Origin of the sequence: Streptomyces sp. NPDC026673 (assembly GCF_040638135.1) — a bacterium.
Taxonomy (GTDB): Bacteria; Actinomycetota; Actinomycetes; order Streptomycetales; family Streptomycetaceae; genus Actinacidiphila.
Genome location: NZ_JBEZXR010000007.1, coordinates 57,001 through 113,870, shown reverse-complemented (window position 1 = coordinate 113,870; position 56,870 = coordinate 57,001). Strand labels below are relative to the sequence as shown.

Sequence of the window (56,870 nt, the reverse complement as noted above, 5' to 3'; positions counted from 1 at the left end):
TCCGCCGGCCTCGGCCTCGCCGAGCAGCGCCTTGCGGTAGGCGGCGCGCCGGTCGTGGTTGCCGGGGCACGGCAGCACCGGGAACGGCGCCTCCAGGATGCGGGCGGCCTCCTCGTACTCGGCCGGCGCGCCGTGGTCGGCGATGTCCCCGGTGACCAGGAGCGCGTCCGGCGCCGTGGGGAGCCCGCGCAGATACGTCATGACGCGGGTGGCCCGCTCCGTCGAGCGTTCGGTGCCGTCGAGATGCAGGTCGCTGATATGAGCCAGCAGCATGGGCCGCTCCCCTCCAGATGTAATGCTTAATGTAACTTCAAGCATTAGAACGATAGAGTGCGAACGGCTGACGATCAAGAGGAGGGGCGCCGTGGAGCGCTACCTGGCCCTGGAACTGGCGAGCACGATCCGGCATGACGGCGAGGGCGGCGTCGCCGACGACCTCGGCGACGCCGCCGCGCTGACCGCGTGGGTCCGTGGGCATCTGGCCGAGGCGGGCGACTTTGTGGCGGAGGACGCCGTGCTGGCCGACGTCCTCGTCCTCCGCCGCGCCGTACGCGCGCTGTTCGCCCGTGCCGTCGCGCCTGGACAGCCCAGCTCCGCCGACGCCCACCGCCTCATGCCCGCCGAGGAGGCCATCGCGCACCTCAACGCCGCCGCGGCACGGGTGCCCGTCGTCCCCCGCCTCGATTGGGCGGCGGGGGCCGCTCCCGTCGCCCGGTTGGTTCCCGAGCGGGACCCCGCCGGCCCCGCCGCCGGGATCGTCGCCGAACTCGCCCGCGCCGCGGTCGACTTCCTGACCGGACCGCAGCGCGACCGGCTCCGCGCCTGCGCCGCGCCCCGGTGTGTGCGGTACTTCGTCAAATCCCACGGCCGTCAGGAATGGTGCAAGCCGTCCTGCGGCAACCGCGCCCGCGTCGCCCGCCATTACCGCCGTCATCACCCGGAGACAGTCCAGGCCTGAGCGTCGTGGGGCCCTTCCCGAGACGGCCGTGGCGCGGGGGCGCGCCCCCGCGCCTCCGCGCCGGGTCCGGGCGCCCGTGCGGCCTCCGCATCCGACGTGAAAACTCTCCGTAGCGCTCCCGTAACACGACTGGTGTCGAATGCCAGGCGGACCACACGCTTCCGCCGCCCGGCGGCGGACAGGGAGGAGCGACAGTGGAACGCGGGGCGCGCAGCCACAGCATCGGGGACTTAAGCGAGTTCGCCCGGTACCTGCGAGGACTTGTCGCGGCGGCGGGCGATACGCCCGGCTGGTACGCGGTCTTCGCCGAACGCGATCCCGACGGCGTACGCGCCTACCTCGACGGCGCCGACGTCCCGCCCTGGGACGTCGTCCACGCCCTGCTCCATGACGCCGCCGCCGCACGAGGCGCCCACCCGGGGAACGAGGCGGTCGCGCCCGCCCGGCGGCTCCACGCCGCCGCGATCGCCGCCCATGACGCCGCGCCGGGCGCCGAGACGGCGCTGCGCTCACGGCTCGACGCCATGCTCCGCGAACGGCAGTACACGGTGCTGCGCGAACGCGAGGTCACGGAGGCCCTGCGCGGTGCCGCCACCGCCGCCGAGGCGGAGCGCCTCGCCAACGACCTCGCCTGGGCCCGCGACGACCGGGAACGGGCCGTCGCACGCTGTGCCGAGCTCCAGGACCGGCTCGACACGGTCCGGTCCCGACCGGCCGTCCCCGACGCATGGTTCCGCCCGGCGGGGAACCCTGCCCCTCGCGTGCCGCCGCCCCGCGCCCCAGCCGCGCCACCCCGCCCCGGGGACGACGCCCCGGCCGCCCCAACCGGCCCCGGCGAGGGCGCCCCCGCCGAGGCCCGGACGGCCCAACGCCCCTTCGGCCGTGCCCGCAGGGAACGCCCCCGCGGCGGCGCGCGCTACGGGGGTGCCCGGTTCGCCGGGGCACCCGAGCCGGACGCGGTCGTACCGCCCGTCGTCGCGGCGGAGGATCCCGCAGGCGCCCCCGGCCCCCGGGGAGCGCGCTTCGCGGGTGCGACCGGGCAGGACGCCTCCCGCGCCCCCCGCGCCGGGGACGCCGAGCACGGGCGCGCGGACGCCGGTCAGGAGCACGCCCGCAGGGAGGCCGCACGGGCGACCGCGGCACGCATGGCCGAGTTGCGGCGCACCGGCCGCACCGGCGAGGCCTACGTCCTGATGAGCGAGGCCGTGGCGGGCCCGCCGCAGGACGTCCCCGAGCTCGCGGCCGCGCTGGAGCGGTCGGGACTGGCCGCGGACGTGGCCACCCTGCTGTGGGAACTGGCCGCCCAGCCCCCGCAGCGTCTGGCGGCCGCCGCGACCGCCCTGGACTCCGCCGGCCGGGGCGACGACAGCCGGACCCTGCTGCACCAGGCGGCCGCCCGCCCGGCCGCCGAGATCGCCGGGACCGCCGCCGCCCTCTGCGACGCCGGCCATCGGGACGGCGCGCTGAGTCTGCTGGTCGCCCTCGTCCGCGCCCGCAGCCCGGAGTCGGCGGCCGGGGTCGCGTACGAGCGCCAGGACCTCGTCGGCCCGCTCCTGGACGCGGCGGGCCTGGTGTCGGTGTCCAAGCGCCGCGACGTGGCCGCCGCGCTGCGCCGAGCGGGTCTGTCCGACCGCGAAATCTGATCGGCTTCGTTGAGTAACGGCGCCGGTATTGCCACAGTGGGCTGTGGGCTCTTACGTTCGTCCCAGCGCCGGATCTACGTGCGTAGACCAGCCCGCTGTTCCGGCGTGACCTCGCGTCAAAGGAGCTGTCATGCCCAATGTCGTACGCGCCGCGCTCGTCCAGGCGACGTGGACCGGTGACACCGAGTCGATGATCGCGAAACACGAGGAGCACGCCCGCGAGGCGGCCGCGCGGGGCGCACAGGTGATCGGCTTCCAAGAGGTGTTCAACTCCCCGTACTTCTGCCAGGTGCAGGAGGCCGAGAACTATCGGTGGGCCGAGCGCGTGCCGGACGGGCCGACGGTCGTGCGGATGCAGGCGCTCGCCCGGGAGACCGGCCTGGTGATGGTGGTGCCGGTCTACGAGATCGAGCAGGACGGCTTCTACTACAACACCGCGGCCGTGTTCGACGCCGACGGCAGCTACCTCGGCAAGTACCGCAAGCACCACATCCCGCAGGTCAAGGGCTTCTGGGAGAAGTACTACTTCAAGCCCGGCAACCTCGGCTGGCCGGTCTTCGACACCGCCGTCGGCAAGATCGGCGTCTACATCTGCTACGACCGGCACTTCCCCGAGGGCTGGCGGGCCCTCGGCCTCGCGGGCGCCCAGCTCGTCTACAACCCCTCGGCCACCCACCGCGGGCTCTCCTCGTACCTCTGGCAGCTGGAGCAGCCGGCCGCCGCCGTCGCCAACGAGTACTTCGTCGCCGCCATCAACCGGGTGGGCCAGGAACCGGCCTACGGCGACAACGACTTCTACGGCACCTCCTACTTCGTCGACCCGCGCGGCCAGTTCGTGGGCGACGTCGCCTCCGACAAGGAGGAGCAACTGATCGTGCGCGACCTGGACTTCGACCTCATCCCCGCGGTGCGCCAGCAGTGGGCCTTCTACCGGGACCGCCGCCCTGACGCCTACGGCACCCTGACGGAGGCATGAACGCATCCATGACCATCACCGAGAACCCGCACGCCGCGCTCCACTCCCGCCACAAGGCCGTGATGCCCCAGTGGCTGGCGACGTACTACCGGGAGCCGATCGAGATCACCCACGGCGAGGGCCGCCACGTCTGGGACGCCGAGGGCCGGCAGTACCTCGACTTCTTCGGCGGCATCCTCACCACCATGACGGCGCACGCCCTGCCCGAGGTCACCGCCGCCATCCGCGAGCAGGCCGGGAAGATCCTGCACTCCTCGACGCTCTACCTCAGTTCGCAGGCGGTCGACCTGGCCGAGCGCATCGCCCGCCTGTCGGGCATCCCGGACGCACGGGTCTTCTTCACCACCTCCGGTACGGAGGCGAACGACACCGCGCTGCTGCTCGCCACCACATACCGCAAGTCCAACCAGATTCTGGCGCTGCGCAACAGCTACCACGGGCGTTCCTTCTCGGCCATCGGCATCACCGGCAACACCTCCTGGTCGCCGACGAGCCTGTCGCCGCTGCAGACGCTCTACGTGCACGGGGGCGTCCGCAGCCGCGGTCCGTACGCGCACCTGTCCGACGCCGAGTTCACCGCCGCCTGCGTGGCGGACCTGGAGGACATCCTCGGCCAGGCGAACGGACAGGTCGCCGCCCTGATCGCCGAGCCGATCCAGGGTGTCGGGGGCTTCACCTCGGGCCCGGACGGGCTGCTCGCCGCCTTCAAGCAGGTCCTCGACCGGCACGGCATCCTCTGGATCACCGACGAGGTGCAGACCGGCTGGGGCAGGACCGGTGAGCACTTCTGGGGCTGGCAGGCGCACGAGGGCTCCGGCCCGCCGGACGTTCTCACCTTCGCCAAGGGCGTCGGCAACGGCCTGTCCATGGGCGGTGTGGTCGCCCGGGCCGAGGTGATGAACTGCCTCACCGCCAACTCCATCTCCACCTTCGGCGGCAGCCCGATCACCACGGCCGGCGCACTGGCCAATCTCCAGTACCTCCTCGACCACGATCTGCAGGGCAACGCCCGCCGCGTCGGCGGGCTCCTCAAGTCGCGGCTCGAGGCCATCTCCGCCGGGCTCCCGGTGGTCCGCGAAGTGCGCGGCCGCGGGCTGATGCTCGGCATCGAGCTCACCTCTCCGGCCGCCGCGACCCTGGTTCTCGAGGCGGCCCGGGAAGGGGGGCTGCTGATCGGCAAGGGCGGCCGCAGCGGCGACGCTCTGCGCATCGCCCCGCCGCTCTCCCTCACCGTCGCAGAGGCGGAGGAGGGGGCCTCGATCCTGGAGGCGGCGCTCAAGCAGGCGCACAGCGAGCTGGGCGACGGCCCGGCCTGACCGTCCGTCACAGGGCCGGGGCCGCAGGGGCCCCGGCCCGGGGCGCGGGGTCAGAGGGACAGGTCGACCACGAGCGGCCGGTGGTCGGAGACCGGAAGCGGCGGGGCGCCGGTTGAACGCACGGCCGCCCGCCCGACCCCCGCCGCCAGCACGTGGTCGAACTGCACGACGGGGCGGTGCGAGGGGTAGGTACGGGTACGGGCCAGCGCCCGCCAGGCACCGCCCAGCACCAGCGGCGGGACGGGCCCGACCAGGTTCAGGTCGCCCAGGAGCAGATGCGGCCGGGGCAGGCCGGCGATCCAGCGGCGGACCGCGAGCAACTGGCCGACGTTCCACCCGGGGACGAACGACAGATGCACGGCCACCACCGTGAACGGCCCCCGCTCGCCTTCCAGCACGGCGGCCAGCGCGCAGCGCGGCTGGTCGGCCATCACCTTGAGCCCGGCTCGACCGGGCACCCGCAAGGGCATGCCGACGGGTGACGAGGGGAGTCGCCGGGCCCGCCACTCCCGGACCGGAAGCCGGGTGAGCAGGGCGATCCCGTGCGACGGGCCGCCGTCACCGGCGGCGTCCCGCGGCCCGTGGACGCGCATCCCGGGTTCGTCCGGATCGCTCACCCATCCGCTGCCCGGCACCCAGCGGCCGTGCACCGCCGTCGCGTAGCGCCAGTCACGGGCGCCCGATGCCGCGGCCGCGGCAGCGGCCTGGTCGACACCGCCCGACCGCTCCTGGAAGCGGTCGACCTCCTGCAGCGCCAGGACGTCCGCGTCCAGCGACGCGACGGCCCGGACGAGCGGCTTCCCGGCGGCACCGCCTGGGAAGGGCGCCGGCCTGCCGTCCCTGATCGGCAGGCCGTGCAGCACGTTGAACGTCGCGAACCTCATGGGCGCGACGCCGCGTACGGGCGGGCGGTCCCATGCGCCGGTGACATGTCGTCACCGCGGGCGGCCGAACGCCCCGGCCGGCGGAAGTGGGCGTACGGCGGGTACGCCTTGAAGACGACGTCGAGTTCGGGCCCGCGCCACCGGTCGCCGGGCTCCAGCAGCGGGGTGAGGCTCGCGACCAGGGCCATGCGTCCCTTCGCCACGCCCTTCCGGCGCGGCCCCCAGCCGGCCGCCCACGCCAACTGCGAGGCCGCGAAGGCGAAGGTGCCGCGGCTGCCGGTGAGGAACAGGGTCCGGGCGTGAGCGGCCGGCCGCAGCCGGTCGCGCGACCCCGCGCGGTCGTACCGCTCCCACCAGGCGGCGCCGTCGCGCTCCGTCCGCGCCTCGTCGGTACGGACCGTCAGGGGCACCCCGCCGGTCAGACGACGGCGCAGTCCGGGCCACCGGCTCGCCCGCAGGCCGAGCGAGTGGTGGGCGAGGACGAGGTCGACGCGGCCGCCGCCCGCCTCCAGGCAGGCTTCCTCGTCCAGGGGCACGCCGCCGCGCAGCGGGACGTGGACGACGGTGTGCCTCGAGTACGCCGCGAAGGAGAACAGCCCGGCCAGCGTCGAGAGCCCGGCGTGGTCGCCGAGCAGAAGTCCGTACCCTGCCGGGTCGGTGAGCGCGGTATGGCGGGGTGGACGCCAGGGCTGCACGACGCGGTGCTCCACCGGGCCTGTGCGCGGACGGAAGTGACGCAGTCTCAGCCGCATGCGCGATCCTCCATCCGTCCATCCTCGCCGCGCCGCGGCGGCCGGGCAACGCGATTTCGCACGTCGTCACCTGCAGACCCGCACGCCCGGTTCATGGCATATTGTGAGCGTTCGCTTCACGGGGGTGCGGAGCAGGTCTGATCGTCCCCGTCGATGGACAGCAGCGGTATTGCCACCGTGGGTGACGGGTCATACGTTTTCCACCATGGCGGGGTCTACGTGCGTAGAGCCGTTCTGACATGGCATCGAGGTCTTCGGGGATCCCGCCCTCGGCCAGTGGAAGGAGTGGGAGCATGAGCCGCATCGTCATCCGGGGCGGACTGGTCGTCACCGCCGCCGAGGAGGTCCACGCCGACGTCCTCGTGGAGGGGGGCCGGGTCGCCGCCCTCGCCGCGCACGACTCCGACCTGGCGCAGGGCTGGACCGCGGCCGCGGACCGCGTGATCGACGCGACCGGGAAGTACGTGATCCCGGGCGGCGTCGACGCGCACACCCACATGGAGTTGCCCTTCGGCGGCACCTTCGCCTCGGACACCTTCGAGACCGGCACCCGGGCGGCCGCCTGGGGCGGTACGACCACGATCGTGGACTTCGCCGTGCAGTCGGTGGGGGAGTCGCTGCGCGCCGGACTCGACACCTGGCACGCCAAGGCCGACGCCCAGTGCGCGATCGACTACGGCTTCCACATGATCCTCTCCGACGTCAACGAGGACACCCTCAAGGAGATGGACATCCTCGTCGAGGAGGGCGTCACCTCCTTCAAGCTGTTCATGGCCTATCCCGGCGTCTTCTACAGCGACGACGGCCGCATCCTGCGCGCCATGCAGCGCGGCGCCGACAACGGCGGGCTGATCATGATGCACGCGGAGAACGGCATCGCCATCGACGTCCTGGTCGAACAGGCCCTGGCGGCGGGCAGGACCGACCCCCGCTACCACGGCGAGGTGCGCCACGCGCTCCTCGAGGCCGAGGCCACCCACCGCGCCATCCGGCTCGCCCAGGTCGCGGGCTCCCCGCTCTACGTCGTCCACGTCTCCGCGCAGCAGGCCGTCGAGCAGATCGCCCTCGCGAGGGACGAGGGGCTGAACGTGTTCGGGGAGACCTGCCCGCAGTACTTGTTCCTGTCCACGGACAACCTGGCGGAGCCGGACTTCGAGGGCGCCAAGTACGTCTGCTCGACGCCATTGCGCCCGAAGGAGCACCAGGCGGTGCTCTGGCGGGCCCTGCGGACCAACGACCTGCAGGTGGTGTCCACGGACCACTGCCCGTTCTGCTTCGTGGGGCAGAAGGAGCTGGGCCGGGGGGACTTCTCGAAGATCCCCAACGGTTTGCCGGGGGTGGAGAACCGGATGGACCTGCTCCATCAGGCCGTGGTGGACGGGCACATCAGCCGACGCCGGTGGATCGAGATCGCCTGCGCGACCCCGGCGCGGATGTTCGGGCTGTACCCGCGCAAGGGCACCATCGCGCCGGGCGCGGATGCCGACATCGTCATCTACGACCCGGGCGCGGAGCAGGTCATGTCCGCCTCCACCCACCACATGAACGTCGACTACTCGGCTTACGAGGGCCGGCGGATCACCGGCCGGGTCGAGACCGTGCTCTCCCGCGGCGAGCCCGTCATCGACGGCCGGGAGTACGTCGGACGAGCGGGCCACGGCCAGTACACCCCGCGTGGCACCTGCCAGTACCTCATCTGAGAAAGGCGCGTGGACCCATGGATTTCGGTCTCGTCCTGCAGACGGACCCGCCCGCCTCGGGGGTCGTCGAGCTGATGCGGCGCGCCGAGCGCAACGGCTTCACCCACGGCTGGACGTTCGACTCGGCCGTGCTGTGGCAGGAGCCGTTCGTCATCTACAGCCAGATCCTGGCGCGGACGGAGCGCATGGTCGTCGGCCCGATGGTCACCAATCCGGGTACCCGTACCTGGGAGGTGACCGCCTCCACCTTCGCCACGCTGAACGAGATGTTCGGCGACCGCACGATCTGCGGGATCGGCCGCGGTGACTCGGCGATGCGCGTGGCGGGCCGCAAGCCCAACACGCTGGCGCGCATCGAAGAGGCCATGTACGTCATCCGCGAGCTCGCCGAGGGCCGTGAGGCCGACCTCGGCGGCACCGTCGTCCGCATCCCCTGGATCAAGGAGGGCGCGAAGCTGCCGGTGTGGATGGCGGCGTACGGGCCGAAGGCGCTGGCGATCGCGGGGGCCAAGGCCGACGGGTTCATCCTGCAGCTCGCCGACGTCTATCTGACCGAGTGGATGGTCAAGACGGTCAGGGACGCCGCGGTGGCCGCAGGGCGCGATCCGTCGGAGGTCAAGGTCTGCGTGGCTGCCCCCGCCTATGTCACCGAGGACGACTCGCCGCAGGCGCTGGGCCACGCCCGGGAGCAGTGCCGATGGTTCGGCGGCATGGTCGGCAACCACGTCGCCGACCTCGTCTCCAAGTACGGCGAGCACTCGGCCTCCGTGCCCGAGGAACTCACCGCCTACATCAAGGCCCGCCAGGGGTACGACTACTCGCACCACGGCCGTTCCGGGAACCCCGACACCGCGTTCGTCCCGGACGAGATCGTCGACCGCTTCTGTGTCCTGGGCACTCCCGAGCGCCACATCGAGAAGCTGAGCGCCCTCAAGGCCCTTGGTGTCGACCAGTTCGCCGTCTACGACATGCACGACGCCAAGGAGGCGACCATCGACGCCTACGGCTCCACCGTCATCCCCGCCCTCGGCGGCTGACCGGAGGCACTGCCCCATGCCGGCCCCCACGCCGCCCCCGCAGTTCACCCACCCCGACGGCCGCGTCGAGCTCCCGGCCGGCGCGGCCGCCCCCCATGGCCCGTACGCCAACGAGGACCTGCTCCCCATCCCGGTCGCCAAACGGCACTGGACCACCTACAACTTCACCGCGCTGTGGATCGGGATGGCCCACAACATCCCGTCCTGGACCCTCGCCTCCGGTTTGGTCGCCCTCGGCATGGACTGGAAGCAGGCGGTGTTCACCATCGCCCTCGCCAACGTGATCGTGCTGGTGCCGATGCTGCTCACCGGCCACGCGGGACCCAAGTACGGCATCCCCTTCCCCGTCCTGGCCCGTGCCTCCTTCGGGGTGCGCGGCGCCAACCTGCCGGCGATGCTGCGCGCGGCCGTCGCCTGCGCGTGGTTCGGCATCCAGACCTGGATCGGCGGGCAGGGCATCTTCATCCTGCTGGGGAAGATCTGGGGCGGCTGGGCGGGCGCGGCCCATGTCGCCGGCTACCCGTGGACGCTGTGGGTCTGCTTCCTCGCCTTCTGGGCCCTGGAACTCGCCATCATCTACCGCGGCATGGAGACCCTGCGCCGCTTCGAGAACTGGGCGGCGCCCTTCGTCCTCGTCGGCGCCGTCGTCCTGCTGATCTGGATCACGAACAAGGCGGGCGGCTTCGGGCAGCTGCTGGACCAGCCCTCCGAGCTCGGCTGGGGCGCGGACTTCTGGCAGGTCTTCTTCCCCGCCCTCATGGGCATGATCGGCTTCTGGTCGACCCTGTCCCTCAACATCCCGGACTTCACCCGGTTCGGGGCCGGGCAGCGCGCCCAGGTCTGGGGCCAGAGCCTCGGCCTGCCGACGACGATGACCTTGTTCGCCGTCCTGTCGGTGCTCGTCACCTCCGGCTCCGAGGCGGTCTACGGCGAGGCGATCTGGGACCCGGTCGAGCTGGCGGGCAAGACCGACAACGTCTTCGGTCTGCTCTACGCCCTGGTGACCGTGCTGATCGCCACCATCAGCGTCAACATCGCCGCCAACGTCGTCTCCCCGGCGTACGACCTGTCCAACCTCGCGCCACGGCACATCGACTTCCGTACCGGAGCGCTCATCACCGGTGTCGTCGGCGTCCTGATCTTCCCGTGGAAACTCACCTCCACCCCCGAGCTGTACATCTTCACCTGGCTCGGTGTGGTCGGCGGTGTCCTCGGAACCGTGGCCGGCGTCCTCATCGCCGACTACTGGGTCATCCGCCGCACGGAACTGATGCTGCCCGAGCTGTACCAGTCGGGCGGCGGCCGCTACTGGTACCGGCGCGGATGGCACTGGCGCGGGGTGCTCGCCCTGGTCGTGGGCGGCCTCCTGGCGGTGGGCGGCTCCTACTCCACCGTCGACGCCGACGGCCACAAGAAGGGCCCGTTCCCCGTCGACGGTCTGATCCCCCTCCTGAAACCGCTCGCCGACTACGGCTGGGCCGTCGGTCTGGTCACCTCCTTCGTGCTGTACACCGCCCTGATGTGGCGGGCGCGGATCGCCGCGCACACGGCGTGAACCCGCCAAAGTCACCGCGGGTGCGCGGCGCCGCGGGCGATCTGGTCTGATGGAGGAGTGATCGATGACGCACTCTTCAAGGCGGTCGAGGACACGGTGCGCGCGGCGGCCGAGGCGGAGGTCGTGCCGCGGTGGCGGCAGCTGAGCGCCGCCGACATCAGCCACAAGACCGGACCGGGGGACCTCGTCACCGTCGCCGACCGCGAGGCGGAACTGCGGCTCGCCGAGGAGCTCCCGGCACTCCTGCCCGGCTCCGTCGTGGTCGGGGAGGAAGCCGTGCACGCCGACCCCGGCGTCCTGCGCCGCATCGGCGGCGACGACCCGGTGTGGATCGTCGACCCCGTCGACGGGACCGCCAACTTCGTCGCGGGCAGGCCCGAGTTCGCGACGCTGGTCGCCCTCGCCCGCGGCGGCGAGGTCCAGGCCTCCTGGACGTACGTGCCGTGCCTGGGCCTGATGGCCACCGCCCGGCGCGGCGCGGGCGCCCGGCTCAACGGCGAGCCGATCCACACGGCACGCGACACCGGGGCACCCGGGCTCATGGTCGCCACGTCGCAGTTCGCCTTCCTCGACGAGCAGGAGAGGCGCCAGTTCGAGGGGCTCGGCACCGACGGCGTCGAGGCCCGCCAGTGCACCTGCGCCGGGCTGGACTACCTGGAGGTCGCCCGCGGCGCCATCGACGCCGTCGCCTTCACCTGGGAATCGCCCTGGGACCACGCGGCCGGGCTGCTGCTCGTCGCCGAGGCCGGCGGGGCCAGCGTCACCGCCGACGGCGTGCCCTTCCACATCGGCGGAGGCAACGCCTTCCCCTTCTCCGTCGCACGCGACGAGGCGACCGCCCGTCGGGTCGTCGGCCTCATGGCGGGTGACCGATGAGCAGGACCCGCATCACCGACGTCATCGTCGTCGGCGCCGGGCCCAACGGCCTGACCGCCGCGGTCGAACTCGCCCGCGCGGGCTACTCCGTGGAGGTGTTCGAGGCCGGTGACCGGGTCGGCGGCGGCGCGCGCACGGAGGAACTGACCCTGCCGGGCTTCCGCCACGACCCCTGCTCCGCGGTGCACCCCTTCGGCGCGGGCTCGCCCGCCTTCAACGCGATGCCGCTCGCCGACCACGGCCTGCGGTGGCTCCACCCCGAGCTGCCGCTCGCCCACCCCTTCGACGACGGCACGGCGGCCGTGCTGGACCGTACCGTCGGCGCGACCGCCGCCTCATTCGGGCCGCGCGACGCGGGGACCTACCGGCGGCTCATGGCCCCGTACATCGGCCGCTGGAAGACCCTCGCGCACGACTTCCTGCGCCCCCAGTGGCAAGGGCTGCCGCGCGACCCGCTGCGGTTCGCGAGCCTCGGGCTGACAGGACTGCCCCCGCTGGCCGTGCTCGCCCGGCTGTTCCACGGCCGGCAGGCCCGGGGGCTGCTGGCGGGCCTGGCCGCCCATGCCGTGGCCCCGCTGACCAGCCCGCTCACCGGTGCGACGGCGCTGATGTTCGCCGTTTCCGGGCACGAGGTCGGCTGGCCGATCCCGCGCGGCGGCTCGCAGGCCATCGCCGACGCCCTCGACTCCTACCTGCGGCTGCTCGGCGGAACCGTCCACACCGGCGTCATGGTCCGCAAGCTCGACGAGCTGCCGCCCGCCCGCGCCTACGTCTTCGACACCTCGCCGACCGCGCTGGCACGCATCGCCGGGCTCGGCGACACGTACCGGAACTACCGCTACGGGCCCTCGGCCTGGAAGATCGACTACGCCCTGGACGGTCCCGTGCCGTGGACCGCGGCCGAGCCCCGGCGGGCCGGGACCGTGCACATCGGGCCGACCGCCGGCGAGATCGGCGACGCCCTGGAGCGGGCGGTGCGCGGCCGCCCGCCGCGCACGCCGTTCCTCATCACCGCCCAGCCCAGCCTCGTCGACCCCGGACGCGCCCCCGAGGGCAAGCACGTCTTCTGGGCGTACGGGCACGTGCCCAACGGATGGCGCGGCGACGCCACCGAGGCCGTCGAGCGGCAGATCGAGCGCTTCGCACCCGGCTTCCGGGACCTCGTCCTGGCCCGGGCGGTCAGCGGCCCGGCCGAACTCGCCGCCCGCAACGCCAACTACGTGGGCGGCGACTTCGGATGCGGTGCCTTCGCGGGACTGCAGACGGCCTTCCGCCCCAAACTCAAGTGGAACCCGTACACCACCTCCCGCCCCGGGGTCTTCCTCTGCTCGTCCGCCACCCCGCCCGGCCCGGGCGTTCATGGGATGTCCGGTCACCACGCGGCCCGCGCGGTGCGCAGACACCTGGACAGGGCGGCCCGCCGGTAGGCGACACGGTCCGGGCCGGCCCGGGGCCCGCGGAGGGCGGGCCCGCCGGCAGCGACTAGCATCGCGGACATGGAGCAGCGCGTATTGGGCAGGACGGGCCGCAAGGTGTCCGTCGTGGGTCTCGGCACCTGGCAGCTGGGTGCCGACTGGGGCGACGTCCGCGAGGAGGACGCACTCGCCGTCCTCGACGCGGCCGTGGCGGAGGGCGTGACCCTCTTCGACACCGCGGACGTCTACGGCGACGGCCGCAGCGAGCAGCTGATCGGCCGCTACCTGCGGGAGCGCCCGGACGCCGGGATCTTCGTCGCCACCAAGATGGGCCGCCGGGTCGCCCAGGTCCCCGAGAACTACGTCCTGGACAACTTCCGGGCCTGGAACGACCGCTCCCGGGCCAACCTCGGCGTCGACACCCTCGACCTGGTGCAGCTGCACTGCCCGCCGACCTCCGTCTACTCCACGGACGCGGTCTTCGACGCCCTCGACACGCTCGTCGAGGAGCAGCGCATCGCGGCCTACGCCGTCAGCGTCGAGACCTGTGAGGAGGCGCTCGCAGCGATCGCCCGCCCGGGTGTCGCCAGCGTGCAGATCATCCTCAACGCCTTCCGCCTCAAGCCCCTGGAGCAGGTGCTGCCGGCCGCCGCCGAGGCGGGCGTGGGCATCATCGCCCGGGTGCCGCTCGCCTCCGGCCTGCTGTCCGGCCGCTACACGAAGGACACGGTCTTCTCCGCGGACGACCACCGCACCTACAACCGCCACGGCGAGGCCTTCGACCAGGGCGAGACCTTCTCCGGAGTCGACTACGAGACCGGACTGGCGGCCGTCGCCGAGTTCTCCGCCCTCACCCCGGAGGGCGCGACCCCGGCGCAGACCGCGCTGCGCTGGATCATCCAGCAGCCCGGCGTCACCACCGTGATCCCGGGTGCCCGCTCCGTCGAGCAGGCCCGCGCCAACGCGGCGGCCGCGGCCCTGCCGCCGCTGCCGCAGAGCACGCTGGACGCCGTGCGGGACCTGTACGACCGGCGCATCCGCGCCCAGGTGCACCACCGCTGGTGACCGTCGTGTGACCGCGCGCCCGTGCCCCGGACGATCCCGTCCGGGGCACGGGCGTCAGCCCGCGGCCGCCTCCCGGGCGATCCCGTCCAGGAGCGCGGGCAGCGCGGTCCCGATCGGCTCGCGCACGAGTTCGTCCGCGAGTTCGTCGTACGGCGTCGGCTCGGCGTTGACGATCACCAGCCGTGCGCCGTGCTCCGCCGCGATCCCGGCGAGCGACGCGGCCGGCTGCACCTGCAGGCTGGTGCCTACCGCGATGAAGACGGTGCACCCCTTGGCGATGGCCATCGCGTCGGCCAGCACCCCCGGGTCCAGCCGCTGCCCGAACATGACGGTCGCCGCCTTCAGGATCCCGCCGCACTTCGCGCACGCCGGATCCTCCTCGCCCGCCAGGACCCGCTCCAGCGCCCCGGCCATCGGCGTGCGGTCGTGGCACCGGGTGCACACGACGGCGCGGGCCGTGCCGTGCAGTTCCAGCACCTTGCGCTCGGTCAGCCCGGCCATCTGGTGCAGACCGTCGACGTTCTGCGTGATCACGCGCACCGCGACCCCCGACCGCTCCAGCCGGACGATCGCCGCGTGCGCGTCGTTGGGCCGCGCCGCGAGCGTTGGGCTGTCCGCACGCATCCGCCAGGACCTGCGGCGGATCTCCGGGTCGGCCATGTAGTGCTCGTACGTCACGAGCTTCTCGGCACCCGGATCACGGCGCCACAGCCCGTTCGGGCCGCGGTAGTCCGGGATTCCGGAATCGGTGGAGATACCTGCGCCGCTGAGGACGGCTACGAGAGGCCTGGCCATGAGCCGAGACTAGGGGGCCCGGCGGCCCGGGGCGAACGGATATCGCAGCGCCCGCCGCCCCTCCCGCCGATTGCCCCCGCAGGTGCGGTCACCTGCGATTTTGTCTCGATTAACAGCCGTCGAGAACAGTCTCGTATCACTGGACCTAGCAGGGAAAGGTGACCATGAAGCAGTCAGCAGAGGTCTCGCGAGCCCCCCGATCCTTGAGCATTCACCGGGGAGACTCTCTCGAGTTCGTCGAGTCGCATCCGAGCGAGCCGGGGAAGGGCGTGCGTGTGGCGCACTTCCTGGGCCCTGACGATGGCGCGAGCCATCTGTCGATCGCGATCGTCGAAATCGAGCCCGGTGGTCACGTCGTCGGACACCGGCACCCGTTCGAGGAGTCGTTCTTCGTCCTGGAGGGCAACCCGCTGCTCGCGGTCGCCGACCAGTGCTACGCCCTGCGTCCCCAGGACTTCGGCCTGGTGCCCTACGCGGTCGGCCACGCCTGGAGCAACCCGACCGATCAGCGTGTGCGCATGCTGCGGGTGTACGCCCCCCAGCCGCGTCCCATCGACGGCAGGGGGACGTGGGGGGTGTTCGAGGCGGCCGAGACGCAAGTGCCCACACAGGGCGTGCCCGTCGACGAGCTCGACCCGGCCAAGCCGTATGTCGGCCACTTCGACCAGGCGGACATGGCGCCGCCCGGATCCATCTCCATGCCGGGTTATCACGGCGCGAACGTGCAGAACGTGCAGATTCGCATGATGGTGGACGATCTTCTCGGGGCGCGTCACCACGCGATGTTCATCGTGCAGTTCACGCCCGGCATCGTGGACAACGCCCCGCTCAAGACCGCGAAGGAGCACTTCCACCCGTTCGAGGAGATCTACTTCCTCCTCTCCGGCCAGGCGCGGTCCTTCTGCGACGGCGAGCAGGACCTGGCGGGGGCCGGCGATCTGGTCTTCGCGCCCGTCGGCGCGTCGCACGGCTTCGCGGCGCTCGGCACGGAGCCCCTGTGCTGGATCGAGGTGCAGTCGCCGATGCCGCCCGCGAGTGGTGGATTCACCTTCCACAACGACTGGTCGCAGCACGCCAACATCGGCTGACGGCCCGGACGGCGCCGGTGGAGCGCGCCCTGTCCCGCGATGACGAGCCCGCCGGGAGGGCGTTCACGTCTCCACGCCCTCCCCCGGGGACGCGGCGGGCGGCCTCGCGCCTGCCCACGCCGTGAGCGCACGCGGCCAGGGCGGCCGTCGGGTCGCCGCCCGAGGTCAGCCCAGCGCCGTCCGGACCTCCGCGACCAGGGCCGCGGTTTCCTCGACCGCCGCCACCGGGTCGCCGAGGCCGGTCAGGACCGCCTCGGCGCGGGCCCGGAAACCGGCGGGGGTGCCCGGGAGGGCGTCGGCGGCCGCGAGGGCGCCCTTCTCGTTGAGGCACCAGACGCGGTGGTGCGCGTGGAGGGACTGCGCCAGCACCCCGACCGCCCGCGACAGGCACAGCGCGGCGTGCAGGACGTCGCCCGAACCCGCGGACTTGCGGGCGTTCACGACCAGGAAGTCCGCCTCCCACGCCGCCCCGACCAGGGCCCGGCGCAGCGGCTCCGGGTAGACCCGCGTCCGCTCGCGCAGTGCGGTCAGCTCGCCGGACGGATCGGCCAGTACGCGGCCGAGGGCGACCTCACCGGCGTACACCGGCGACCAGAAGCCCAGCGGATGACCGGGCTGGACGCCCACCTCGTACCGGCCGGCGCGGCAGTCGTCCCACACCCTCCGCACGCGGTCCAGATCCCGCAGGATCCAGTCGACCTGCACGCCGCCGACGCGCAGCCACGCCCCTCCGTTCACCCAGGGCCCCCAGCCGCCGGGGCCGGCGATCTCGACCGGTTCCCCCGTCGCCTCCGCGGCGAGCGCCGCCAGCGCGGGCAGGTCGGGTTCGCCGCGGTAGTAGACGCCGAGGTCCCAGTCGGAGTCCGGGCGGTGGGTACCGCGTGCCCGGCTGCCGCCCAGCATGACCGCGACCACACCGGGGATCCGGGCGAGCGCGTCGGCCATCGAGGAGACAGGGGGTGCGGGTTCGGGATCTTGGAGCACCGTGCGAGTGTAGGAGCTCCCCCGGCCAGAGGAGTACGGAATTGTTCACGACCCGGCCCACCCTGCAGGGCACCTTCGGCATGGCCTCCTCCACCCACTGGCTCGCCTCGCAGTCGGCGATGGCCGTGCTGGAGAGCGGCGGCAACGCCTATGACGCGGCGGTGGCCGCCGGTTTCGTGCTGCACGTCGTGGAGCCGCACCTCAACGGGCCCGCGGGGGAGGTCCCGATCATCGTCGCACCCGCCGGCGGTCCCGTCCGCGTGCTCTGCGGACAGGGTCCCGCCCCGGCCGGGGCGAGCGTCGACCACTACCGCGCGCTGGGCCTGGACTTCGTCCCCGGCACCGGGCCGCTCGCGGCCGCCGTGCCCGGCGCCTTCGACGCGTGGATGGTGCTGCTGCGCGACCACGGCACCAAACCGCTCGCGGAGGTGCTCTCCTACGCCATCGGCTACGCCGAGCAGGGCCACCCCGCGGTGGAGGCGGTCGGCGCGACCGTCGCCTCCGTCCAGGCGCTGTTCGAGACGGAGTGGACGACCTCGGCCGAGCTGTACCTGACCGGAGGCCGCCCGCCCCGGCCGGGGGCCCTGCTGCGCAATCCCGATCTCGCCGCCACCTGGCGGCGGTTGCTGCGGGAGGCGGAGGCCGCGGGCACCGGCCGCGAGACGCAGATCGAGGCGGCCCGGCGGGTGTGGCGCGAGGGTTTCATCGGCGAGGCGCTGGCCGACTTCGCCGCCCGTCCCGCGATGGACACCACGGGTGAGCGGCACGCCTCCACCCTGACCGGGGACGACCTGGCCGGCTACGAGGCCCGCCACGAGGACCCGGTGACGTACGACTGGAACGGCTGGACGGTCTGCAAGGCCGGACCCTGGAGCCAGGGCCCGGCCTTCCTGCAGCAACTCGCCCTGCTGCCGCCGGATCCCGCGGAGCTGGAGTACGGGTCCGCCGCGTACGTCCACACCCTGGTCGAGGGCAGCAAGCTCGCGATGGCCGACCGCGAGGCCTGGTACGGCGACGCCCGGGACGACGTCCCCCTCGCCGAACTGCTGTCACCCGCCTACAACGAGGCGCGGCGCGCTCTGGTCGACGAGGCCAAGGCCTCCCACGAGCTGCGCCCCGGCAGCCCCGGCGGCCGCACCCCCCGGCTGCCCCGCTTCCCGCTCCACGATCCCGACGCGGCACCGGAGTTCGACGCCATGGGTGTCGGCGAGCCGACCGTCGCCCACAACGGCGCCACCCGCGGCGACACCTGCCACCTCGACGTCGTCGACCGCTGGGGGAACATGGTCGCCGCCACCCCCAGCGGCGGCTGGCTCCAGTCCAACCCGGTGATACCCGGCCTCGGCTTCCCCCTCGGCACCCGCCTGCAGATGGCCTGGCTGGAGCCCGGGCTGCCGAACTCCCTGACCCCGGGCCGCCGTCCGCGCACCACGCTCACCCCCTCGCTCGCGCTGCGCGACGGCGTCCCGGTGATGGCCTTCGGCACCCCGGGCGGCGACCAGCAGGACCAGTGGTCGCTGCACTTCTTCCTGGGCGTCGCGCTGCGCGCACCCGTCCGGGGCGGTCTCGACCTCCAAGGCGCCATCGACGCGCCCAACTGGCACAACGACAGCTTCCCCAGTTCCTTCCACCCGCGTGAGATGCGCCCGGGCAGCGTCACCGTGGAGAGCCGCTTCGAGGAGTCCGTCATCACCGGACTCCGCCGCCGCGGCCATGACGTCACCGTCGGCGCCCCCTGGTCCGAGGGCCGGCTGTGCGCCGTGGCCCGCGATCCGGAGACCGGCGTGCTGTCCTCCGCCGCCAACCCCCGCGGGATGCAGGGCTACGCGGTGGGCCGCTGACCGCGCACCGGAGGACGGCCGTTGACGAGTTCGACGGGGAAGCCGCCGTCCGCCAGGGCGGCCAGACCCGCGCGGACGCGGCGGTAGAGGCCGGGGGAGAGGTACTCCTCGGCCTCCTCCGGGGTGGCCATCCGCCACGCGGACAGCTCCTCCTCCTGCAGCACGATCGTTTTCAGCGTGGCATCGTCCAACACCCCGCCGTCGTACATGTACGAGGCCAGCGGAGGCCGGCCCGGCCACTGCACCCAGTCCAGGGTGAGCAGGGCGCCGGGTTCGACGTCCAGCCCGACCTCCTCCAGGGTCTCCCGGCGCGCCGCCTCGCGGGGCGTCTCACCGTCGCCCGACTCGATGGTGCCGCCGGGCAGCACCCACTTGCCGTCCTCGCGGTAGGTGGTCTCGGCGATCAGGATCCGGCCGTCGGCGTCGCGGAAGAGCGTGCTGGCCCCGGCGAGGATCTTCGGCAGGCTGTCGATGTACGCGTCGAAATCGGTGGTCGTCACGCCCCCCAACCTACGGGGTCGCGCCCCTCGACCGCGGCGGCCACCTCCGCCGGCTCCAGGCTTCCGGGGGCGCGGCGGTCGTGTGCGGCGCGGTTCGCGAGCCGCCGCAGCGTCTCGTTGACCGGGACCGGTATCCCGTGGAGCCGCCCGAGCAGCACGATCTCCCCGTTGAGCCAGTCCGTCTCGACGCTCCCGGTGCCCCGGGTCAGGCTCTGCCAGGACGAGCCGCCGCCCCGGGCGAAGCCGTCGACGGGCCGCAGACTCACGCGGTCCCCGCGGACGGCCGCCTGCTCCTCCTCGCCCGCGTACGGGATGCCGGCGGCGTCGAGCACCGCCATGCCTTCGGCCTTCGCCCGGCGGAGGAGGTCGGCAGCCGTGTCGTCCCAGCCGCCGCACAGCGCCTCCACGGCGTTGCCCAGGTTCGACAGCAGCTTGGCGTACTTCCAGCGCATCACGTCGGGCACGACCGGGGCGGCGAAGGACGACTTCTCCAGGTCCGCGGAGACGGCCCGGGCGAGGTCGTCGGTGCCGTGCGGATAGCGGCCCAGGTGGAGGATGCCGGTCAGCGGCCCGCAGGGGGCGACGACCTCGCCCGGCTCCAGGTGGGTCGACGGCAGCCACACGCACATGCCGTACACGTCGCGGAAGCGGCGCAGCGCCATCCGCTCGTTGGCGACGCCGTTCTGCGCGCAGATCACCGGCAGACGCTCCGCCACCGGTGCCCAGGCGTCGAGCGCGGCCCCGGTGTCCTGCGTCTTGACGGCCAGCACCAGGACGTCGTCCTCCCGGAGCGCGAGCCCCTGCGGGCCGTCTGCCACCGGGACCGGCAGCGTCAGCGTCCCGTCCGGGGTCCGCAGCGTCAGCCCTCGCTCGCGCAGCGCCTCCAGGTGCGCTCCCCGTGCGACCAGCACGACGTCGTGACCGCTCTCGTACAGCCTGCCGCCGATGGTCGCGCCGACCGCGCCCGCACCCACAATGATGTATCGCACACGCGGGACCCTACGGCACCAGGAGGACCGTGCGACGGGCCAGTTCGCTGATCGCCACTCCGTCGAAGCCGAACACCGCGCTTCGCACCCGGTCCTCCAGCGGCTCGGTCCACTGCGGCGGGATCGCGGCCGCGCCGCACAGCACGCCGGCCACCGAGCCGGCGGTCGCGCCGCCGGAGTCGGTGTCCAGACCGCCGCGCACGGTCAGCGCGATGGTGGCGGTGAAGTCGCCCGCGCCGTAGAGCAGCCCGGCGGTGATCAGCGCGGCGTTGGGGACGGTGTGGATCCAGTGCAGCCGGCCGTTCTCCTCGTCCAGTTCCGCCAGGGTTCCGGACCAGTCGAGCCCCGCCTCGTGCAGCGCCATCGTCCGCCGCACGGTACGCGCCAGCCGGCAGCCCGGCGGGACGTAGTCCAGCGACGACTCCAACGCCGCCCGGGCGCCGGGGGCCGTGAACGCCGCGGCGATGAGCGCCGCCGCCCACATCGCCCCGTACACGCCGTTGCCGGTGTGCGACAGCACCGCGTCGCGGCGGGCGAGGGAGGCGGCCCGCCGCGGATCGCCCGGTGAGGTCCATCCGTGGACGTCGGCGCGGATCAGCGCGCCGATCCACTCCTGGTACGGATTGTCCGCGGTGGCGGTCAGCGGCGGCTTCAGCCCGTTGGCGAGATTGCGGTAGGCGATCCGCTCGGCGGTGAAGGTCTGCAGATAGGGAAGACGCAGCAGCCACAGCTCGCCGACCTGCTCCGTGGTGAAGTCCGGTCCGTAGGTCTCCAGCAGGTCGAGCCCGAGGATCGCGTAGTCGATGTCGTCGTCCCGCGCGCTGCCGTGGATGTTGCCGCGGGTGCACTGCGGCCACTCGGGGCGCAGCTCGAACTCGGCCGGATCCGGCGGCGGGTCCAGTGCCGGGATGTAGTCGGTCAGCGGCAGCGCCCCGGCCCGGCGCAGGTAGCGGTCGATGCGCTCCCGGGTCCAGTGGTCGCCGCGCTCGACGGGCTTCCCGAGCATGTTGCCGGCGATCCGGCCGAGCCAGCCGCCCAGGATGCGGTCTTCGAGATTCAGGGCCATGACTCCGGTGTACCGCCCGGGGGCCCCGGGATAGGGTCCAAGCGGCGCGACCTGCCGTAAGGGAGATCAATGTGACGGACGCACGGCCCGCGCGGGTGCTCATCGCCGCGGACAAGTTCAAGGGCTCGCTCACCGCCGTCGAGGTGGCGGAGCGGCTCGGGGAGGGGCTGCGGAGGGCCGCCCCGGATCTCGCCGTCGAGTCCGTGCCGGTCGCCGACGGCGGGGACGGAACGGTGGACGCGGCCGTCGCCGCGGGATTCGAACGGCGGCTGGTGGAGGTCACCGGGCCGCTCGGAGAGCCGGTCACGGCCGCCTACGCACTGCGCGGCGGCACGGCCGTCGTGGAGATGGCCGAGGCCTCGGGGCTGCGGCATCTGCCGCCCGGCGTCTTCGCGCCGCTCACGGCGACCACCCTCGGAACAGGCGAGCTGCTGCGCGCCGTGCTCGACGCGGGAGCGCGGTCGATCGTGCTCGGTGTCGGCGGCAGCGCGACCAACGACGGTGGCGCGGGCATGCTCGTCGCCCTCGGCGCCAGGCTGCTGGACGGGCGTGGGGAACCGGTGGGCCCCGGCGGCGCGGCGCTCGCGCAGCTGGCCACGGCCGATCTGTCCGGCCTCGACCCGAGGCTCGCGGCGGCCGAGGTCGTCCTCGCCAGTGATGTCGACAATCCGCTGCTCGGCCCGAAGGGCGCCGCCGCGGTCTACGGCCCGCAGAAGGGCGCCACGCAGGAGGACGTCGCCACGCTGGACGCGGCGCTCGCCCACTACGCCGAGGTACTGGGAGCCGGTGCCGCCGCCGAGTCCCCGGGTGCGGGGGCGGCCGGCGGGGTCGGGTTCGGGGCGCTGGTGGGCCTGCGCGCCTCCTTCCGGCCCGGCGTCCAGGTGCTCCTGGACATGCTCGGATTCGCGGAGGCCCTGGAGCGGGCCGACCTGGTGATCACGGGCGAGGGCTCGCTGGACGAACAGACCCTGCACGGCAAGGCCCCGGCCGGTGTCGCGGCGGCCGCCCGCGCCCGGGATGTGGACGTGGTCGCCGTCTGCGGCCGTCTCACGCTGTCGCGGGCCGCCCTCGGCGCGGCGGGGATCCGGCGCGCGTACGCCCTGACCGACCTCGAGCCGGACCCGGCGCGCTGCATGGCGGAGGCCGGGCCGCTGCTGGAACGCCTCGCCGGGGACATCGCGCGCGACCTCCCGGCCTGACCCGGCAACGCGAAGGGCCCCGAGCCTTCCCGGCTCGGGGCCCTTCGTTTGTCCGTCCGTACGGCTACGGAAGCTGTGCCGTACGCGCCTCACGGCGGTTGTTGCGGATCGTGTTGACCCGGCGGGTCGTCGCGAAGAGCGGGATCACCGCCGCCGCGCAGATCTGCAGCGCCGCCCCCGTCTGCAGCAGCACGTCGCCGCCGGGGACGGCGAACGCCCAGCAGACCAGGCAGCCCATGCTGAGCACGATCCAGGCGAGCGTGATCGCGGCGAGCCGGCCCCGCGGCTTCGGGTACTCGACCCGGCTGACCATCAGCCACGCCACACCGACGATGGCGAGCAGCGTCGGGATGAAGGGCAGGTCCAGCAGCACGACCGAGATGACCGTCATCGCCCCGAAGGGGCTCGGCATGCCCTGGAAGATCCCCTCCCGCACCGTCGTGCAGGAGAAGCGGGCCAGTCGCAGGACGACCGCGAGGAGCACCACGACCGCCGCCACCGCCGACAGCTTGCCGTAGGCGTCGTCGGAGATGAGGCCCCAGACGACCACGAAGTAGGCGGGGGCCAGCCCGAAGCTGATCAGGTCGGACAGGTTGTCCAGCTCCGCGCCCATCGCCGAGCTGCGGAGCTTGCGCGCCACGAGCCCGTCGAACAGGTCGAAGACCGAGGCCATGAGCATCAGCAGGACGGCGGTGGCGGCGCTGTGCCGCGTCATGCCGCCGTCCGTGTTGCCCATGAGGTGCGGGACGAGGACCCCGGTGGTGGTGAAGTACACCGCCATGAATCCGCAGATCGCGTTGCCGAGGGTGAGGCCGTCCGCTATCGACAGCCGCGTGGACAGCGGCATGTCATCGTCGTCGTCCTCGTCCACCGCGGCGACCCACGGTGCCTGGGTGTCGGGATCAATCACGGTCAAGGCGCGTCACCCCAGCCACGGTGGTCTGGCCGACCTCGACGGCGGGCTCGACGCCCTCCGGGAGGTAGATGTCCACACGGGAGCCGAAGCGGATCAGGCCGATGCGCTCGCCCTGCTCCACCTTGGTGCCCTGCGGCACGTAGGGAACGATGCGGCGCGCCACGGCTCCGGCGATCTGCACCATCTCGATGTCGCCGAGCTCGGTGTCGAAGTGCCAGACGACGCGCTCGTTGTTCTCGCTCTCCTTGTTGAACGCCGGAACGAATCCGCCGGGGATGTGCTCCACGGACGTGACCGTGCCGGCGAGCGGCGCGCGGTTCACGTGGACGTTCAGCGGGCTCATGAAGATCGCGACGCGGGTGCGCCCGTCCTTCCACGGCATGATGCTCTGCACCACACCGTCGGCCGGGGAGATGACGCGGCCCTGGGCGATCTCGCGCTCGGGGTCGCGGAAGAACCACAGCATGCCCGCCGCGAGGGCGGTGGTGGGGACGGCCACGGCCGCCCAGCGCCCGGAGCGGCGGGCGCGGACGAGACTGACCGCCGCGGTGGCGACGGTCGGGAGGAGCCACGGCGACGCTCCGCGCGCGAGGCGTACGCCGGCCCGGCTGTCGCGATGTGCAGAGGAATGGCTGTGGGGCATGGAAGACCTTCGTAGCGGAGGGTGCCGCAATGATGGTGCAGGGGACGGCGGCTTTCCGTGAATGGTATCGGGAGTCCCCGGCAACTGGGCAAGCCAGCAGCCGAGTCAGTGGCCGGTATTTGATGACTGGGTGTGACCTTTGGCTCGCACAAAGTGTCACAACCCAGACATTTACCCCTGGATCCGGTACTCCTCGAGCAGTCGGCGGCCGATGATCATTTTCTGGATCTCGGCGGTGCCCTCGCCGATGAGCAGCATCGGTGCCTCGCGGTACAGGCGCTCGATCTCGTACTCCTTGGAGAAGCCGTAGCCGCCGTGGATGCGGAAGGCGTCCTCCACGACCTCCTTGCAGTACTCCGAGGCCAGGTACTTCGCCATGCCGGCCTCGAGGTCGTTGCGCTGGCCGGAGTCCTTCTTGCGGGCCGCGTTCACCATCAGCGCGTGGGCCGCCTCGACCTTGGTGGCCATCTCCGAGAGCTTGAACTGGATCGCCTGGTGCTGCGCGATCGGCTTGCCGAAGGTCTGCCGCTGCTGGGCGTACGCGATCCCCAGTTCGAAGGCGCGCTGCGCGACACCGCAGCCGCGGGCGGCCACATTGACCCGGCCGACCTCGACACCGTCCATCATCTGGTAAAAACCGCGGCCGCTCTGACCGCCCAGGACGCGATTTGACGGAATCTTCACATCCTCGAGGATGAGCTCGGTCGTGTCGACGCCCTTGTAGCCCATCTTCTCGATCTTCCCGGGCACCGTGAGGCCCTTCACCTTCGGGTTCGGGCCGAAGCCCGGCTCCTTCTCGATGAGGAAGGTCGTCATGGACTTGTGCGGGGCCGTGCCCTCCGGCAGGCCCTCGTCGGTCCGGCACAGTACGGCGACGAGGTTGGACGTGCCGCCGTTGGTCAGCCACATCTTCTGGCCGTTGATGACGTAGTCGTCGCCGTCCCGGACCGCCTTGGTGCGGATCGCCGAGACGTCGGAGCCCAGGCCCGGCTCGGACATCGAGAAGGCGCCCCGCACCTCGCCGGTGGCCATGCGGGGCAGGAAGTACTCTTTCTGCTCCTGCGTGCCGTGCTGCTTGAGCATGTAGGCGACGATGAAGTGCGTGTTGATGATGCCCGACACGCTCATCCAGCCGCGGGCGATCTCCTCGACCGTCAGGGCGTAGGTGAGCAGGGACTCGCCGAGGCCGCCGTACTCCTCCGGGATCATCAGGCCGAAGATGCCGAGTTCCTTGAGGCCCTCGACGATGTCGGTGGGGTACTCGTCCTTGTGCTCGAGCTCGTTGGCGACCGGAATGATCTCCTTGTCGACAAAGCTGCGGACGGTGGAGAGGATCTCCCGCTGGATGTCGGTCAGCCCGTCGGTCTGCGCGAGGCGGCTCATGTCTGCTGTCTCCTAGGCGTTCAGTTCGGGCCGGCCGGGCTGCTCGCCGCCGCGCTCCTTGATGTATGTGGCGGTGGGGACCATCACCTTGCGGCGGAAGACGCACACCAGGGTGCCGTCCTGCTTGTAGCCCTTGGTCTCCACGTGGACGATCCCGCGGTCGTCCTTCGACTTCGACGGCCACTTGTCCAGCACCGTCGTCTCGCCGTAGATCGTGTCGCCGTGGAAGGTCGGCGCCACGTGCTTCAGCGACTCGATCTCCAGGTTGGCGATCGCCTTGCCGGAGACGTCCGGCACGGACATGCCGAGCAGCAGGGAGTAGACGTAGTTCCCCACGACCACGTTCCTCCCGAAGTCGGTGGTCTTCTCGGCGTAGTTCGCGTCCATGTGGAGCGGGTGGTGGTTCATGGTCAGGAGGCAGAAGAGGTGGTCGTCGTACTCGGTGACCGTCTTCCCGGGCCAGTGCTTGTAGACGGCGCCGACCTCGAACTCTTCATACGTACGGCCGAACTGCATCTCTGCTACGCCTCCGGGGTGTCGAACGTGTTCGTACGGGTGTGTGCCACGGCGGTCACGCGGCGACCTCCAGCGGTTCCAGCCGGTGGGCCCTGCGGATCTCGTCCACGATCCTGCCGATGATCTCGGTGATTCCGAAGTCCTTCGGCGTGAACACGGCCGCTACGCCGGACTCGATCAGCTTGGCCGCGTCCGCCGGCGGGATGATGCCGCCCGCGATCACCGGCACGTCGTCCACCCCGGCCCTGCGCAGCCGGTCCAGCACGTCCGGGACCAGTTCGGCGTGCGAGCCGGACAGGATCGACAGCCCCACGCAGTGCACGTCCTCGGCGACCGCCGCCGAGACGATCTGCTCGGGCGTCAGCCGGATGCCCTGGTAGACCACCTCGAAACCGGCGTCGCGCGCCCGCACGGCTATCTGCTCGGCGCCGTTGGAGTGGCCGTCCAGGCCCGGCTTGCCCACCAGCAGCCGCAGCTTGCCGCCGCCCAGCTCCTCGGCGGTGAGCGCCACCTTGCGGCGTACCGCGGCCAGCGGCGTGCCGGGCTCCGCGGTGACCGCGACGGGAGCGCTGCTCACGCCCGTCGGGGCGCGGAACTCGCCGAAGACGTCGCGCAGTGCCCAGGACCACTCGCCCGTGGTGACGCCCGCCCGGGCGCACTCCAGCGTGGCCTCCATCATGTTGCCGGTTCCGGCGGCCGCGGCCTTGAGGGTCTCCAGGGACCGCTGCGCCCGGACCTCGTCCCGGTTGTCGCGCCACTCGTGGAGGGCGGCGACGACCCGGGCCTCGTTCTCCGGGTCGACGGTCATGATGGCGCCGTCGAGGTCGGAGGTGAGGGGGCTCGGCTCGGTGCCCTCGTAGCAGTTGACGCCGATGATCTTCTCGTCGCCGGACTCGATGCGCGCCCGGCGCTCGGCGTGCGAGGAGACCAGCTGCGACTTGAGGTAGCCGGACTCGACGGCGGCCATGGCGCCGCCCATCCCCTGGATGTGCTCGATCTCGGCGAGGGACCGCTCGACGAGATCACCCACCTTGGCCTCGACGACATGACTGCCGTCGAAGATGTCCCCGTACTCCAGCAGGTCGCTCTCGTGGGCGAGCACCTGCTGGATGCGCAGGGACCACTGCTGGTCCCAGGGGCGCGGCAGCCCGAGCGCCTCGTTCCAGGCCGGCAACTGCACGGCGCGGGCCCGGGCGTCCTTGGAGAGGGTGACGGCCAGCATCTCCAGCACGATGCGCTGGACGTTGTTCTCCGGCTGGGCCTCCGTCAGTCCCAGCGAGTTGACCTGCACCCCGTAGCGGAAGCGGCGCTGCTTGGGGTCCTCGATGCCGTAGCGCTCTCGGGTGACCTTGTCCCAGATGCGGGTGAAGGCGCGCATCTTGCACATCTCCTCGACGAAGCGGACACCCGCGTTCACGAAGAAGGAGATGCGCGCGACGACGTCGCCCATGCGCTCCTGCGGTACCTGGCCGGAGTCCCGGACCGCGTCCAGGACGGCGATCGCGGTGGACATGGAGTACGCGATCTCCTGCACCGGCGTGGCCCCGGCCTCCTGCAGGTGGTAGCTGCAGATGTTGATCGGGTTCCACTTGGGGATGTGGTTGACCGTGTAGGCGATCATGTCCGTGGTCAGCCGCAGGGACGGGCCGGGCGGGAAGACGTACGTCCCGCGCGACAGGTACTCCTTGACGATGTCGTTCTGCGTCGTCCCCTGGAGCCGGGTGATGTCGGCGCCCTGCTCCTCGGCGACCACCTGGTAGAGCGCGAGCAGCCACATGGCGCTGGCGTTGATGGTCATCGAGGTGTTCATCTCCTCCAGGGGGATGTCCTGGAAGAGCCGGCGCATGTCGCCGAGGTGGGCGACCGGGACCCCGACCCGGCCCACCTCGCCGCGGGCGAGGATGTGGTCGGGGTCGTATCCGGTCTGCGTCGGGAGGTCGAACGCGACCGACAGGCCGGTCTGGCCCTTGGCGAGGTTACGCCGGTACAGGGCGTTGGACGCCTCGGCGGTGGAGTGCCCCGCGTATGTCCGCATCAGCCACGGACGATCCTTCTGACGCTCGCTCATGCTCGTTCCCGATCTCAGATGTTCCGGAAGCGGTTGATGGCGTCGATGTGCCGGGCGCGCATCTCCTCGTCGCGGACGCCGAGGCCCTCCTGCGGGGCGAGCGCGAGCACGCCGACCTTGCCCTGGTGGACGTTGCGGTGCACGTCGTGGGCGGCCTGGCCGGTCTCCTCCAGGCGGTAGGTCTTCGACAGCGTGGGGTGGATCTTGCCCTTGGCGATGAGGCGGTTGGCCTCCCACGCCTCGCGGTAGTTCGCGAAGTGCGAACCGACGATGCGCTTGAGCGACATCCACAGGTAGCGGTTGTCGTACTCGTGGTTGTAGCCGGAGGTCGAGGCGCAGGTGACGATCGTGCCGCCCTTGCGCGTGACGTAGACCGAGGCGCCGAAGGTCTCGCGGCCCGGGTGCTCGAAGACGATGTCGACGTCCTCGCCGCCGGTGAGCTCGCGGATGCGCTTGCCGAAGCGCTTCCACTCCTTGGGGTCCTGGTGGTGCTCGTCCCTCCAGAACCGGTAGTCCTCGGCGGTGCGGTCGATGATCGCCTCGGCGCCCATGGCGCGGCAGATCTCGGCCTTCTGCGGGGAGGAGACCACGCAGATCGGGTTGGCGCCGCCGGCCAGCGCGAACTGGGTGGCGTAGCTGCCGAGCCCGCCGCTGGCGCCCCAGATCAGGACGTTGTCGCCCTGCTTCATGCCGGCGCCGTTGCGGGAGACCAGCTGCCGGTAGGCGGTGGAGTTCACCAGGCCCGGGGCCGCCGCCTCCTCCCAGCTGAGGTGCCTGGGCTTGGGCATCAGCTGGTTCGACTTGACCAGCGCGATCTCGGCGAGGCCGCCGAAGTTGGTCTCGAAGCCCCAGATGCGCTGCTCGGGGTCGAGCATCGTGTCGTTGTGGCCGTCCGCGGACTCCAGTTCGACGGACAGGCAGTGCGCGACGACCTCGTCACCGGGCTTCCAGGCGTTCACGCCGGGGCCGGTGCGCAGGACGACGCCCGCCAGGTCGGAGCCGATGATGTGGTAGGGCAGGTCGTGCCGCTTGGTCAGCGGGGAGAGCCTGCCGTACCGCTCCAGGAAGCCGAACGTAGACACCGGCTCGAAGATCGAGGTCCACACCGAGTTGTAGTTGACCGAGCTGGCCATGACGGCCACCAGGGCCTCGCCCGGGCCGAGCTCGGGCACGGGCACCTCGTCCAGGTGCAGCGACTTGCGCGGGTCCTTCTCGCGGCTGTCCACGCCCTCGAACATGCCGGCCTCGTCCTTGTGGACGGTGATGGCGCGGTACGACTCGGGCAGCGGCAGTGCGGCGAAGTCCGCGGCCGTGCTTTCGGACGCCATGATTGCGTCGAGGATGTCCTTCACGGTGATGCCTCCGGCGAAGCGCGACGTAGGGACGCTTGAGGGAACGTCGGGGGTTGCTGTGGAGTGGTGCCGTCGGTTCGGCGGTGGTGCTGCTGTCCGTGGCGGTCGCACGGATGGAGCTGAGCGCGTGGTGGCGCGGTGAATGCCTGTGACGCAGGCGTCCGGGCCTTTGGGGACAGACGGCGTACGACGGATCCCAGTACGCCGCCCGCCCGGACAGTTCTCACGTTATGGCACCGCGTGCCACCCTGCAAGACACTGCGTGCCAACAATTTTTCTCAGATGGCACCACGGCTTCACGTTTGAGCAACACAGCAAGGCGCCCCCGGCGCGAGGGCCTGGGGGCGCCGGTGGGGAGCCGGGGGCGGAAGGAGGACGCGCGGGCGCGATCGGGCCGCTACGCGCCCTTCAGGGCTTTTTCGATGGTCCGCATGACCTCGGCGGGAGAGGCGTCCGTGCGGGCCACGGCCACGATCACCTCGCCCTGCGCGGAGGTGAGGACGGGGACGGGGGCGGGGCGCCGGCCGATGCCCGTGCCGAAGGTCTGCTTGATGACCTCGAAGGCGTGGTCGAGCTGCGACTCGACGTCGCCCTTGCCGCCGGCGCGGAGCCAGCGGCGCAGCACGTGGTTGTGGGCGGCGACGACGGCGGAGGCCGCCACCTCGGCCAGCAGCGGGTCGTCGTCCCCGTCGTGGTGGGCGCCCTCGTCGAAGTGGCCCAGCAGATAGCGGGTGAACAGCCGCTCGTAGCGGGCCACCGAGGCGATCTCCCGCTCCCGCAGGATCGGGATCTCGCGGGTCAGCCGGTAGCGCTCCACCGAGACCTCGGGGGCCTCGGCGTACATCCGCAGCACCTCGGTGATGCCGCGGCACACCGTGTCGAGCGGGTGCTCGTGCGGGTCGGCGGAGTCCAGCACCTGTCCCACGCGCACCAGGGTGTCGTCGTGGTCGGGGAAGATCGCCTCTTCCTTGGAGCGGAAGTGCCGGAAGAACGTCCTCCGCGCCACGCCGGCGGCCGCGGCGATCTCGTCGACCGTGGTCGCCTCGTATCCCTGGGTCGCGAACAGGTGCATCGCCGCAGCGGCCAGTTCCTGGCGGACACGATGGCGCTGGGCGGTGGTGGAGGACGCGCGGGCGGGCTTCACGGGCTGGGACATACCGCGAACGTACTGCATTCCCGCTGCACCGTGGGCCGGGCCCGGCCTCCGGAGGCGGTGGGGCGGTCCCAGCAGACCGCCCCAGCCGCTTTGGCCGTCCCGTCCGTCCCAACCGCCCGCGTAATCAGCGGCGGGCATACTCGCGGAAGCCGCGGCCGGTCTTGCGGCCGAGGCAGCCCGCGGAGACCAGGTGCTCCAGCAGCGGCGCCGGCGCCAGGCCCGGGTCGCGGAACTCCTTGTGCAGCACCTGCTCGATCGCGAGCGAGACGTCCAGCCCCACGACGTCCAGCAGTTCGAAGGGCCCCATCGGATAGCCGCCGCCCAGTTTCATCGCGGAGTCGATGTCCTCGACCGTCGCGTAGTGCTCCTGGACCATCTTCACGGCGTTGTTCAGATACGGGAACAGCAGCGCGTTGACGATGAAACCGGCGCGGTCCCCGCAGTCCACGGCGTGCTTCCGGATCCGGCCGCAGACCTCGTGGACGGTGGCGTGCACGTCCTCGGCGGTCAGCACGGTGCGGACCACCTCGACGAGCTTCATGGCCGGCGCCGGGTTGAAGAAGTGCATGCCGATGACGTCCCGCGGGCGCGACGTCGCGGTGGCGACGGCCACCACGGGAAGCGAGGACGTCGTCGTGGCGAGCACCGCGCCCGGCTTGCAGACCTTGTCCAGGGTCGCGAAGAGCTGCTGCTTGACCGGCAGGTCCTCGGCGACCGCCTCGACGGCCAGGTCCACGTCGGCGAAGGCGTCCAGCGAGCCGGCCGCGGTCACCCGCGCCACGGCCGCGTCGCGCTGCTCCTGGCTGAGCCGGCCCTTGGCGACCGACCGGTCCAGCGACCTGGCGAGCGCCGCGACCGCCTTGTCGGCCTTCTCCTGGCCGCGGGCGGCCAGCACGACCTCGTATCCGGCCTTGGCGAAGACCTCCGCGATACCGGTGGCCATGGTGCCCGAGCCCGCGACGCCCACCGTGCGGACCGGGCGCCCGCCGGTGACACCGCCGGCCCCGGCCGGGGTCTCGCCGTCCGGGACCACGGTGGCGCTGCCGGGGGCCTCGTAGGTGTAGAAACCGCGCCCGGACTTCCGGCCCTTGAGACCGGCCGCGGTGAGCTGCTTCAGGATCGGCGCGGGGGCGTGCAGCCGGTCGCGCGAGGCCTCGTACATCGCCTCCAGGACGGTCTGGGCGGTGTCGATGCCGATGAGGTCCAGGAGGGCCAGCGGGCCCATGGGCAGACCGCAGCCCAGCCGCATGGCCGCGTCGATGTCCTCCCGGGTGGCGTACCGGGCTTCGTACATGGCGGCGGCCTGGTTGAGGTAGCCGAAGAGCAGCCCGTCGGCGATGAAGCCCGGCCGGTCGCCGACCGCCACCGGCTCCTTGCCGAGGGAGCGGACCAGTTCGGTCACGGCGTCCGTCGTCTCGGGTGAGGTCAGCACGGTGGAGACCACCTCGACCAGCTTCATGGCCGGGGCCGGAGCGAAGAAGTGCAGGCCCAGGACGCGGTCGGGGCGCGAGGTGTGCGAGGCGAGCTCGGTCACCGACAGCGCGTTGGTGCCGGTCGCGAGGATGGCGCCCGGCTTCAGGATCGCGTCCAGGGCGGTGAGGACCTCGCGCTTGATGTCGAAGTGCTCGGTGACGACCTCGATCACCAGGTCGGACTCGGCCGCCGCCGCCAGATCGGAGAAGGTGCGGAAACGGGCGAGGATGTCGCCGCGCTCGGACTCCGTGATCCGCTCGCGCTGCACGGCACGGGCGGTGGAGGCCTCCAGGTTGGTGACGGCGCGGTGCGCCGCCGCGTCGTCGATCTCGATGCCGATCACCTCGTGGCCGGCACGGGCGACGACCTCGGCGATGCCGGTGCCCATGGTGCCGAGACCGATGATGGCGACGGTGCGGAAGGGTCGTGGACGGTCCATCGCGGAACTCCGAATGCTGAGGGTCCGCGCCGTGCGTCTCTGCTGCGCAGGCGCGGGCGGGAGGAGGAGTCGAGGGGCCGCGGGGGTGCGTACGCGTGCGTGTGCGTACCCGCGTGAGAGTGCCGGCGAGCCCTGTCCCGGGGCTGCGCCGCGATGGTGCCGAACCGACAACGGCGGCGCACGGCGGCTGCGTCACCAGGCCGCTGCGTGCATTGGTTAGAGGCTAACCGGTGAGTAACCTCGGCGCCACCCCTCCCGCCCATGTGATTTGCATCGCCGCCAGATGAGCGCGCCATTAGGGTGAGCGCACGGGAGAGGGGGGACCGTGGGACGAGTGCACGGGGGCGGTGGTCACGCGGCCCGGCGGGCGGCAGAGCTGTACGGGGCCGTGCGGGCCGGGGAGACCGACGTCGCCCGGCTGCGCGAGCGGGGGGAGCCGCGCCGCGTCCTGGGGCTGCTGGAGTTCGCCGGCCAGGGCCGGTGCGAGGAACGCGACGCCTATCTGCGGCGGCTCGCCGCCTCCCCCGACGCCGCCGCCATGGTGCGGCCCTGGCTCGGACCCGCCGAGCGCGCGCGCCTCGACGTCGCGGGCGGGCGGGCCCCCGCCGTCCCACCGCTTCTGGCCATGCTGCCCCATGGCACGGAGGAGGAGCGCCGCTACGCCCTGGAGGCACTGGCGGTCAAGCGCGCCATGGAGGCGGCGGGACCGCTCTTCGGCCTGCTCGGCGTGCTCGGGCCGGACGACCCCTCCTGGTACCCGGGGCTGGTCGAGGACACCGTCAGCCGCATCGTCATCGGTCGCCCCCCGCCCTCTTGGCACCGGCCATCCGGGACCGACCCCGTTCTGCCCGCCGCCTGCGTGCCCCTGCTGATGCGCCAGGCCCGCCAGGCGGCGCCCCGCGTCAGGCGGCTCGCCCTGACCCTGATCGGCTGCGACCGTGACCCGGCGCACCTGGACCTGTTCGTCGCGGCCGCCGGCGACCCGGACCAGGAGGTGGCCTCGACGGCGCTCGTCGCCCTCGGGCGGCTGGACGTTCCCGCCGCCAGGGACCGCCTCGCCGCCGTGCTGACCGAGCCGTCCCGCTCCGCGCAGCAGCGTCTCGTCGCCTCCGTCCTGCTGGGACGGGCCGGTGACCGGCGTGCCTTCGAGACCCTTGTCCTCTTCCTCAACCACCGCGACGCCTGGAACACCCTTGCCGCGGCCGAGGCACTGACGCGGCTGGGGGATCCGCGGACCGCCCGTGCCGCCGCCGCGCTCGCCACGAACCGGCTGCGGATCGCTTACGCCCTCGCCGCCGTGCGCCTGCTGGGCCGGTTGCGGGCGCCCGAGTCGCTGCCCGCGCTGACGTCCACCCTCACCTGGCTCCTGGACGAGGGCCGGACGGTCCATCAGGCGGCCGCCGGTTGCGTGGAGGAGCTGGGACGGCTCGGGGACGCGCGGGCGGTGCCCGTCCTGACCCGGGCCGTCGCGGATCCCCGCCTGCGCGCCGCGGCCGTGGACTCGCTCGGCCGCATCGGGGGCCCCGAGGTGCTCGGGACGCTGCTCGCGGCCGCGTCGGACGAGGGAGACGAGGTGCGCGCCGCGGCGGCACGCGGCCTCGCCCGCTACGGGGACGAGCCCCGCGCGACCGCCGCGCTCGCCGGGCTGTGCGCGCCGCCGTATCCGAGGCGGATCGTGCGGGCCCTGGTGCGGTCGGGTGACCCCGTGGCCGCGCCGGTGCTGGCCGCGGCGCGCGGAGCGGCACCGAGTGCCGCCACGCGCCGTCTGGCCGGGCGCTTCAGGCCAGATCCGTCGCGTACCGCAGCTCCCTGAGCGGGATGCCGTCGTACATCTCGAGCTGGTCGGCGCCGTCCGGCGCGAAGCCCGCCCGCGCGTAGAAGCGCAGCGCACGCGCGTTGTCCGCGAGCACCCACAGGCGCAGGCTCCGGAAGCCGCGCTCGCCGGCCCGGGCCCGCACGGCGTCCATGAGCGTCCGGCCGGCGCCGTGCCCGACCCGGTCGGGGCGTATGTAGATCGCGTACAGCTCCCCGACCTCGGCGTCGTCCGGCTCGCCCCGGTAGGGACCGAACGCCGCCCAGCCCGTCACCTCGTCGCCGTCCGTGGCGACGAGGTTGTCCACCCGGTCGCCGCCCGCGTCGAACCACTCCTTGCGGCGCTCCGCGTCCGCCTCGACGTCCATCGCGTCGAGGTACGACCCCGGCACGATCCCGGCGTAGGCCGCCTGCCAGCCCCGTACGCGGATCGCCGCCACGGCGTCGATGTCGTCGCGGGTCATCACCCTCACATCCGTCATGGCCGTGACGTTAAGGGGGCGGTGCCGGGAGGGCACCCGGTTTTCGCGAGGCCGGGCGCGAGCTCAGATCAGCGTCAGCTGGGTCGGCTCGGGGGGTGCCGCGGGCGTCTCGGAAGCGGCCTCCTCCGGTGCCTCCGGTGCCTCCGATGGCTCCGATGCGAAGCCCCGGCGCGCGGCCCCGGACCGGCTGGGTCCGATCCCGAACTCGGCGGCGAATTCGTGCACCTGGCGCGTGATGCGCCGCTGATACCAGGTGGGGGCGTAGGCGCCGCCCGCGTAGAGCGCCTTGTACCGGGAGACCAGTCGCGGGTGGTGCACGGAGAGCCAGGCCATGAACCACTCCCGCGCCCCGGGGCGCAGATGCAGCACCAGGGGGGTGACGGAGGTGGCTCCGGTCCCTGCTATCGCGCGGACCGTCTCGCGCAACTGCTCGGGCGAGTCGCTGAGGTACGGCAGCACCGGCGCCATGAGGACGCCCGACGGAATGCCGTGCTCGTTGAGGGTGCGGCAGACCTCCAGCCGCTTCGCCGGTGACGGCGTGCCCGGCTCCACGGTGCGCCACAGGTCCCGGTCGACAAAGCCGACGGAGACGGCGGTGGACACGTCGGTGACCCGGGACGCCTGCACCAGCAGGTCGAGGTCACGCAGGATCAGCGATCCCTTGGTGAGGATCGAGAAGGGGTTGGCGTGGTCGCGCAGGGCGGCGAGGATGCCCGGCATGAGCCGGTAGCGGCCCTCCGCGCGCTGGTAGCAGTCCACGTTGGTGCCCATGGCGATGTGCTCGCCCTGCCATCGGGGCGAGGCGAGCTCACGGCGGAGCAGTTCGGGCGCGTTGACCTTGACGACGATCTGGGAGTCGAAGTCCAGGCCGCTGTCGAGGTCCAGGTAGGTGTGCGTCTTGCGTGCGAAGCAGTACACGCAGGCGTGGCCGCAGCCGCGGTAGGGGTTGATCGTCCACTCGAACGGCATCCGGGACGCCCCGGGCACCCGGTTGACGATCGTCCGGGCGCGCACCTCGTGGAAGGTGATGCCGCGGAACTCGGGGGTGTCGAACGTACGGGTCACGGCGTCCACGCCGAAGAGCGCCGGTGTGGTCGCCGCCGTGTCGCGGCTCAGGTTGTCCCACCTCATGCCGCCTCCTTCGTTGCTCTCCTCCCGAGAATAGAACATCTGAGCGATTAGCGTCGAGGGGGATCCGGGGGATTCCCGGGGCCACCGCGAAGGGCCACACGCGCCTGACGGGCCCCGAGCGCCGCTTTCGGCACTGCTCGGGGCCCGTCAGGGGCTTCCTGTCACTCGGGCCGCAGGCTCCGGACGAGGTCGCGCGGCAGACCGTGGGTGTCGTGGAGGTAGTGGAGGTCCTCCTCGTCCAGTGGGCCCCGGAACCGGGGCCGGGCCAGTACCTGGCGGCCGCGCTCCAGGAGCCGCTCGAACCGGCGCTCCTCATCGAGCAGCACCCGGTGCACGTCGTCCGGATCGGTCCCCTGGCGGAAGTGCTCCAGGGTGTGCCGGACCAGCTCGTCGGGGAGGTCTCCGAGGCCGCGCGACGGATCGTCCCGCCACAGGGCGGTGAGCACCCGGCGCACCAGCCGGCGCAGTACGTAGCCGCGGCCGGTGTTGGCCGGGCGCACCCCGTCGCCGATCACCACCACGGCCGAGCGCAGGTGGTCGCAGACCAGACGGAGCGACGGTTCGTCCAGTGGCCACAGCGGCGGGACGAGACGGCGCCAGGGGTCGAAGACATCGCACTCGAACACCGAGGTCCGGCCCTGGAGCAGCGAGGCCAGCCGCTCCAGGCCGAGTCCGGTGTCGACGTTGCGCTGGGGGAGCGGCACGAGGGAACCGTCCTCGAGCCGGCGGTGGCGCATCATCACGTGGTTCCAGACCTCGACCCAGCGGCCGTCGCGGGTGGGTGTGGACCGCGGCGGGGTGTCGCCGGTCCACAGGAAGATCTCCGAGTCGGGGCCGCACGGGCCGGTCGGCCCGTTGGACCACCAGTTGTCCTCGACCGTGAGCTCCACGGGGACCCCGTGCTTCCCCCACAGCTCCAGGGAGTCCGTGTCCGGCCCCGTGCGGTCGTCGCCGCCGAACACCGTGACGTGCAGGCGCCCCGGGTCGATGCCGAAGCCCTCGGTGAGCAGTCCGTAGCCCCAGTCGAGGCTCCGCGGGCCCTCGTAGTCGCCGAGCGACCAGGTGCCGAGCATCTCGAAGACCGTCAGATGGGTGGGGTCGCCGACCTCCTCCAGATCCGTGGTGCGCAAGCAGCGCTGCACATTGACCAGTCGCCTGCCCAGAGGGTGCGGGCGGCCCTCCAGGTACGGGGTCAGCGGGTGCATGCCGGAGGTGGTGAACAGCACCGGGTCCCCGGGCGGCGGCAGCAGCGTCGAGCCGGTGATGCGGCGGTGGCCGCGTTCCTCGAAGTACTCGACGAACGTGCGGACGATCTCTTCGGTGTTCATGGAGGGTGGCTCCTTCGCGTGGCGGGCGGGGAGGCACCGGACAACGGGTCCGCGCGATCACCGGAATCGCGACGGGGAGCCACGAAACCACCGGCGGGCCGTTCCCGGTCGCCGGTGGTGAGGAAGGGGGTATGTCAGGCGGCGGCAACCGGCGAGCTGGTCGCTCGCGCGGTCGCGGTGCTGCTGTGGCCGATGACGTTCATGCGGCCGACGATAACGCGCCGCGGCCCGTGAGGGCACCTGGTTTCCCGCCGGGTGGGGCAGGCCGATTTCGCGGGCACGCGGCCATGGTGATTGGCTTGCCACCGACGGCACACGGATCGACGGAGGACGGCGATGGCACAGGTCGAGGCGACCACGCAGCGAGAGATCGAGGCGAGCCCGGAGAGCGTCTTCGCGGCGCTCGCCGACTACTCGGGCACCCGGCAGCGGCTGCTTCCCGAGCAGTACAGCGAGTACGAGGTACGCGAGGGCGGCAGCGGTGCGGGCACCCTGGTGCACTGGAAGCTGCAGGCGACCGAGAAGCGCATCCGGGACTGCCTCTTCGCCGTGACCGAGCCGACCCCGGGACAGCTGGTCGAGAGCGACCGCAACTCCACCATGGTCACCACCTGGACGGTCACCCCGGCCGGCGAGGGCCGCGCCAAGGCGGTCGTCACCGCCACCTGGACCGGCGCCGGCGGCATCGGCGGCTTCTTCGAGCGCACCTTCGCCCCCAAGGGCCTCAACCGCATCCACGACGCGGTGCTCGCGCGGCTCGCCGCGGAGACCGAGAAGTAGCGGGCGGCACAAGGGAGGCGGCCGGAGTCGGGTGACGCCCGGTCGCCTCCCTTGGCGTGCCGTACGTGCCGTACGTGCACGCGCCCGCACGTGCCCGGTCCCCGCCCGGTGGGCGCACGCCGGTGGGCACGTCACTTGAAAGGGTGGATCTGCCGCGCTCCGGCGCATCCCCGGCGCCCCTGATCGTTGTCGCAGGGCAGGCGCGACGAGGGGAACGGTACGCAGATGGGCGGCACCACCGGGACGACGCTGTCCGAGGAGACCGGCACCCTCACGGACGGGGCCGGCGTCGGCACGGGCCCCGAGGACCGGCCCGTACCGGTGCCGCAGGACGACGGCGCGCCCGTCACGGGGCTGAGCCCCCGCAGGGTCCGACTGGTCTTCCTCGGGCTCATGCTGACCCTTCTGCTGGCCGCCCTCGACCAGATGATCGTGGCGACCGCGCTCCCCAAGATCGTCGGCGAGCTGCACGGTCTGGACAAGATGTCCTGGGCCGTGACGGCCTATCTGCTCGCTTCCACCGTCGGGCTGCCGATCTACGGCAAGCTCGGCGACCTCTTCGGGCGCAAGAGCGTCTTCCAGTTCGCCATCGTCGTCTTCGTCATCGGCTCCGCGCTCGCCGGCTGGTCGCGTTCCATGGACGAGCTGATCGCCTTCCGCACCATCCAAGGTGTCGGCGGCGGAGGGCTGATGATCGGCGTCCAGGCGATCATCGCGGACATCGTCCCGCCCCGGGAACGCGGCCGCTACATGGGCCTGATCGGTGCCTCCTTCGGCCTGGCCTCCGTGGCGGGGCCGCTGCTCGGCGGGTTCTTCACCGACCACGCCTCGTGGCGCTGGTGCTTCTACATCAACGTGCCGTTCGGGCTCGTCACCCTGGCCGTCATCGCCGTCGTCCTGAAGCTGCCGCGGCCCACCACGCGCCCCCGGCTGGACGTGCTCGGCGCGCTGCTGCTGGCGGCCGGCTCCACCTGCCTGGTGCTGCTGACGAGTTGGGGCGGCACCACATACGCCTGGCGCTCGGACGTGATCATCTGGCTGGGCGCGGGATCCCTCGGCTGCGCCGTCCTGTTCGTCGTGGTGGAACGGTTCGCCGTGGAACCACTCATCCCACTGCGGCTCTTCCGCGACGGCGTCTTCACGCTCTCCGCCCTCATCGGGGCCGTCGTCGGCGTTGGCCTCTTCGGCGCCGCCAGCTATCTGCCGACCTTCCTGCAGATGGTGAACGGGGTCAGCGCCACCGAGTCCGGACTGCTGATGCTCCCCATGATGCTCGGCGTCGTCCTGGCCTCCGTCGTCTCCGGCCAGATGATCAGCCGCACCGGGCGCTACAAGGTGTACCCGCTGGTCGGCGGGGCGCTCTCGGTGGTCGGCATGTGGCTGCTGTCGCTGCTGGAGACCGACACCCCCCGCGTCGAGTACAGCGTCTACATGGGGGTGCTCGGCCTGGGCATCGGCCTCGTCCTGCCGGTGCTGATCCTCGCGGTGCAGAACTCCGTACGTCCCGCCGACCTCGGCGCCGCCACCAGCGCCAACAACTACTTCCGGCAGATCGGCGGCTCGGTCGGAGCGGCCGTCTTCGGCACCCTGTTCGCCAACCGGCTCGCGGACGGGCTCGCCGACCGGCTGCCGCGCGGCGTCGATCTGCCGGACCCGCAGTCGATCACCCCGCACATGGTGCACGCGATGCCGGCGCCGCTGCGCGACGCATATGTGCGGGCGTACGCGGAGGCCATGCCGCGCATCTTCCTCTACCTGGTGCCGGTGCTCGCCCTCGGCTTCCTGCTCGCCTTCCTGCTCAAGGAGAAACCCCTGGTGACCCAGCACGTCCCCACCGCCCGCAAGGCCGAGACCGTCGGCGTCCCGGTGTGCGGCACTGTCCAGCACGCCGACGGCAGCACCGTGGGCCGTGCGGCGCTGACCCTCATCGATGTGACCGGCCGCCAGATCGGGCGCGGCGCCACAGGCGAGGACGGGCGCTATGCGCTGAGCACCCCGGGCAGCGGCAGCTATGTGCTGATCGCCGCCGCCGGCGGACACCAGCCGCAGGCCGTCAGCGTGACCGTCGGGGAGCGCCCGGTCGAACTCGACGTGGTGCTCGGCGGGGCCGGCCGTCTCGCCGGTACGGTGCACACCGCCGACGGCACGGCCGTACGCGAGGCCACCGTCACCCTCACCGACTCCCGGGGCGACGTGGTGGCCACCGCCCGTACGGGCCGTGAGGGCGACTACGTCCTCAGCGACCTCGTCGCCGGGGAGTACACGCTCGCCGCCAACGCCCCCGCCTACCGCCCGGCGGCGCTGCCCGTGTCGGTGCACGCGGCCCGGGAGACCCGGCAGGACGTCGAACTCGCGGGCGGGGCGATGCTGCGCGGTACCGTCCGCGGGCCGGGCGGCGGCCTCGTGGAGGACGCCCGGGTCACCCTGCTGGACGCGGCGGGCAACGTCCTGGACACCGTGACGACCGGCGCGGACGGCGTCTTCCGCTTCGTGGACCTGGCCGCGGGCGAGTACACGGTCGTGGCCTCGGGGTATCCGCCGGTGGCCACCGTGCTGCGACTCAGCGGCGGCGAGCGCACCGAGCGTGACGTGCACCTGGGGCACGAGGACTGACACGAGGACTGACACGAGGGCCGGCACGAGGGCCGGCACGAGGTGGACGCGCGGGGCTGAAGGGCACCGCGGCGGGCGTGTGCGCGCCCGCGTGCGCCCCAGCGCGTCTTCGGCCTCACGCGGGCGCACGCCTGATTCGTCCAATGCCCTACGCGGCACCCGGTGTCGGCCGTACCGTGGTGGCGGAGCCGCAGATCTTGCGCCGGGGGCCGACCACCCCGGGCCACGGCCGGGCTCCTGGCACCGCAGGGGAAGGAGCCGGACGCGTCATGCAACGTCGCACTCCGCCGGGGGAGGAGAGCCGCGCCGCGCTGCCGGAGCAGCGGACCGGGCTCTCCGGACGCATCCCGCTCGCCGTGGTCGTGGTGGACGGCGACGGGCTGGTCTCGCACTGGAGCACGGGCGCCCGCAAACTCTTCGGGCGCACCAGGGAAGAAGCCATAGGGCACCCCGCCGTCGACCTGCTGCCCGTCTCCGGAGCGCTCCGCGACGAGGACGCCTCCGGCACTTCCGCGGCACCGGGCGACGGCACCGCGCACGACGGCCGGGCCCATCCCGGGCCCGACCTGGACGCCTCGCTCAGCGGCGCGACCGCCTACCCCACCGCGGGCCGGGCCCGGCTCAACCAGGGACTCGCCCGGGACCCCGGCGGCTTGCCGGCCGACGTCCTGTGGTGGGCGTACCCCCTGGTCGGCCCGGGCCCCGAGCGGCTCCTCGTACTCGCCGCGGACGCCGCCCAGTTACAGGACGAGGGCGACGGCACACCCGGGGAGTCCGAGCGGATCGCACCAGGATTCGCCCTGCACACCGAGTTCCCGGGCGCTGACGGCCTCGCCAAGCGGCTCCCCGAGATCCTGCCCAGCATGAGCGTCGCCGAGAGTGGCCGGATCGTCTCCCAGGTGCTGGAACTCGGCTACCCCGTCCTCGAGATCAGCCGCCACGACCGGGTGCCGGTCACCCCAGACTGGGGCGTGCCACGGCGGGACGAGCGCAGGGCCCGCAGAATGCGCGCCGCCCGCGAGGCGGCGGCCGACCCGCGCGCCGCCGCGTCCGAGGAGCCCGCGCCCGACCTCGAGTACGCCGCCGTCCGCGAGCGCCTGGAATTCCTCAACGAGGTCAGCGGGCGCATCGGCAGCTCCCTGGACCTGGCCCGCACGATCCAGGAGGTCAGCGCCGCCGTCGTACCGCGCTTCACCGACGTGGCGGGCACCTACCTGCGTGAACAGGTCCTGGCGGGCGAAGGCTTCCCCGACGGGCCGCCCGACGTGACGACGATGTGGTACCGGGTCGCCCTGGAGCACACCGACGAACCCGGCCGCTGGGACGATGTCGTCCCGGTCGGCGAGTCGATGCCGTTCCCCGAGCACACCCCGTTCTTCCAGTGCATGACGAGCGGCCAGCCGGTCCTGGTGCCCAGGATCACCGAGCCCATGGGCGAGGCCATCGCCTCGCAGTTCGAGAAGCGGGACATCCGGCCGCTGATCACCGGGCGCTCGATGCTGGTCGTGCCGCTCAAGGCGCGCAACGTCGTCCTCGGCTTCATGATCCTTCTGCGCCACGGTGAGCGCCCGCAGTTCAACGACATGGACCGTGTGACGGGCGCCGAACTGGCCGCCCGCGCGGGGCTCGTCCTGGACAACGCGAGGATGTACACGTACCAGGAGAACGTCGCCGACACGCTGCAGGACAGCATGCTGCCGCAGATCACGCCGCGCATGCCGGGGTGTGACGTGGCGACGCGCTATCTGCCCGGCACTCGACTGGGCCGGGTCGGCGGCGACTGGTTCGACAGCATCAAACTGCCCGGCTCCCGGCTCGCCCTCGTCGTGGGGGACGTCATGGGTCACGGGCTCAACGCGGCCGCCATGATGGGCCAGCTCCGTACCGCGGTGCAGACCATGGCGGCGCTCGACATGCCGCCCGCGCAACTGCTGCGCAATCTCGACGACCTGGCGCAGCGCCTCGGCGAGCACTATCTGGCGACCTGCCTGTACGCCGTGTACGACCCGATCCGGTCCGAACTGCTCATCGCCAACGCGGGCCACATCCCGCCCGTGCTGGTGCGCGCCGAGGACGGACGCAGCGAGCTGCTGGACGTGCCGACGGGCGCGCCGATCGGCATCGGCGGGGTGCCCTTCGAGGCGGTCCGGTTCGCCGTCGCACCCGGCGACCGGCTGGTGCTGTGCACGGACGGTCTGGTGGAGGTGCGCGGCCAGGACATCGGGACCGGGCTCGCCGCGCTGTGCGAGAGCGCCGCGCATCCCGCGGCCTCGATGGACGACGCCTGCGACACGATCATCCGCGCCCTCAATCCACCGGGCGGCCGCAAGGACGACGTGGCCCTGCTGATGGCCCGGCTCAACGGCATCGCCCGCGAGGACGTCGTCACCTGGCAGCTCGCCCTCGACCCCCGCGAGGTCGGCAGGGCGCGTGTCCTCACCCGGGGCGCGCTGGAGCGCTGGGGCCTGGAGGAGGCCGCCGAGGCGGCCGAGTTGATGGTCGGCGAAGTGGTCACCAACGCCGTCCGGCACGCGCATTCCCGGCACGTCGAGCTGCGCCTGGTCCGCACCGACGCCCTGCTGTGCGAGGTCACGGACGACGACCACGCCGTTCCCGTCCTGCTGAGCGCCGGTCCCGAGGACGAGTCGGGACGGGGACTGCGGATCGTCAGCCGGCTGGCCCGGGAGTGGGGTGCGAGCCGCACGGCCCAGGGCAAGACGGTCTGGTTCGAGCAGTCCCTGCCGTGGCGGCGGACCGGCGGGCGGGACGGCGAAGCCCCCCGCGGCCTTCGAACGTAGCGAACGCCAGGTCACGACTTCCGCCGCACTCTTGCCCACGCCGACCGGTGGCGGTAGCAACGACCCTGACGGGGCATCGGGCCGCCCGGCCGGACACGGCCGGGCGGCGACGGACACGTGGACCTGGGGAGATCGCATGGACGTCACCGGTACGAACCTGCGGGCGTGGGAGAACTTCTGGCGGGATGCCCCGGACGGACCCGGAGGGGTTTTCTGGGATGCGGAGGCGGAGGTCACCGCGGCTCTCCACCTCCCGCTCTTCGAGGCCCATTTCGACCCGTCGCTCCCGGTCGTGGACCTCGGCTGCGGCAACGGCACCCAGACCCGTTTCCTCGCCGAGCGGTACGGGCGGGCCGTCGGCGTGGATCTCGCGGCGGCCGCGATCGGCCACGCGCGGCAGCAGGACCCGGACGGCGTCGCGGAGTACCGCCGGCTGAACGCGGCCGATCTCGACGCGGTCCGGCGGCTGGGCGGGGAACTGGGCGAGGTGAACGTGTACATGCGCGGGGTGCTCCACCAGTGCCTTCCCGAGGAGCGCGCACCGCTGGTCGAGGGCATCGCCCTGCTGACCGGCGGCCGCGGCCGCGTCTTCGCCGACGAGCCGGCCGAGTCGGCGAAGGGCGTGCTCGGCGGGCTCGCGCAGGGGCCGGGCGGCCCGCCGGCCAAGCTCGCGGCGGTCTTCGCGCACGGGATCGCGCCGGCGGAGATGCCGGACGAGACGATCCCGGAGCTCTTCCGCGCCGCGGGGATGGAGGTGCTCGCGCGCGGTGAGGCCGCGCTCGTGACGACGGAGCGGCGGGCGGACGGCTCGCGCATCGAGGTACCGACGAACTGGCTGGTGGCAGGGGGTGCCGGCTGAATTTCACAGGTCTCGGCCACTGAAGTTTTCCACAGGCGGGGCGGGGGCCTGGTGTGCGGCGGTGACTTTGCGTAACGTTCCGTGCCATGAAGATCCTGATCAGCGCGGACATGGAGGGCGCCACCGGCGTGACCTGGCCCGGCGATGTACTGCCCGGCACGGAGGGGTGGCAGCGCTTCCGGCATCTGTTCACCTCCGACGTGAACGCGGCGATCGCCGGCTTCTTCGACGGCGGCGCCGACGAGGTCCTGGTCAACGAGGCCCACTGGTCGATGCGCAACCTGCTGCTGGAGCAGCTGGACGAGCGGGCGCAGATGGTCACCGGCCGGCACAAGGACCTGTCCATGGTGGAGGGCGTGCAGCACGGCGATGTCGACGGCATCGCCTTCGTCGGCTTCCACACGGGTGCGGGGACCGAGGGGGTGCTCGCCCACACCTATCTGCCCAATTCCATCACTGGCGTGTGGGTCAACGGCAGCCCGCCGGCGAGTGAGGGCCGGCTGAACGCGCTGGTCGCGGCCGAGTACGGGGTGCCCGTCGTGCTGGTCACGGGGGACGACCGGACCGGTGTGGACGCCCGGGACTACGCGCCGGAGGCGCGTACCGTCGCCGTGAAGGACTATGTGTCGCGGTACGCGGCCGTGTGCCGGCCGCCGGCCCGTACTGCGGCGGACATCCGCGCCGCCGCCAAGGACGCCGCGGCGCTCGCGGTGCGGCACGAGCCGGCGCGGGGCGGGCCGTTCACGATCGAGGTCGAGTTCGACGCGGCGCACCTGGCGGGGGCCGCCGCGGTGGTGCCGGGCGTGGAGCGGACGGGCGAGCGCCGCGTCACGTACACCTCACCGACCATGTACGAGGGGATTCGCTGCTACAAGGCCGTGACCACCCTCGTTTCGGCAGCAGTGGAGGAGCAGTATGGCTGACACCCGGGCACTGGACGAGGCGGTCCGCTTCACCTCGGAGCTGATCCGGATCGACACCACCAACCACGGTGGCGGGGAGGGCAACGAGCGTCCCGCGGCGGAGTACGCCGCGCAGTTGCTCGACGAGGCCGGGATCGAGGCGCGCATCCTGGAGTCCGCGCCGGGCCGGGCCAACGTCGTGGCACGGATCGAGGGCACCTCCGGCACCTCCCGGTCCGGGACCGGCGAGGGCGCGCTGCTGGTCCACGGCCACCTGGACGTGGTGCCCGCCCGGGCCGAGGACTGGAGCGTGCATCCCTTCTCCGGCGAGGTGCGCGACGGCGTGGTCTGGGGCCGCGGCGCCGTCGACATGAAGGGCACCGTGGCCATGGTGCTGGCCACTCTGCGCTCCTGGGCCCGGCAGGGCCTCCGACCCGAGCGGGACATCGTGCTGGCGCTGACGGCCGACGAGGAGGACAGCGCGACCTACGGGGCGACCTACCTGGTCGAACAGCACGCCGAGCTGTTCCGCGACTGCACCGAGGGCATCGGCGAGTCCGGCGGATTCACCTTCCACGCCGGGCCCGGGCTGCGGCTGTACCCGGTGGCGGCGGGGGAGCGCGGCACCGCCTGGCTGAAGCTGACGGCACACGGCAGGGCCGGGCACGGCTCCAAGGTCAACCGGACCAACGCCGTGACGCGGCTCGCCGCGGCCGTCGCCCGCATCGGCGAGCACCGCTGGCCGGTGCGTATCGTGCCCACCGTCCGGGCGGCGCTGACCGAGCTGGCGGCGCTGCACGGGGTCGAGCCCGACTTCGACGACGTGGACACCCTGCTCACCAAGCTGGGCGCCGCCTCCGCGCTGGTGGAGCCGGTGGTCCGCAACAGCAGCAACCCGACCGTGCTCGAGGCCGGCTACAAGATCAACGTCATTCCGGGCACCGCGGTCGCCCATGTCGACGGACGGGTCCTGCCGGGCGGCGACGAGGAGTTCACGGCCACGATGGACGAGCTCACCGGACCGGATGTCGAGTGGGAGTTCCACCACCGCGAGATCCCGCTGGAGGCGCCCCTCGACGCCCCGGTCTACGCGGCGATGAGGGAGGCCCTCATCCACTTCGACCCGGACGCCCACGTCGTCCCGTATGTGATGGGCGGCGGCACCGACGCCAAGCAGTTCTCCCGGCTCGGCATCAAGGGGTACGGCTTCTCGCCGCTCATGCTGCCCGAGGGGTACGACTACGCGGGGATGTACCACGGCGTCGACGAACGGGTCCCGGTGGAAGGGCTGCACTTCGGTGTCCGCGTACTGGACCGTTTCCTGCTGGGCCGGCAGGCCACCACGGATGGAGATGCCCGATGACGCGTGCCCCGATCATCGCCCCCTACGGCGCCTGGGAGTCCCCGGTCGACGCCCGTACCGCCGCCTCCCACGACGGCCGCCCCGAGTTCCCCGGCTTCGTCGGTGACGAGGTGTGGTGGACGGAGCCGCGGCCCGCGGAGGGCGGGCGCCGCGCCCTCGTGCGGCGCCGCGCGGACGGTTCGGTCGGCAGCCTGCTGCCCGCACCGTGGAACGCCCGTACCCGCGTCATCGAGTACGGCGGGCGGGCCTGGGCGGGCGCCGGCCGGCCCGGGGCGGGACCACTGATCGTCTTCTCCCACTTTCCCGACCAGCGGCTCTACGCGTTCGAGCCCGATGTGCCGGATGCCGAGCCGCGGCCACTGACCCCGCTCTCCCCGGTCGGCGACGGGCTGCGCTGGGCGGACCCGCAGATCCATCCGGACCGTGGGGAAGTGTGGTGCGTGATGGAGGAGTTCACCGGGGAGGGCCCGAGCGACGTGCGCCGGGTCGTCGCCGCCGTCCCGCTGGACGGATCCGCCGCCGAGGATCGCTCCGCCGTGCGGGAACTCTCCGACGACTCCCATCACTTCGTGACCTCGCCACGGCTCTCCCCGGACGGACGGCAGGCGGTGTGGATCGCCTGGGACCACCCCCGGATGCCCTGGGACGGCACGGAGCTCAGGCTGGCCGCCGTCGGCGCGGACGGCACCTTCGGCGCCGCCCGGACGATCCTCGGCGGCCCCGCCGAGTCCGTCGCCCAGGCGGAGTGGACGGCGGACGGCACCCTGATCGCCGCCACCGACCGTGAGGGCTGGTGGAATCTGCACCGCGTCGACCCGGCCACGGGTGAGGCGGTCAACCTGCGCCCGGAGCGGGAGGAGTTCGCCGGGCCCGGCTGGCAGATGGGGGCCCGCTGGTTCGCCCCGCTCGACGCCGGAACGCTGGCGGTCCTGCACGGCAGGGGGGCGCAGCGACTCGGGATATTCGACCCGGCGACCGGGGAGCTGACCGACGCGCCGGGACCGTGGAGCGAGTGGACCGCGGCGCTGTCCACCTCCGGCACCCGGGTGGTCGCCGTGGCGGCCTCGGCGCGCACCTCCTTCGAGGTCCTCGAACTCGACACGTGCACGGGCCGTACGCGGGTCATCGGTGCCGCCCACCACGACATCGTTCCCCCGGAGTTCCTGCCCGATCCCGTGGAGCGCGTCTTCACCGGCCCCGGCGGACGGGAGATCCACGCCCAGCTCTACCCGCCGGCGAACCCGTACTTCGCGGCGCCCGAGGGCGAGCTGCCGCCGTACGTCGTCTGGGTGCACGGCGGCCCCACCAGCCGGGCGCCGCTCGTGCTCGACCTGGAGATCGCCTACTTCACCTCCCGGGGCATCGGGGTGGTCGAGGTCAACCACGGCGGGTCCACCGGATACGGGCGTGCCTACCGCGAACGGCTGCGCGAGCAGTGGGGCGTCGTCGACGTGGAGGACTGCGCGGCCGTCGCGAGGGCGCTGGCCGAGGAGGGGGCCGCCGACGGGCGACGGCTCGCGATCCGCGGCGGGAGCGCCGGCGGCTGGACGAGTGCGGCCTCCCTGACCGGCACCGACGTCTACGCCTGCGGCGTGATCAAGTACCCGCTCCTCGACCTCGGCGGGTGGGCCGAGGGCGGCGAGACCCATGACTTCGAGTCCCGCTATCTCGACTCGCTCATCGGGCCCTACGCCGAGGTCCCCGAGCGTTACCGCGACCGCTCGCCGATCACCCGGGCCGATCGGCTCACCGCGCCCTTCCTGCTGCTGCAGGGGCTGGAGGACGTGATCTGCCGACCCGTGCAGTGCGAGCGGTTCCTGGAGCGGATCAAGGGACGCGGCGTACCGCACGCCTACCTGACCTTCGAGGGCGAGGGCCACGGCTTCCGCCGCGAGGACACCATGATCACCTGTCTTGAGGCCGAACTGGCCCTGTACGGGCAGGTCTTCGGCTTCACCCCGCCATCCGTACCGCCTCTGGAGCTCACCAAGTGACACCGCTCGTCCCGCTCATCCGCCCCCGCCGCCTCGTTCCCGGTGACCGTGTCGCCGTTGTCGCCCCCAGCGGTCCCGTGCCCCGGGAGCGGCTCGACACGGGGCTGGACATCCTGCGCGGCTGGGACCTCGACCCGGTGGTGGCGCCGCACGTCCTGGACCGCCACCCCCGTTTCGACTACCTCGCCGGTCAGGACACCGCGCGTGCCCGGGACTTCCAGGAGGCGTGGTGCGACCCGACCGTGGCCGCCGTGTTCTGCGCGCGCGGCGGCTACGGCGCCCAGCGGATGGCAGACCTCCTGGACTGGGAGGCGCTGACGGCAGCCGGGCCCAAGACGCTTCTCGGCTTCAGCGACATCACCGCGCTGCACGAGGCGTTCGCGGTGCGGCTGGGCCTGGCCACCCTGCACGGCACGATGATCGCCGCGGAGGGGTTCCTCAAGGACGAACCCACGCGGGCCCAGCTGCGGGACACCCTCTTCGCCCCCGAGCGGACCCGCGTGCTCGGCGCGCCGGGCGCCCGGGCCCTCGTCCCAGGGACGGCACGCGGTGTCACCGTCGGCGGCTGCCTGGCCCTGCTCGCCTCGGGTCTCGGCACCCCGGACGGGCGGTCCGGGGTGGCCGGCGGCATCCTCCTGCTGGAGGACATCGGCGAGGAGCCGTACCGGATCGACCGGATGCTGACCCAACTGCTGCGCGCCGGCTGGCTGGACGGCGTGGCCGGGATCGCGCTCGGCTCCTGGCGGGACTGCGGCCCCTACGAGGAGGTGCGGGAGGTGCTCCACGACCGGCTGGGCGGACTCGGTGTCCCGGTCGTCGAGGAACTGGGCTTTGGGCACTGCGAGACCAGCCTGACCGTGCCACTCGGTGTTCCCGCCGTACTGGACGCGGACGCGGGCACCCTCACGGTGGAGCAGTCCGCGCTGGACGGCTGACGCCGAGACGGCCGGGCCCGGGCCGGATGTCGGCCCGGGCGGGCGCCGGATCGGGCCGGCCCCGGCGGACCGCGGTGTCCGCCAGGGCCGGTGCCGCCGGGATGTGTTCGCACCTTGCGGTCGGGAGCCGGTGTGCGTCGCCGACGGCTCGGTTCGCGGCTGCACCGCCGGTGCCGTGCGGCGTTGCCCGTCGCCGTGGGGATCGGTGGCGCCGTGCCGCCGTCCTCAGGACGGTTCGGCCGCCGAGAGCGCGGTCACCGTCACGACGCCGTCGCACTCGGCGAACACCCCGTCGTCCAGGGCGACCTGGTGCCTGCCCGCGCCGCCGGGCAGGCCCAGCACCATCGTCGGGTACTGCACCGGTGCCTCCCCCGACACGCAGTAGCCGTCGCCCTCCCCCTGCACCTGGTGGAACGTCAGCTTCACCCAGGCCCGACCGCCCGGTGCCAGCGTGACCGGTGCGGCCGCCCCGGTGTGCCGGACGGTGAGCGGCACATTCATCTCCGGCGAGCCGTTGGCCGCACCCGCCACCGTGGGGAAGCCCTCCACGGCACAAGGCGCGCCCGAGGTGTTGGTGAATCCCACCACGGCGGCCCCGGTCCCCGTGCCCTGGGGACGCACGGCAGCCTGGTGCGCCGCGGTCGCCTCGAGGTCCTCCGCGCCGCAACGGCCCGCGGAGCCGCCGGAGCCGGATCCCCCAGAACTGCCGGAGCCACCTGAGCGGCCGGAGCCCCCCGAGCCAGCGGAACCCCCGGCGCTCGCGGACGGCCCCGTCGCCGGCGTCGCGGTGGAGGTCGGCAGCGTGTCACCGGGGGTCCCCGACGGCGAGGCCGTCAGCGGTGCGGTCGGCGAGGGTGTGTCACCCGCGACGTCGTCGTCGCCCTGGCATCCCGTCAGCAGCACCGCCGCCGTCGTCACCAGCGCCGCCGTGATGGCGGCCCGCCTCGTGCTCCTGCGCTCCATGACATCCCCCAGCTGTTCTGCCCGGCCCACCGCCGGTGTTCGCCGCGGAACACGAGGTCCGGCCGCATCCGGGTTCCGGGGGTACACGCCTGGTACGGAACGGTGACGTCACGGAGTCGTCCGGCATGTGGTGAATCGCGCCGGGCCCGGGCAGGAGCAGAGATACGACTCGACTGGGGAGGAGCCGTCAGATGACCAACGACCGCACCCGGATCCGGATCCCGCGCGCCCGCGCCGCGACGCTCGCCCTGGCCGTCGCGGCGTCACTCGCCGCGTGCAGCAGCCCCGGTGGCGGCGGGCCCCACGCCGCGGAGCCGCGTCCGGCGATCGCCGTCGCGCCCGCCTCGGGAGGGCGCGCGGTGCCGGTCGACCGCAAGGTGACGGTGCGGGCGACCGCCGCGCGGATCGACTCCGTGCGCGTCACCGCTCCCGGCCCCGGACCGCTGCGCGGGACACTCGCGTCCTCCAAGGAGAGCTGGACCTCGGCGGCTCGGCTGGCGCCCGGCGTGACCTACGACGTCCTCGTCCGGGCCACCGGCTCCGACGGCAAGAGGCTCACCGAGCGCACCTCCTTCACCACCGCCGAGCCCGCGCGCACCGTCGTGGGGGAGTACCACCCGGACAAGGGCACCACCGTCGGTGTCGGCATGCCCGTGTCGATCGTCTTCAACAAACCCATACGCGACCGGGCGGCCGTGGAGCGCAAGCTGGGCGTCACCGCGAGCCCGGCGGTGGACGGCGCCTGGAGCTGGATGAAGGACTGGAGCGGCCGCGACCGGGTCGACTACCGGCCGCGCTCCTTCTGGAAGGCCGGAACCGATGTCACGCTCCGCATGGAGCTCGACGGCGTCGACACGGGCGGTGGTCTCTACGGCACGCAGAACCGCGTCGTCCACTTCCGTATAGGCCACTCGGTCGTCACCACGGTCGACACCGCCCGCAAGACCCTCACCCTCCGCCGGGACGGCGAGGTCCTGCGCACGCTCCCCGTCTCCACGGGCAAGCCCGGCTTCGAGACGTGGAACGGCACCATGGTCGTCCTCGAGAAGACGCCCAGCATCACCATGAACTCCCGCACCGTGAACATCTTCGGCCCCGAGGCGTACCACCTGAAGGACGTGAAGTGGGACGTCCGGCTCACCACGTCGGGCACCTTCGCGCACGCCGCGCCCTGGAACGAGGGCAAGTTCGGCCGGGTCAACGGCAGTCACGGGTGCATCGGGCTGAGCACGGCCGACGCCAAGTGGTTCTACGAGCACGTCTCGCCCGGTGACCCGGTGACCGTCGTCAACTCCACCGACACCGTCCAGATCAACAACGGCTACGGTGCCTGGAACGCGAGCTGGGCCGACTGGCGGGCCGGGAGCGCCTTGTGACCGCACCCCGCGCACCCCGTGATCCGTGGGTCAGGGCGTCACCCATCCCGCCACGAGCACCACGGGGAAGCGGCGGTGGACGGCGAGGAAGCCGAACGGGCGGAGGAACTCGACCCGCACGCGCCGGGCTTGATGCGCCTGGCCGGGAGCGCTTCCGGCGATCATGGAGATGGCGGTGACGGCGGCGGCGCGGAAACCGGTCGCGCTGAAGGTGGCCGTGGCCGACTGCTTCGCGGCGCCCACGGCCAGGGGCTGCGGGCCGCTGATGCCGGGGAAGTGCCCGGCGCCGCTGTTCCGGGCGGTGCGGAGCCCGAACAGCGCGTCGTGCTCGAGGAGATCGTGCTCGGCGTCGATCGTGAACGGCACGGTGGTCAGATCGAGTGCGGGCGCAGGGCTGAAGCTCGTGACGTCCTCGACCGTGACCCCCGGTCCGGGACGCCCGTACGGCAGCAGATTGCCGGGCAGCACCTGGTACGCCCCGTCGAGGGCGCCCACCCCGGCGGCGATGACCTCGCCGGGGGCGACGTGATCGGGGCCGAGCAGCAGATGGACCTCGAGTCCGCTGGTGCCGTTCACCTTGGCCATGGTCAGCGGGCCGAAGGGGGTACCCGCGACGCCTGCCATGTCGAGGTGCGGAGTGCTGCGGAAGAGCCTCCCGGTGTGGTGGTCCCGGAACGGTTCGGCCCAGTCGGTGCGCAGGGCCAGCGCGTTCGCGAGCAGGAGGAGGGTGTCCCGGTCGACGGCCACCGGCATCCTGGGGATCATGCCGTCGGTGCGGTCCGCGGCCCAGGCGTCGAGGGTCTTGCGGTCGACGGCGGCGTCGCCGGTGAACCGCCCATGAGCGCCGGCCGGGAGCAGGGAGAGCCAGCCGGGCACCAGCGGGAGAGTGGCGCGGGTCCACAGGCCGACGGCGGTGTCGATGCCGTCCATGCCGTCCAGCCGCGCCAGCAGCGGGCCCGAGGCGCCGGCCGCCGTCGCGGCGTCCGTGCCGACGGCCTGTTCCAGTTCGGCGCGCGCCGGGCCCGCGGCTCCCGCCGCGAGCAGGGCCAGCAGCGGCCACACACCCGCGGCCGAGAAGACCGTCGCCCCGGTGCGGCTGCCGCCCATGGCCTCGCGGGCCCATCGCGCGGTCAGTCCGTTGACCGCGCGCACCAGCGTCCGGTCGTCCATGTCCCCACCCCCGTCGGCGTCGTCCGCGTCAAGGGATCATCGCAGCGGCCGGGCAGACCGCCAAGGCGCTGCGCGGTTCCCGGCGGCGGCAACCGCGCCTCAACGCCGCGCAACAACGCCGCACCTCAACGCCGCACCTCAACGCCGCACCTCAACGCCGCACCTCAACGCCGGGCTTCACCGCCGCGCCTCACCACCGCGTGTCTCAGGGACCCCGCACAACAGAGCCCGCGCTCATCGCGCGGGCTCATCGGCGGTAGTTCGACGACCTACGAGGTGGGACTCCCTTCGCCGGCATGGTCCGGATCAGGTGCTAGGGGTCGCTCTCCGGTCTTGAAACCTCTTCCCTGACCTTCGAGCCTCTCAGCCCGGCCGTTGAACCCGGCTCCGGTGGAAGCCGCTGCTTCCCGCTCCGGAATCGGTGCTACCGGACTCCCTCGCTCGCCCCGTAGGCCGAATTCCAATGTACCCAGGGCGGAAGCAGACCACCAGGGGCAAATGCCATCAATTCATGATTTTCTTCTCGAATAGTGACCTCTCATGCCTCTCGCGCCCCTGCTCTCCCGTCCGCGACGGAACGGTCGTCGACGAGCCCTTGTGCGATCCGTTGACGCGACCGCACGGCACCCCTACCGTCACTTGGCGCACCACCCAATGAACGACAGTTCACTGTGCGAACAGAGCTGATCAGATCAGGGAGTGCCCATGCGTCGCACCTTTCCCCTGCTCCTGACGGCGGCCGCGCTCCTCGCCGCCGGACTCACCGCTTGCGGCGACTCCGGCGACTCCGCCGGCAAGGGCGGCGGCCCCTCCGGTTCCGGCGGGGGCACGCGGAGCGTCACGATCGGCGCCATCGCCATCGTCGACACCGCCCCCGTGTACCTCGCCCAGAGTCAGGGATTCTTCAAGAAGCACGGCATCGACGCCAAGATCACCTCGGTGCAGGGCGGCGCCGCCAGCATCACCGGCGTGATGGGAGGCCAGTTCGCCTTCGGCTTCGCCAACACCACCTCCCTGCTCACCGCCCAGCAGCAGGGGTTGCCGCTCAAGGTCGTCGCCAACGGCGTCGCCTCCACCGGCGAGCGGGACACCGACTACAGCGCCGTCCTCGTCCAGGCGGGCAGCCCCGTCACGTCCGCCAAGGATCTGGCGGGCAGGACCGTCGCGGTCAACCAGCTGAAGAACATCGGCGACACGACCGTACGCGCCGCCGTGCGCAAGGACGGCGGTGACGCCTCCAAGGTGGAGTTCGTCGAGATCCCCTTCCCCGACATGCCGGCCGCGCTGGCCAAGGGCCGGGTCGACGCGATCTGGGAGGTCGAGCCCTTCGTCACCCAGGCCGCGGGCCAGGGCGCCCGCGCCGTCGCCTGGCCCTACGCCGACGCCGCACCCGGTCTCACCGTGGCCATGTACTTCACCACGCAGCAGACGCTCCGGAAGGACCCGGGGCTCGTGAAGGACTTCACCGCCGCCATGAACGAGGCGCTCGCCTACGCCGACGCCCACCCCGACGCCGTACGCGAGACCCTCAAGACCTACACCCAGATCCCGGCCGAGGCGATCGCGAAGATCAAACTCCCCAAGTGGCCCACGGAGATCAACCGCGCCTCCGTCCAGACCGTCGCCGACGACGCCCGGCAGGACGGCACGCTCACCAAGGACGCCGACCTCTCGGCACTCCTGCCATGAGGGGACGCGACGCCGTGTACGGAGCGGCCGGCCTCGCGGTGCTGTTCGGCATCGCCGAGGCCGTCCCGCGGCTCGGCTGGGTCTCCCGCGACTTCCTGCCGCCCGCGAGCGAGATCCTGCGCACCCTCGGCCACGAGCTGCTCACCCGTCAGCTCTGGTCGGCGCTCGGCGACACCATGAGCGCCTGGGCCCTGGGCCTCGCCATCGCCTTCGTGCTCGCCGTCGCGCTCGGCACCCTCATCGACGCCGTACCCGGCGCCCGCGCCGCCACCGCCTCCACCGTGGAATTCCTCCGCCCCATCCCCTCCGTCGCGCTCATCCCGCTCGCCACCCTCCTCTTCGGTGCCGATCTCGGCTCCAGCCTCCTGCTGGTCGTCTACGCCGCGTTCTGGCAGGTGCTCATCCAGGTGCTGTACGGCGTCGCCGACGTCGACCCCGTGGCCCGCGAGACCGCCCGCTCCTACCGCCTCGGCCACTGGACGACGCTGCGCAGGCTCGTCTGGCCCACCGCGCTCCCGTATGTCATGACCGGCCTGCGGCTCGCCGCCTCCGTCGCCTTCATCCTGGCCGTCACGGCCGAGCTGGTCATCGGCAGCCCCGGGCTCGGCCTGCGCATCCAGCGCGCCCAGTCCGGCGGTGCCGTGGCCACCGTCTACGCCCTGATCACCCTCGCCGGGATCGTCGGCGTCGTCGTCAACCTCGCCGTCCGCCGGCTGGAGCGGTGGCTGCTGGCCTGGCACCCCTCCGTCCGCGGGGAGGCCCCCGCATGAACGCGGCCAAGCGTCTCCTCCTCGCTGTCCTGCGGGTGCTGGGGCTGCCCGCGCTCCTCGTTCTCGGCTGGTGGGCGTGGAGCGTGTGGCGCCCCAGCTTCTACGTGCCCTCGCCGCAGCGCATCGCCGCCGTCTTCGCGGACGTGTGGTTCACCGCCCGCCTCGGCGACGACGTCCTGCCCAGCCTCGCGCGGCTCCTCGCCGGGTACGCGCTCGCCGCGCTGCTCGGCGTCGCCCTCGGCACCGCCATCGGTTCCTCGGCCCGGCTCCGCGCGACCGCCGAACCCGCCCTGGAGTTCTTCCGTGCCATCCCGCCGCCCGTGCTCGTGCCGCTGATCATGCTCGTCGCCGGGCTGGACACGGCCATGAAGGTCCTCGTGATCGTCTCCGGCGCGATCTGGCCCGTCCTGCTCAACACCATCGAGGGCGTCCGCGCGGTGGACGAGGTGCTCTCCGACACCGCCCGCGTCTACGGTGTGCGTGGCCCCGCCCGGCTGCGGCGCCTCGTGCTGCCAGCCGCGAGCCCGCAGATCATGGCGGGACTGCGGCAGGCGCTCTCGATCGCGATCATCCTCATGGTCATCGCGGAGATGTTCGCCAGCACCTCGGGCATCGGCCACTCGGTCGTGCTGTTCCAGCGGCAGTTCCAGATCCCCGAGATGTGGAGCGGCATCGTGCTGCTCGGTCTGGTCGGCTTCCTCCTCTCGCTCGCCTTCCGCGCCCTCGAGCGCCGGGTCCTGCACTGGCACCAACGGGAGACACATGCTTGAGATCACCGGACTGCGCAAGGTGTACGAGGGCCGCGGCCGCGTCGTCGAGGCGCTGCGCGGCATCGACCTCACCGTCGACCGCGGCGAACTCGTCTGCGTCGTGGGCCCGTCGGGCTGCGGCAAGACCACCCTGCTCAAGTGCGTCGCCGGACTCCTGGCGCCGACCGCGGGCCGGGTCCGGCTCGCCGGGCGGGTCGTCGACGGCCCGCCGCCCGGCATGGCGGTGGTCTTCCAGGAGTACGGCCGCAGCCTGTTCCCATGGCTGACGGTCAGTCAGAACGTCGAACTCCCGCTCCGCGAGAAGCGCGTGCCCCGCCCGCGCCGTACCGCCCTGGTCCGGCAGGCGCTCGCCGCCGTCGGTCTCGCCGACGCGGGCGCCGCGCACCCCTGGCAGCTCTCCGGGGGCATGCAGCAACGTGTCGCCATCGCCCGCGCCGTGGCCTACGAGCCCCAAGTGCTGCTCATGGACGAGCCTTTCGCCGCCGTGGACGCCCAGACCCGCGCCGACCTCGAGGACCTCCTCCTCGGGCTCTGGCACCGCCTCGGCATC

48 protein-coding genes (2 of these 48 only partly in view) are annotated in these 56,870 nt (G+C 72.6%); 27 read left to right on the top strand and 21 right to left on the bottom strand.

All coding sequences use genetic code 11. The features are described from left to right. Nucleotides 1–273: the 5' end (the start) of a phosphodiesterase gene (locus AB0F62_RS08350; RefSeq protein ID WP_361793744.1), read on the bottom strand. 474 nt of this gene lie to the left of the window's left edge; only the first 273 of its 747 coding nucleotides appear in the window; its start codon is at nt 271–273; its stop codon lies beyond the left edge, outside the window. A 91-nt stretch (nt 274–364) separates the two neighbouring features. Between AB0F62_RS08350 and AB0F62_RS08345 the strand changes: the two genes are divergently transcribed. From AB0F62_RS08345 to AB0F62_RS08330, 4 genes are all read left to right on the top strand, one after another. Further along, nucleotides 365–958 carry a CGNR zinc finger domain-containing protein gene (locus AB0F62_RS08345; RefSeq protein WP_361793741.1) on the top strand — a complete coding sequence of 198 codons (594 nt, stop codon included), beginning with the start codon at nt 365–367 and terminating at the stop codon, nt 956–958. A gap of 194 nt (nt 959–1,152) precedes the next feature. Continuing rightward, nucleotides 1,153–2,601, top strand: a complete 1,449-nt coding sequence (locus AB0F62_RS08340) for a hypothetical protein (protein WP_361793738.1) — start codon at nt 1,153–1,155, stop codon at nt 2,599–2,601. Between the two features lie 130 nt (nt 2,602–2,731). Beyond that, nucleotides 2,732–3,577, top strand: a complete 846-nt coding sequence (locus AB0F62_RS08335) for a nitrilase-related carbon-nitrogen hydrolase (protein WP_361793735.1) — start codon at nt 2,732–2,734, stop codon at nt 3,575–3,577. After that, a complete protein-coding gene (locus AB0F62_RS08330; protein WP_361793732.1) occupies nt 3,574–4,893 on the top strand; it encodes an aspartate aminotransferase family protein in 1,320 nt (439 codons plus the stop codon). Before AB0F62_RS08335 ends, AB0F62_RS08330 begins: the two co-directional genes overlap by 4 nt. A gap of 50 nt (nt 4,894–4,943) precedes the next feature. Here the strand turns inward: AB0F62_RS08330 and AB0F62_RS08325 are convergent, their stop codons facing one another. Together AB0F62_RS08325 and AB0F62_RS08320 are read right to left on the bottom strand one after the other, a co-directional pair. Then, complete coding sequence (locus AB0F62_RS08325) at nt 4,944–5,777, bottom strand: endonuclease/exonuclease/phosphatase family protein (RefSeq protein ID WP_361793729.1); 834 nt, start codon at nt 5,775–5,777, stop codon at nt 4,944–4,946. Beyond that, nucleotides 5,774–6,529: a hypothetical protein gene (locus AB0F62_RS08320; protein ID WP_361793726.1), complete on the bottom strand. Its 756-nt coding sequence runs from the start codon at nt 6,527–6,529 to the stop codon at nt 5,774–5,776. Before AB0F62_RS08320 ends, AB0F62_RS08325 begins: the two co-directional genes overlap by 4 nt. A gap of 293 nt (nt 6,530–6,822) precedes the next feature. Between AB0F62_RS08320 and hydA the strand changes: the two genes are divergently transcribed. From hydA to AB0F62_RS08290, 6 genes are all read left to right on the top strand, one after another. Beyond that, the gene (hydA, locus tag AB0F62_RS08315) at nt 6,823–8,229 is read left to right on the top strand and encodes a dihydropyrimidinase (RefSeq protein WP_361793723.1); all 1,407 of its coding nucleotides are present in this window, start codon (nt 6,823–6,825) and stop codon (nt 8,227–8,229) included. Between the two features lie 17 nt (nt 8,230–8,246). Beyond that, entirely contained in the window at nt 8,247–9,266 is a 1,020-nt protein-coding gene (locus AB0F62_RS08310; RefSeq protein WP_361793720.1) for a TIGR03842 family LLM class F420-dependent oxidoreductase, read from the top strand. A gap of 16 nt (nt 9,267–9,282) precedes the next feature. After that, nucleotides 9,283–10,821, top strand: coding sequence for an NCS1 family nucleobase:cation symporter-1 (locus tag AB0F62_RS08305; protein ID WP_361793717.1), 1,539 nt, complete (start codon nt 9,283–9,285; stop codon nt 10,819–10,821). A 57-nt stretch (nt 10,822–10,878) separates the two neighbouring features. Then, the gene (locus AB0F62_RS08300; RefSeq protein WP_361793714.1) at nt 10,879–11,697 is read left to right on the top strand and encodes an inositol monophosphatase; all 819 of its coding nucleotides are present in this window, start codon (nt 10,879–10,881) and stop codon (nt 11,695–11,697) included. Continuing rightward, entirely contained in the window at nt 11,694–13,124 is a 1,431-nt protein-coding gene (locus AB0F62_RS08295) for an NAD(P)/FAD-dependent oxidoreductase (RefSeq protein WP_361793711.1), read from the top strand. Before AB0F62_RS08300 ends, AB0F62_RS08295 begins: the two co-directional genes overlap by 4 nt. Nucleotides 13,125–13,193: 69 nt before the next feature. Then, nucleotides 13,194–14,177, top strand: coding sequence for an aldo/keto reductase (locus tag AB0F62_RS08290; RefSeq protein WP_361793708.1), 984 nt, complete (start codon nt 13,194–13,196; stop codon nt 14,175–14,177). A gap of 54 nt (nt 14,178–14,231) precedes the next feature. Here the strand turns inward: AB0F62_RS08290 and AB0F62_RS08285 are convergent, their stop codons facing one another. Next, nucleotides 14,232–14,972, bottom strand: a complete 741-nt coding sequence (locus tag AB0F62_RS08285) for a Sir2 family NAD-dependent protein deacetylase (protein WP_361793705.1) — start codon at nt 14,970–14,972, stop codon at nt 14,232–14,234. A gap of 275 nt (nt 14,973–15,247) precedes the next feature. On the opposite strand from AB0F62_RS08285, the gene AB0F62_RS08280 reads away from it, so the two are divergent. Then, entirely contained in the window at nt 15,248–16,060 is an 813-nt protein-coding gene (locus AB0F62_RS08280; protein ID WP_361793702.1) for a cupin domain-containing protein, read from the top strand. Between the two features lie 165 nt (nt 16,061–16,225). Here AB0F62_RS08280 and AB0F62_RS08275 read toward each other — a convergent pair whose 3' ends face one another. Next, nucleotides 16,226–17,005, bottom strand: a complete 780-nt coding sequence (locus tag AB0F62_RS08275; protein WP_361794025.1) for a nucleotidyltransferase domain-containing protein — start codon at nt 17,003–17,005, stop codon at nt 16,226–16,228. 80 nt (nt 17,006–17,085) lie between these two features. Between AB0F62_RS08275 and AB0F62_RS08270 the strand changes: the two genes are divergently transcribed. Beyond that, nucleotides 17,086–18,885: a gamma-glutamyltransferase gene (locus AB0F62_RS08270; RefSeq protein ID WP_361793699.1), complete on the top strand. Its 1,800-nt coding sequence runs from the start codon at nt 17,086–17,088 to the stop codon at nt 18,883–18,885. Here AB0F62_RS08270 and AB0F62_RS08265 read toward each other — a convergent pair. The 3 genes from AB0F62_RS08265 to AB0F62_RS08255 are packed head-to-tail and all read right to left on the bottom strand — an operon-like array spanning nt 18,867 to nt 21,440. Next, complete coding sequence (locus tag AB0F62_RS08265; RefSeq protein WP_361793696.1) at nt 18,867–19,385, bottom strand: NUDIX hydrolase; 519 nt, start codon at nt 19,383–19,385, stop codon at nt 18,867–18,869. The two genes, AB0F62_RS08270 and AB0F62_RS08265, sit on opposite strands and share 19 nt — an antisense overlap. Further along, nucleotides 19,382–20,374 (bottom strand): ketopantoate reductase family protein, encoded by a 993-nt coding sequence (locus AB0F62_RS08260; protein WP_361793693.1) that lies wholly within the window; start codon nt 20,372–20,374, stop codon nt 19,382–19,384. Before AB0F62_RS08260 ends, AB0F62_RS08265 begins: the two co-directional genes overlap by 4 nt. A gap of 10 nt (nt 20,375–20,384) precedes the next feature. Further along, on the bottom strand, nt 20,385–21,440 hold the full coding sequence (locus AB0F62_RS08255) for an ADP-ribosylglycohydrolase family protein (protein ID WP_361793690.1): 1,056 nt from the start codon (nt 21,438–21,440) through the stop codon (nt 20,385–20,387). A 95-nt stretch (nt 21,441–21,535) separates the two neighbouring features. On the opposite strand from AB0F62_RS08255, the gene AB0F62_RS08250 reads away from it, so the two are divergent. Continuing rightward, on the top strand, nt 21,536–22,639 hold the full coding sequence (locus AB0F62_RS08250; RefSeq protein WP_361794022.1) for a glycerate kinase: 1,104 nt from the start codon (nt 21,536–21,538) through the stop codon (nt 22,637–22,639). A gap of 64 nt (nt 22,640–22,703) precedes the next feature. On the opposite strand, the gene pssA is transcribed toward AB0F62_RS08250, so the two are convergent. The 8 genes from pssA to AB0F62_RS08210 form a co-directional block, all read right to left on the bottom strand. After that, nucleotides 22,704–23,555, bottom strand: coding sequence for a CDP-diacylglycerol--serine O-phosphatidyltransferase (gene pssA, locus AB0F62_RS08245; RefSeq protein ID WP_361793687.1), 852 nt, complete (start codon nt 23,553–23,555; stop codon nt 22,704–22,706). Further along, nucleotides 23,542–24,198, bottom strand: coding sequence for a phosphatidylserine decarboxylase (locus tag AB0F62_RS08240; protein ID WP_361793684.1), 657 nt, complete (start codon nt 24,196–24,198; stop codon nt 23,542–23,544). Before AB0F62_RS08240 ends, pssA begins: the two co-directional genes overlap by 14 nt. Before the next feature lie 171 nt (nt 24,199–24,369). Continuing rightward, the gene (locus tag AB0F62_RS08235; protein ID WP_361793681.1) at nt 24,370–25,581 is read right to left on the bottom strand and encodes an acyl-CoA dehydrogenase family protein; all 1,212 of its coding nucleotides are present in this window, start codon (nt 25,579–25,581) and stop codon (nt 24,370–24,372) included. A 12-nt stretch (nt 25,582–25,593) separates the two neighbouring features. Then, nucleotides 25,594–26,097, bottom strand: coding sequence for a MaoC family dehydratase (locus tag AB0F62_RS08230; protein ID WP_361793678.1), 504 nt, complete (start codon nt 26,095–26,097; stop codon nt 25,594–25,596). A 55-nt stretch (nt 26,098–26,152) separates the two neighbouring features. Beyond that, on the bottom strand, nt 26,153–28,165 hold the full coding sequence (locus tag AB0F62_RS08225; RefSeq protein ID WP_361793675.1) for a protein meaA: 2,013 nt from the start codon (nt 28,163–28,165) through the stop codon (nt 26,153–26,155). Nucleotides 28,166–28,179: 14 nt separating this feature from the next. Beyond that, the gene (ccrA, locus tag AB0F62_RS08220) at nt 28,180–29,517 is read right to left on the bottom strand and encodes a crotonyl-CoA carboxylase/reductase (protein ID WP_361793672.1); all 1,338 of its coding nucleotides are present in this window, start codon (nt 29,515–29,517) and stop codon (nt 28,180–28,182) included. Between the two features lie 397 nt (nt 29,518–29,914). Then, nucleotides 29,915–30,691: a TetR family transcriptional regulator gene (locus AB0F62_RS08215; RefSeq protein WP_361793669.1), complete on the bottom strand. Its 777-nt coding sequence runs from the start codon at nt 30,689–30,691 to the stop codon at nt 29,915–29,917. Nucleotides 30,692–30,797: 106 nt separating this feature from the next. Further along, the gene (locus tag AB0F62_RS08210) at nt 30,798–32,585 is read right to left on the bottom strand and encodes a 3-hydroxybutyryl-CoA dehydrogenase (protein ID WP_361793666.1); all 1,788 of its coding nucleotides are present in this window, start codon (nt 32,583–32,585) and stop codon (nt 30,798–30,800) included. A 325-nt stretch (nt 32,586–32,910) separates the two neighbouring features. Here AB0F62_RS08210 and AB0F62_RS08205 point away from each other — a divergent pair, with 325 nt between their 5' ends. Next, nucleotides 32,911–34,398, top strand: coding sequence for a HEAT repeat domain-containing protein (locus tag AB0F62_RS08205; RefSeq protein WP_361793663.1), 1,488 nt, complete (start codon nt 32,911–32,913; stop codon nt 34,396–34,398). Here the strand turns inward: AB0F62_RS08205 and AB0F62_RS08200 are convergent. From AB0F62_RS08200 to AB0F62_RS08190, 3 genes are all read right to left on the bottom strand, one after another. Then, nucleotides 34,364–34,879, bottom strand: a complete 516-nt coding sequence (locus tag AB0F62_RS08200) for a GNAT family N-acetyltransferase (RefSeq protein WP_361793660.1) — start codon at nt 34,877–34,879, stop codon at nt 34,364–34,366. The two genes, AB0F62_RS08205 and AB0F62_RS08200, sit on opposite strands and share 35 nt — an antisense overlap. A gap of 63 nt (nt 34,880–34,942) precedes the next feature. After that, nucleotides 34,943–36,010 (bottom strand): Rv2578c family radical SAM protein, encoded by a 1,068-nt coding sequence (locus tag AB0F62_RS08195; protein WP_361793657.1) that lies wholly within the window; start codon nt 36,008–36,010, stop codon nt 34,943–34,945. Between the two features lie 161 nt (nt 36,011–36,171). Next, a complete protein-coding gene (locus tag AB0F62_RS08190; RefSeq protein ID WP_361793654.1) occupies nt 36,172–37,338 on the bottom strand; it encodes an alanine--tRNA ligase-related protein in 1,167 nt (388 codons plus the stop codon). A gap of 336 nt (nt 37,339–37,674) precedes the next feature. Between AB0F62_RS08190 and AB0F62_RS08185 the strand changes: the two genes are divergently transcribed. The 8 genes from AB0F62_RS08185 to AB0F62_RS08150 all read left to right on the top strand — a co-directional run bounded on the left by AB0F62_RS08185 (nt 37,675) and on the right by AB0F62_RS08150 (nt 49,582). Continuing rightward, a complete protein-coding gene (locus AB0F62_RS08185; protein ID WP_361793651.1) occupies nt 37,675–38,118 on the top strand; it encodes an SRPBCC family protein in 444 nt (147 codons plus the stop codon). A 225-nt stretch (nt 38,119–38,343) separates the two neighbouring features. Continuing rightward, entirely contained in the window at nt 38,344–40,731 is a 2,388-nt protein-coding gene (locus AB0F62_RS08180; RefSeq protein WP_361793648.1) for an MFS transporter, read from the top strand. A 269-nt stretch (nt 40,732–41,000) separates the two neighbouring features. Further along, entirely contained in the window at nt 41,001–43,529 is a 2,529-nt protein-coding gene (locus tag AB0F62_RS08175) for a SpoIIE family protein phosphatase (RefSeq protein ID WP_361793645.1), read from the top strand. Nucleotides 43,530–43,665: 136 nt separating this feature from the next. Continuing rightward, the gene (locus AB0F62_RS08170; RefSeq protein WP_361793642.1) at nt 43,666–44,388 is read left to right on the top strand and encodes a class I SAM-dependent methyltransferase; all 723 of its coding nucleotides are present in this window, start codon (nt 43,666–43,668) and stop codon (nt 44,386–44,388) included. An 86-nt stretch (nt 44,389–44,474) separates the two neighbouring features. Next, entirely contained in the window at nt 44,475–45,311 is an 837-nt protein-coding gene (locus AB0F62_RS08165; protein ID WP_361793639.1) for a M55 family metallopeptidase, read from the top strand. Beyond that, nucleotides 45,304–46,653: a M20/M25/M40 family metallo-hydrolase gene (locus tag AB0F62_RS08160; RefSeq protein ID WP_361793636.1), complete on the top strand. Its 1,350-nt coding sequence runs from the start codon at nt 45,304–45,306 to the stop codon at nt 46,651–46,653. Before AB0F62_RS08165 ends, AB0F62_RS08160 begins: the two co-directional genes overlap by 8 nt. Then, entirely contained in the window at nt 46,650–48,647 is a 1,998-nt protein-coding gene (locus AB0F62_RS08155; protein ID WP_361793633.1) for a prolyl oligopeptidase family serine peptidase, read from the top strand. The genes AB0F62_RS08160 and AB0F62_RS08155 overlap by 4 nt, the downstream gene beginning before the upstream one ends. Then, entirely contained in the window at nt 48,644–49,582 is a 939-nt protein-coding gene (locus AB0F62_RS08150) for an LD-carboxypeptidase (protein ID WP_361793630.1), read from the top strand. The genes AB0F62_RS08155 and AB0F62_RS08150 overlap by 4 nt, the downstream gene beginning before the upstream one ends. A gap of 225 nt (nt 49,583–49,807) precedes the next feature. Here the strand turns inward: AB0F62_RS08150 and AB0F62_RS08145 are convergent, their stop codons facing one another. After that, nucleotides 49,808–50,545 (bottom strand): DUF4232 domain-containing protein, encoded by a 738-nt coding sequence (locus AB0F62_RS08145; RefSeq protein ID WP_361793627.1) that lies wholly within the window; start codon nt 50,543–50,545, stop codon nt 49,808–49,810. 191 nt (nt 50,546–50,736) lie between these two features. Here AB0F62_RS08145 and AB0F62_RS08140 point away from each other — a divergent pair, with 191 nt between their 5' ends. Continuing rightward, the gene (locus AB0F62_RS08140) at nt 50,737–51,921 is read left to right on the top strand and encodes an Ig-like domain-containing protein (RefSeq protein WP_361793624.1); all 1,185 of its coding nucleotides are present in this window, start codon (nt 50,737–50,739) and stop codon (nt 51,919–51,921) included. Between the two features lie 30 nt (nt 51,922–51,951). Here the strand turns inward: AB0F62_RS08140 and AB0F62_RS08135 are convergent, their stop codons facing one another. Continuing rightward, complete coding sequence (locus AB0F62_RS08135; protein WP_361793621.1) at nt 51,952–53,091, bottom strand: serpin family protein; 1,140 nt, start codon at nt 53,089–53,091, stop codon at nt 51,952–51,954. A gap of 705 nt (nt 53,092–53,796) precedes the next feature. On the opposite strand from AB0F62_RS08135, the gene AB0F62_RS08130 reads away from it, so the two are divergent. The 4 genes in view from AB0F62_RS08130 to AB0F62_RS08115 are tightly spaced (each overlapping or abutting the next) and all read left to right on the top strand, a layout consistent with a single transcriptional unit that may run on beyond the window. Further along, a complete protein-coding gene (locus AB0F62_RS08130; protein WP_361793618.1) occupies nt 53,797–54,780 on the top strand; it encodes an ABC transporter substrate-binding protein in 984 nt (327 codons plus the stop codon). Further along, a complete protein-coding gene (locus tag AB0F62_RS08125; protein ID WP_361793615.1) occupies nt 54,777–55,550 on the top strand; it encodes an ABC transporter permease in 774 nt (257 codons plus the stop codon). Before AB0F62_RS08130 ends, AB0F62_RS08125 begins: the two co-directional genes overlap by 4 nt. Next, nucleotides 55,547–56,320 carry an ABC transporter permease subunit gene (locus AB0F62_RS08120; protein ID WP_361793612.1) on the top strand — a complete coding sequence of 258 codons (774 nt, stop codon included), beginning with the start codon at nt 55,547–55,549 and terminating at the stop codon, nt 56,318–56,320. Before AB0F62_RS08125 ends, AB0F62_RS08120 begins: the two co-directional genes overlap by 4 nt. Beyond that, on the top strand, nt 56,313–56,870 hold the 5' portion of the coding sequence (locus AB0F62_RS08115; RefSeq protein WP_361793609.1) for an ABC transporter ATP-binding protein. 243 nt of this gene lie beyond the right edge of the window; only the first 558 of its 801 coding nucleotides appear in the window; it begins with the start codon at nt 56,313–56,315; its stop codon lies off the right edge, out of view. The genes AB0F62_RS08120 and AB0F62_RS08115 overlap by 8 nt, the downstream gene beginning before the upstream one ends.

Bases quoted from the DNA above. Each gene is read 5' to 3' on its own strand.
- AB0F62_RS08175 (WP_361793645.1), top strand. From the start codon at position 41,001: ATGCAACGTCGCACTCCGCCGGGGGAGGAGAGCCGCGCCGCGCTGCCG.
- AB0F62_RS08275 (WP_361794025.1), bottom strand. From the start codon at position 17,005: ATGGCCGACGCGCTCGCCCGGATCCCCGGTGTGGTCGCGGTCATGCTG.
- hydA (WP_361793723.1), top strand. From the start codon at position 6,823: ATGAGCCGCATCGTCATCCGGGGCGGACTGGTCGTCACCGCCGCCGAG.
- AB0F62_RS08120 (WP_361793612.1), top strand. From the start codon at position 55,547: ATGAACGCGGCCAAGCGTCTCCTCCTCGCTGTCCTGCGGGTGCTGGGG.
- AB0F62_RS08290 (WP_361793708.1), top strand. From the start codon at position 13,194: ATGGAGCAGCGCGTATTGGGCAGGACGGGCCGCAAGGTGTCCGTCGTG.
- AB0F62_RS08195 (WP_361793657.1), bottom strand. From the start codon at position 36,010: ATGAGGTGGGACAACCTGAGCCGCGACACGGCGGCGACCACACCGGCG.
- AB0F62_RS08165 (WP_361793639.1), top strand. From the start codon at position 44,475: ATGAAGATCCTGATCAGCGCGGACATGGAGGGCGCCACCGGCGTGACC.
- AB0F62_RS08305 (WP_361793717.1), top strand. From the start codon at position 9,283: ATGCCGGCCCCCACGCCGCCCCCGCAGTTCACCCACCCCGACGGCCGC.
- AB0F62_RS08200 (WP_361793660.1), bottom strand. From the start codon at position 34,879: ATGACGGATGTGAGGGTGATGACCCGCGACGACATCGACGCCGTGGCG.
- AB0F62_RS08160 (WP_361793636.1), top strand. From the start codon at position 45,304: ATGGCTGACACCCGGGCACTGGACGAGGCGGTCCGCTTCACCTCGGAG.
- AB0F62_RS08320 (WP_361793726.1), bottom strand. From the start codon at position 6,529: ATGCGGCTGAGACTGCGTCACTTCCGTCCGCGCACAGGCCCGGTGGAG.
- AB0F62_RS08170 (WP_361793642.1), top strand. From the start codon at position 43,666: ATGGACGTCACCGGTACGAACCTGCGGGCGTGGGAGAACTTCTGGCGG.
- AB0F62_RS08180 (WP_361793648.1), top strand. From the start codon at position 38,344: ATGGGCGGCACCACCGGGACGACGCTGTCCGAGGAGACCGGCACCCTC.
- AB0F62_RS08185 (WP_361793651.1), top strand. From the start codon at position 37,675: ATGGCACAGGTCGAGGCGACCACGCAGCGAGAGATCGAGGCGAGCCCG.
- AB0F62_RS08285 (WP_361793705.1), bottom strand. From the start codon at position 14,972: ATGGCCAGGCCTCTCGTAGCCGTCCTCAGCGGCGCAGGTATCTCCACC.
- AB0F62_RS08325 (WP_361793729.1), bottom strand. From the start codon at position 5,777: ATGAGGTTCGCGACGTTCAACGTGCTGCACGGCCTGCCGATCAGGGAC.
- AB0F62_RS08335 (WP_361793735.1), top strand. From the start codon at position 2,732: ATGCCCAATGTCGTACGCGCCGCGCTCGTCCAGGCGACGTGGACCGGT.
- AB0F62_RS08225 (WP_361793675.1), bottom strand. From the start codon at position 28,165: ATGAGCGAGCGTCAGAAGGATCGTCCGTGGCTGATGCGGACATACGCG.
- AB0F62_RS08330 (WP_361793732.1), top strand. From the start codon at position 3,574: ATGAACGCATCCATGACCATCACCGAGAACCCGCACGCCGCGCTCCAC.
- AB0F62_RS08135 (WP_361793621.1), bottom strand. From the start codon at position 53,091: ATGGACGACCGGACGCTGGTGCGCGCGGTCAACGGACTGACCGCGCGA.
- AB0F62_RS08235 (WP_361793681.1), bottom strand. From the start codon at position 25,581: ATGAGCCGCCTCGCGCAGACCGACGGGCTGACCGACATCCAGCGGGAG.
- AB0F62_RS08210 (WP_361793666.1), bottom strand. From the start codon at position 32,585: ATGGACCGTCCACGACCCTTCCGCACCGTCGCCATCATCGGTCTCGGC.
- AB0F62_RS08145 (WP_361793627.1), bottom strand. From the start codon at position 50,545: ATGGAGCGCAGGAGCACGAGGCGGGCCGCCATCACGGCGGCGCTGGTG.
- AB0F62_RS08240 (WP_361793684.1), bottom strand. From the start codon at position 24,198: ATGCCCCACAGCCATTCCTCTGCACATCGCGACAGCCGGGCCGGCGTA.
- AB0F62_RS08230 (WP_361793678.1), bottom strand. From the start codon at position 26,097: ATGCAGTTCGGCCGTACGTATGAAGAGTTCGAGGTCGGCGCCGTCTAC.
- AB0F62_RS08215 (WP_361793669.1), bottom strand. From the start codon at position 30,691: ATGCAGTACGTTCGCGGTATGTCCCAGCCCGTGAAGCCCGCCCGCGCG.
- AB0F62_RS08130 (WP_361793618.1), top strand. From the start codon at position 53,797: ATGCGTCGCACCTTTCCCCTGCTCCTGACGGCGGCCGCGCTCCTCGCC.
- AB0F62_RS08140 (WP_361793624.1), top strand. From the start codon at position 50,737: ATGACCAACGACCGCACCCGGATCCGGATCCCGCGCGCCCGCGCCGCG.
- AB0F62_RS08190 (WP_361793654.1), bottom strand. From the start codon at position 37,338: ATGAACACCGAAGAGATCGTCCGCACGTTCGTCGAGTACTTCGAGGAA.
- AB0F62_RS08155 (WP_361793633.1), top strand. From the start codon at position 46,650: ATGACGCGTGCCCCGATCATCGCCCCCTACGGCGCCTGGGAGTCCCCG.
- AB0F62_RS08295 (WP_361793711.1), top strand. From the start codon at position 11,694: ATGAGCAGGACCCGCATCACCGACGTCATCGTCGTCGGCGCCGGGCCC.
- AB0F62_RS08310 (WP_361793720.1), top strand. From the start codon at position 8,247: ATGGATTTCGGTCTCGTCCTGCAGACGGACCCGCCCGCCTCGGGGGTC.
- AB0F62_RS08125 (WP_361793615.1), top strand. From the start codon at position 54,777: ATGAGGGGACGCGACGCCGTGTACGGAGCGGCCGGCCTCGCGGTGCTG.
- AB0F62_RS08255 (WP_361793690.1), bottom strand. From the start codon at position 21,440: ATGGCCCTGAATCTCGAAGACCGCATCCTGGGCGGCTGGCTCGGCCGG.